The 57,671-nt window shown below is 32.1% G+C and carries 48 protein-coding genes and 1 pseudogene (1 of these 49 running past the window's edge); 17 read left to right on the top strand and 32 right to left on the bottom strand.

Annotated elements, in window-relative coordinates; translation table 11 throughout:
* The 5 genes from ACFSSE_RS15710 to ACFSSE_RS15690 form a co-directional block, all read left to right on the top strand.
* Positions 1 to 271, top strand: the 3' end of a protein-coding gene (locus ACFSSE_RS15710; RefSeq protein ID WP_379042223.1) for a hypothetical protein. The gene continues 332 nt to the left of window position 1, outside the view; 271 of the gene's 603 nt are visible here — the last part of the coding sequence; its start codon lies off the left edge, out of view; the stop codon is at positions 269 to 271.
* Positions 272 to 570: 299 nt separating this feature from the next.
* On the top strand, positions 571 to 1,500 hold the full coding sequence (locus tag ACFSSE_RS15705; RefSeq protein ID WP_379101016.1) for a polysaccharide deacetylase family protein: 930 nt from the start codon (positions 571 to 573) through the stop codon (positions 1,498 to 1,500).
* A 161-nt stretch (positions 1,501 to 1,661) separates the two neighbouring features.
* Positions 1,662 to 2,267 (top strand): class I SAM-dependent methyltransferase, encoded by a 606-nt coding sequence (locus tag ACFSSE_RS15700; RefSeq protein WP_379042219.1) that lies wholly within the window; start codon positions 1,662 to 1,664, stop codon positions 2,265 to 2,267.
* Between the two features lie 5 nt (positions 2,268 to 2,272).
* Complete coding sequence (locus ACFSSE_RS15695) at positions 2,273 to 3,208, top strand: hypothetical protein (protein ID WP_379042217.1); 936 nt, start codon at positions 2,273 to 2,275, stop codon at positions 3,206 to 3,208.
* Between the two features lie 81 nt (positions 3,209 to 3,289).
* Positions 3,290 to 4,432, top strand: a complete 1,143-nt coding sequence (locus tag ACFSSE_RS15690; RefSeq protein ID WP_379042215.1) for a glycosyltransferase — start codon at positions 3,290 to 3,292, stop codon at positions 4,430 to 4,432.
* Between the two features lie 4 nt (positions 4,433 to 4,436).
* Here the strand turns inward: ACFSSE_RS15690 and porU2 are convergent, their stop codons facing one another.
* The 7 genes from porU2 to ACFSSE_RS15655 form a co-directional block, all read right to left on the bottom strand.
* Complete coding sequence (gene porU2 / locus ACFSSE_RS15685; protein WP_379042213.1) at positions 4,437 to 9,278, bottom strand: putative type IX secretion system sortase PorU2; 4,842 nt, start codon at positions 9,276 to 9,278, stop codon at positions 4,437 to 4,439.
* Positions 9,275 to 10,234, bottom strand: coding sequence for a glycosyltransferase (locus tag ACFSSE_RS15680; protein WP_379042211.1), 960 nt, complete (start codon positions 10,232 to 10,234; stop codon positions 9,275 to 9,277). Before ACFSSE_RS15680 ends, porU2 begins: the two co-directional genes overlap by 4 nt.
* Positions 10,235 to 10,255: 21 nt before the next feature.
* Positions 10,256 to 11,200 (bottom strand): glycosyltransferase family 2 protein, encoded by a 945-nt coding sequence (locus ACFSSE_RS15675; RefSeq protein ID WP_379042209.1) that lies wholly within the window; start codon positions 11,198 to 11,200, stop codon positions 10,256 to 10,258.
* Positions 11,201 to 11,204: 4 nt separating this feature from the next.
* A complete protein-coding gene (locus ACFSSE_RS15670) occupies positions 11,205 to 11,948 on the bottom strand; it encodes a hypothetical protein (protein ID WP_379042247.1) in 744 nt (247 codons plus the stop codon).
* A gap of 17 nt (positions 11,949 to 11,965) precedes the next feature.
* On the bottom strand, positions 11,966 to 13,285 hold the full coding sequence (locus tag ACFSSE_RS15665; protein WP_379042207.1) for a lipopolysaccharide biosynthesis protein: 1,320 nt from the start codon (positions 13,283 to 13,285) through the stop codon (positions 11,966 to 11,968).
* Positions 13,286 to 13,292: 7 nt separating this feature from the next.
* Entirely contained in the window at positions 13,293 to 14,141 is an 849-nt protein-coding gene (locus ACFSSE_RS15660; RefSeq protein ID WP_379042205.1) for an alpha-1,2-fucosyltransferase, read from the bottom strand.
* A gap of 229 nt (positions 14,142 to 14,370) precedes the next feature.
* Positions 14,371 to 14,700, bottom strand: coding sequence for a tRNA-binding protein (locus ACFSSE_RS15655; RefSeq protein ID WP_379042203.1), 330 nt, complete (start codon positions 14,698 to 14,700; stop codon positions 14,371 to 14,373).
* Between the two features lie 61 nt (positions 14,701 to 14,761).
* On the opposite strand from ACFSSE_RS15655, the gene ACFSSE_RS15650 reads away from it, so the two are divergent.
* On the top strand, positions 14,762 to 15,214 hold the full coding sequence (locus tag ACFSSE_RS15650) for a DUF2147 domain-containing protein (protein ID WP_379042201.1): 453 nt from the start codon (positions 14,762 to 14,764) through the stop codon (positions 15,212 to 15,214).
* 53 nt (positions 15,215 to 15,267) lie between these two features.
* Here ACFSSE_RS15650 and ACFSSE_RS15645 read toward each other — a convergent pair whose 3' ends face one another.
* The 6 genes from ACFSSE_RS15645 to ACFSSE_RS15620 form a co-directional block, all read right to left on the bottom strand.
* Positions 15,268 to 16,626: an OmpA family protein gene (locus tag ACFSSE_RS15645; RefSeq protein ID WP_379042199.1), complete on the bottom strand. Its 1,359-nt coding sequence runs from the start codon at positions 16,624 to 16,626 to the stop codon at positions 15,268 to 15,270.
* A gap of 163 nt (positions 16,627 to 16,789) precedes the next feature.
* The gene (locus ACFSSE_RS15640; RefSeq protein WP_379042197.1) at positions 16,790 to 17,689 is read right to left on the bottom strand and encodes a nucleotidyltransferase family protein; all 900 of its coding nucleotides are present in this window, start codon (positions 17,687 to 17,689) and stop codon (positions 16,790 to 16,792) included.
* A 50-nt stretch (positions 17,690 to 17,739) separates the two neighbouring features.
* Entirely contained in the window at positions 17,740 to 19,299 is a 1,560-nt protein-coding gene (locus ACFSSE_RS15635) for a helicase HerA-like domain-containing protein (RefSeq protein WP_379042195.1), read from the bottom strand.
* A gap of 18 nt (positions 19,300 to 19,317) precedes the next feature.
* On the bottom strand, positions 19,318 to 21,768 hold the full coding sequence (locus ACFSSE_RS15630; protein WP_379042193.1) for a S9 family peptidase: 2,451 nt from the start codon (positions 21,766 to 21,768) through the stop codon (positions 19,318 to 19,320).
* A 98-nt stretch (positions 21,769 to 21,866) separates the two neighbouring features.
* Positions 21,867 to 22,988 (bottom strand): M42 family metallopeptidase, encoded by a 1,122-nt coding sequence (locus tag ACFSSE_RS15625; protein WP_379042191.1) that lies wholly within the window; start codon positions 22,986 to 22,988, stop codon positions 21,867 to 21,869.
* A 123-nt stretch (positions 22,989 to 23,111) separates the two neighbouring features.
* Complete coding sequence (locus ACFSSE_RS15620; RefSeq protein WP_379042189.1) at positions 23,112 to 23,645, bottom strand: RNA methyltransferase; 534 nt, start codon at positions 23,643 to 23,645, stop codon at positions 23,112 to 23,114.
* A gap of 466 nt (positions 23,646 to 24,111) precedes the next feature.
* On the opposite strand from ACFSSE_RS15620, the gene ACFSSE_RS15615 reads away from it, so the two are divergent.
* Positions 24,112 to 25,434 carry a DEAD/DEAH box helicase gene (locus ACFSSE_RS15615; RefSeq protein WP_379042187.1) on the top strand — a complete coding sequence of 441 codons (1,323 nt, stop codon included), beginning with the start codon at positions 24,112 to 24,114 and terminating at the stop codon, positions 25,432 to 25,434.
* A 181-nt stretch (positions 25,435 to 25,615) separates the two neighbouring features.
* On the opposite strand, the gene ACFSSE_RS15610 is transcribed toward ACFSSE_RS15615, so the two are convergent.
* Both ACFSSE_RS15610 and ACFSSE_RS15605 read right to left on the bottom strand, forming a co-directional pair.
* On the bottom strand, positions 25,616 to 26,473 hold the full coding sequence (locus ACFSSE_RS15610; RefSeq protein WP_379042185.1) for an energy transducer TonB: 858 nt from the start codon (positions 26,471 to 26,473) through the stop codon (positions 25,616 to 25,618).
* 151 nt (positions 26,474 to 26,624) lie between these two features.
* The gene (locus ACFSSE_RS15605) at positions 26,625 to 29,990 is read right to left on the bottom strand and encodes a TonB-dependent receptor (protein ID WP_379042183.1); all 3,366 of its coding nucleotides are present in this window, start codon (positions 29,988 to 29,990) and stop codon (positions 26,625 to 26,627) included.
* 222 nt (positions 29,991 to 30,212) lie between these two features.
* Between ACFSSE_RS15605 and lpdA the strand changes: the two genes are divergently transcribed.
* The 6 genes from lpdA (at position 30,213) to ACFSSE_RS15575 (ending at position 35,574) form a co-directional block, all read left to right on the top strand.
* Positions 30,213 to 31,601, top strand: a complete 1,389-nt coding sequence (gene lpdA, locus ACFSSE_RS15600; protein WP_379042181.1) for a dihydrolipoyl dehydrogenase — start codon at positions 30,213 to 30,215, stop codon at positions 31,599 to 31,601.
* A gap of 71 nt (positions 31,602 to 31,672) precedes the next feature.
* The gene (locus ACFSSE_RS15595) at positions 31,673 to 32,026 is read left to right on the top strand and encodes a four helix bundle protein (RefSeq protein ID WP_379042179.1); all 354 of its coding nucleotides are present in this window, start codon (positions 31,673 to 31,675) and stop codon (positions 32,024 to 32,026) included.
* 120 nt (positions 32,027 to 32,146) lie between these two features.
* Positions 32,147 to 32,986, top strand: a complete 840-nt coding sequence (locus ACFSSE_RS15590) for an MBL fold metallo-hydrolase (RefSeq protein WP_379042177.1) — start codon at positions 32,147 to 32,149, stop codon at positions 32,984 to 32,986.
* Positions 32,987 to 33,068: 82 nt separating this feature from the next.
* Positions 33,069 to 33,887, top strand: coding sequence for a metallophosphoesterase family protein (locus ACFSSE_RS15585; RefSeq protein WP_379042175.1), 819 nt, complete (start codon positions 33,069 to 33,071; stop codon positions 33,885 to 33,887).
* Positions 33,868 to 34,482: a hypothetical protein gene (locus ACFSSE_RS15580; protein ID WP_379042173.1), complete on the top strand. Its 615-nt coding sequence runs from the start codon at positions 33,868 to 33,870 to the stop codon at positions 34,480 to 34,482. The genes ACFSSE_RS15585 and ACFSSE_RS15580 overlap by 20 nt, the downstream gene beginning before the upstream one ends.
* A gap of 231 nt (positions 34,483 to 34,713) precedes the next feature.
* Positions 34,714 to 35,574, top strand: a complete 861-nt coding sequence (locus ACFSSE_RS15575; RefSeq protein WP_379042171.1) for a sigma-70 family RNA polymerase sigma factor — start codon at positions 34,714 to 34,716, stop codon at positions 35,572 to 35,574.
* A gap of 82 nt (positions 35,575 to 35,656) precedes the next feature.
* Here the strand turns inward: ACFSSE_RS15575 and ACFSSE_RS15570 are convergent, their stop codons facing one another.
* The 7 genes and pseudogenes from ACFSSE_RS15570 to ACFSSE_RS15540 all read right to left on the bottom strand — a co-directional run bounded on the left by ACFSSE_RS15570 (position 35,657) and on the right by ACFSSE_RS15540 (position 41,236).
* Positions 35,657 to 36,682, bottom strand: a complete 1,026-nt coding sequence (locus ACFSSE_RS15570; protein WP_379042169.1) for a WD40/YVTN/BNR-like repeat-containing protein — start codon at positions 36,680 to 36,682, stop codon at positions 35,657 to 35,659.
* Positions 36,683 to 37,114: a DUF2147 domain-containing protein gene (locus ACFSSE_RS15565; RefSeq protein ID WP_379042167.1), complete on the bottom strand. Its 432-nt coding sequence runs from the start codon at positions 37,112 to 37,114 to the stop codon at positions 36,683 to 36,685. It lies immediately after the preceding gene.
* 128 nt (positions 37,115 to 37,242) lie between these two features.
* The gene (locus tag ACFSSE_RS15560; RefSeq protein WP_379042165.1) at positions 37,243 to 38,061 is read right to left on the bottom strand and encodes a phosphatase PAP2 family protein; all 819 of its coding nucleotides are present in this window, start codon (positions 38,059 to 38,061) and stop codon (positions 37,243 to 37,245) included.
* Between the two features lie 88 nt (positions 38,062 to 38,149).
* Positions 38,150 to 38,737 (bottom strand): LOG family protein, encoded by a 588-nt coding sequence (locus ACFSSE_RS15555; protein ID WP_379042163.1) that lies wholly within the window; start codon positions 38,735 to 38,737, stop codon positions 38,150 to 38,152.
* A gap of 5 nt (positions 38,738 to 38,742) precedes the next feature.
* Positions 38,743 to 39,636, bottom strand: a complete 894-nt coding sequence (locus tag ACFSSE_RS15550; protein WP_379042161.1) for an aldo/keto reductase — start codon at positions 39,634 to 39,636, stop codon at positions 38,743 to 38,745.
* Between the two features lie 91 nt (positions 39,637 to 39,727).
* Positions 39,728 to 40,465 (bottom strand): annotated as a pseudogene (locus ACFSSE_RS15545) (sulfite exporter TauE/SafE family protein).
* Positions 40,466 to 40,966: 501 nt separating this feature from the next.
* Complete coding sequence (locus tag ACFSSE_RS15540; RefSeq protein ID WP_379042159.1) at positions 40,967 to 41,236, bottom strand: hypothetical protein; 270 nt, start codon at positions 41,234 to 41,236, stop codon at positions 40,967 to 40,969.
* A 311-nt stretch (positions 41,237 to 41,547) separates the two neighbouring features.
* On the opposite strand from ACFSSE_RS15540, the gene ACFSSE_RS15535 reads away from it, so the two are divergent.
* A complete protein-coding gene (locus tag ACFSSE_RS15535; RefSeq protein WP_379042157.1) occupies positions 41,548 to 41,994 on the top strand; it encodes an RrF2 family transcriptional regulator in 447 nt (148 codons plus the stop codon).
* Between the two features lie 51 nt (positions 41,995 to 42,045).
* On the opposite strand, the gene guaB is transcribed toward ACFSSE_RS15535, so the two are convergent.
* On the bottom strand, positions 42,046 to 43,515 hold the full coding sequence (gene guaB, locus ACFSSE_RS15530) for an IMP dehydrogenase (RefSeq protein ID WP_379042155.1): 1,470 nt from the start codon (positions 43,513 to 43,515) through the stop codon (positions 42,046 to 42,048).
* Between the two features lie 570 nt (positions 43,516 to 44,085).
* Between guaB and ACFSSE_RS15525 the strand changes: the two genes are divergently transcribed.
* The 3 genes from ACFSSE_RS15525 to ACFSSE_RS15515 are packed head-to-tail and all read left to right on the top strand — an operon-like array spanning position 44,086 to position 47,952.
* Positions 44,086 to 45,849 (top strand): SNF2-related protein, encoded by a 1,764-nt coding sequence (locus ACFSSE_RS15525; RefSeq protein ID WP_379042153.1) that lies wholly within the window; start codon positions 44,086 to 44,088, stop codon positions 45,847 to 45,849.
* Positions 45,850 to 45,906: 57 nt separating this feature from the next.
* Entirely contained in the window at positions 45,907 to 46,152 is a 246-nt protein-coding gene (locus tag ACFSSE_RS15520) for a hypothetical protein (RefSeq protein WP_379042151.1), read from the top strand.
* Between the two features lie 12 nt (positions 46,153 to 46,164).
* Positions 46,165 to 47,952 (top strand): hypothetical protein, encoded by a 1,788-nt coding sequence (locus ACFSSE_RS15515; RefSeq protein ID WP_379042149.1) that lies wholly within the window; start codon positions 46,165 to 46,167, stop codon positions 47,950 to 47,952.
* Positions 47,953 to 48,442: 490 nt separating this feature from the next.
* On the opposite strand, the gene ACFSSE_RS15510 is transcribed toward ACFSSE_RS15515, so the two are convergent.
* From ACFSSE_RS15510 to ACFSSE_RS15470, 9 genes are all read right to left on the bottom strand, one after another.
* Positions 48,443 to 49,321, bottom strand: a complete 879-nt coding sequence (locus tag ACFSSE_RS15510) for a sugar phosphate isomerase/epimerase family protein (RefSeq protein ID WP_379042147.1) — start codon at positions 49,319 to 49,321, stop codon at positions 48,443 to 48,445.
* 11 nt (positions 49,322 to 49,332) lie between these two features.
* Positions 49,333 to 50,211, bottom strand: coding sequence for a hydroxypyruvate isomerase family protein (locus tag ACFSSE_RS15505; protein ID WP_379042145.1), 879 nt, complete (start codon positions 50,209 to 50,211; stop codon positions 49,333 to 49,335).
* A complete protein-coding gene (locus ACFSSE_RS15500) occupies positions 50,211 to 51,440 on the bottom strand; it encodes a nucleoside permease (RefSeq protein ID WP_379042143.1) in 1,230 nt (409 codons plus the stop codon). The genes ACFSSE_RS15505 and ACFSSE_RS15500 overlap by 1 nt, the downstream gene beginning before the upstream one ends.
* Positions 51,441 to 51,467: 27 nt before the next feature.
* Positions 51,468 to 52,151 (bottom strand): 3-keto-disaccharide hydrolase, encoded by a 684-nt coding sequence (locus tag ACFSSE_RS15495; RefSeq protein ID WP_379042141.1) that lies wholly within the window; start codon positions 52,149 to 52,151, stop codon positions 51,468 to 51,470.
* 4 nt (positions 52,152 to 52,155) lie between these two features.
* Positions 52,156 to 52,524, bottom strand: coding sequence for a c-type cytochrome (locus ACFSSE_RS15490; RefSeq protein WP_379042139.1), 369 nt, complete (start codon positions 52,522 to 52,524; stop codon positions 52,156 to 52,158).
* 11 nt (positions 52,525 to 52,535) lie between these two features.
* Positions 52,536 to 53,588 carry a sugar phosphate isomerase/epimerase family protein gene (locus ACFSSE_RS15485; RefSeq protein WP_379042137.1) on the bottom strand — a complete coding sequence of 351 codons (1,053 nt, stop codon included), beginning with the start codon at positions 53,586 to 53,588 and terminating at the stop codon, positions 52,536 to 52,538.
* 105 nt (positions 53,589 to 53,693) lie between these two features.
* A complete protein-coding gene (locus tag ACFSSE_RS15480; RefSeq protein WP_379042135.1) occupies positions 53,694 to 54,848 on the bottom strand; it encodes a Gfo/Idh/MocA family protein in 1,155 nt (384 codons plus the stop codon).
* A 19-nt stretch (positions 54,849 to 54,867) separates the two neighbouring features.
* A complete protein-coding gene (locus ACFSSE_RS15475; RefSeq protein WP_379042133.1) occupies positions 54,868 to 55,434 on the bottom strand; it encodes a gluconate 2-dehydrogenase subunit 3 family protein in 567 nt (188 codons plus the stop codon).
* A 45-nt stretch (positions 55,435 to 55,479) separates the two neighbouring features.
* On the bottom strand, positions 55,480 to 57,159 hold the full coding sequence (locus ACFSSE_RS15470; RefSeq protein WP_379042131.1) for a GMC oxidoreductase: 1,680 nt from the start codon (positions 57,157 to 57,159) through the stop codon (positions 55,480 to 55,482).
* Between the last annotated feature and the right edge of the window lie 512 nt (positions 57,160 to 57,671).

The raw sequence follows: 57,671 nt of genomic DNA, 5'->3' as shown, positions 1-57,671 counted from the left end.
ACAATTTAGGGCTGCTAGGCACACACAACATACTCGAAATTACAAAATATATACGTTGTCCTTAACCGCTGGCTTAGCGCTATATTTTGTAGAATTCTTTTACAAACTTAGTCCGTGGGTAATGGCGGTAGTTGTAATAACTACAATTGCTTGGTTTTTGGCTTATTATTTCTATTTCTTGAAGCAATACGTAAAAAAAGAAAATCAAAAATTTGAAGAAATGATTAGTGATCTAGAACGTTTAGATGCTCAGTTTAAGGATGTTGAGTAAACTGTATTTTTGTATTTTAGGTTAGGAATGATCAATAAGGTATAACAAGAATAAATTAAAATTCGAACCACTTTCATTATTGTAAGTGGTTTTTTGTTTAATATTATTATTTTTAAAAAACCAATTAAGAGATGTCTTTTGTTTTCATCTTGATATTGAATATCGTTAAAGATTAAAATTGAAATCAATTTCATTATTTGTTCTTTAATTATAAACCTCAATTATGAAGATGAAATTTAAGTTTTGTGATAAATAAATTAAGTAAGCTTGTACTGAAAGAAATTGATTTGAAATTTTTAATGAAAATTTCAGGAAGTAGGCATTTATTACCTCTCTACCATACTGTTAGTGATATTGGATTGCCTCACATTAAAAATTTATATACTACCAAAAACACTACTGAGTTTAGAAACGATTTAGATTTTTTTCTTAAAAACTACAAAAGTGTAGCAATTGATGAACTAATTAATCAATTAAAAGAGAATAATGTTAGAGAGCCAATTTTTAATTTAACATTTGACGATGGCTTAAAAGAAATTGTTGAAATTATAGCCCCTATTTTATTAGAAAAGGGAGTAAATGCTACTTTTTTCATTAACTCAGGTTTTATTAATAATACATCTCTATTTTTTAGGTTTAAGACTTCATTACTGATTAATAAAATAAAAGATAAAATTAATAGTGATAACGTTATAAAACAGCTTAAAGAACTACTAGATGGTTTAAGTGGCGAAACCTTAACTAAAAAGTTATTAAATATCACTTACAATAACAAAAACATTTTAGATAAGGCTGGTGAAATATTAGAAGTTGATTTCGAAGAATTTCTTAAAACAGAACCGTTTGTTGATGATGATGATATACAATGGTTAATTGACAAAGGATTCACAATAGGAGCTCACAGTATTGACCATCCTTTATTTAGTGATATCACATTGGATGAACAGATTCGCCAGGCTGAAAGCAGTATTTGTGTTTTAAACGAAAAGTTTGAGGTAGCTAAAAATAGATTATTTGCGTTTCCTTTTAGTGATAATTTAGTGTCGGATTCTTTCTTTAAAAGAATAAATAACGAATTTCCAACATACACTTTTGGAACTTCTGGCTTAAACTATGATTTTGAAAAATTAAACTTTCAACGAGTACCAATAGAAAATAGTAGTTTTGGAATTAGTGAGTTAATAAAGATGTATCACTTGAAGTTTTTATTAAGAAAATTTCAATTATGACAGTGTTTAAAAAATTTATCAAGAGTTTTATTTCTATCAAATATCGAATTATAATCTACAAACAGTATTATAAAATTAGGTGGCTTTTATATTTAGGTAATAATGTTTATTGTGTTTGCTGTGGCAAATCATCCAGCAAATTTTTGCCCTATGGTAATATTTTGAGAGAAAATGCAGCTTGTCCATATTGCAACTCTTTAGAAAGAACTAGGTTATTAAACTACTATTTAATAAATGAAACCGATATCTTTTCAGGAAATAAAAGTATTCTTCATTTTGCACCAGAATATACACTTGCAAAACAACTCAAAAAGAGTTCTAAAAACTATATTTCTGCAGATATTGAAAAATGTGTTGCAAATATAGTTGAAGACATACAGTCTCTTACATTTGAGGATAATAAGTTTGACTATATAATATGTTCTTGTGTATTAGGACATGTACCTGACGAAATTTCAGCAATTAAAGAAATAAAACGTGTTTTAAAAGCAGGAGGCAAGGCTTTTATTCTTACTCTTTTAAATATTGGTACATATAAAACTTTAGAAGACAAACATATTATAACTTATGAAGATAGATTGAAGCATTATGGAGAAGGTGACTTACTACGATTACATGGCGAGGATTTTTTGGAAAGACTGAATATACCTAACACTGTTGTTGAAAAGATTGATTATTCCACTAAATTCACAAAAGAAGAAAAAACAAAATACAGTCTTGGCAACAAAGAAAGAGAACTTATTTTTTGCTTAAAAAAAACGCTATAGTAAAGATGCTTAAAAAAGTTACTCAATCTGACATTTCATTACTCAACATCCCAGATGTAACCTTTAATCCAATTTTTATTGATATCAGCTGTCAATCTACTGGAGCTAACGCTGTTTATTACATTTATTATAAAAATCAATCCCCAATTATTGCATTCGCTTTATTTGAGCGTTATAACAAAATAATTACTCCTACTCATGGCTATCCATTTTATTCGGGTATTTGGTTTATAGATAAAAAAGATTATGACATTGATTTATCTGATGCCTTACATTTGTTAACTGAAAAATACAAGTCCATAAGTTTAATTTTACCTCCAAAAATAGATGATATAAGATCTTTTATATGGAATGGTTTTAAAATTATTAACAGATATACTTACATCAAAAATTGTAATGATTTAAGTGTAAAATATGACGTTAAAAAAAATTACAAAAAGGCAGAAAAACTGAACTTTAATTTAACCATTGAAGAAAGTTTAGGTAATGAATGGATTAATTACAAAAATTTATTACTCAGAATTGGCTACAATAGCAAATACCTAATTAGTTTAGAAACATGGATTAATTCTTTATTAAAAAAAAAATTAGTTAAATTTTTTAAGGTCAGTAATTCAGATAAAGAGACATTAGGCTCTGGTATAGTACTTTTAAATGATGCTTCTAAAAAAGGGTATTTTTTGTTAAGCTTTGTCGATAAAAGCAACATTCAATCAGAAATAAATTCTTTTCTATATATCAAAATACAAAAGTGGTTGTTAGAAAATGGTTTTGAATTTTTTGATTATTTAGGGGCAAACACTAAAAGCATTGCAGAATTTAAAAAAAGATTTAATCCTAAGTTACAACAATACTATATTGCAAAATATAGCAGGAGTTATAATCTTAGTTCAAGTATTAAGAAATGGTTCAAAAAAGTTATCATTTTTTTTAATATCTAAATATTTAACAGATTTGACACATATTCTTTATAAAATAAAAACTAAAAGCTTTGTTTTTATTATTATTACTGTTGTTTGAAAATGGAATATATTTTAGTCTTACCAAGTTGGTATCCTAGTAAGTTAGATAATTTTAGAGGTGATTTTAATGAGCGATTGGTTAATTCAGTTGCTATCTTAAATACTCAAGTTGTTGTATTTGTATCAACTTTAAGAAACAGTAAAATTAAAGACATTGAAGTTTTTGAAGAAGAAAATATTATAACCTATAAGGCTTATTTTGCACACTCAAAGTATGATCTTATTAATGTTTACAGACTAATTAAATTGTATTTATCCATTTTTAAAATCGTTTTTAAAAAATATGGTTTACCAAAATTAGTCCATAATTATGTTTTTTTTCCTTCTGGAATTATTTCTGTTTATTTAAAATATAGGTATAATCTAAAATTAGTTTTAACAGAGCATTGGTCTTTATTTAATTACAAAAACAATGTAAATCACATATACACTCAATCTATTTATAAAAGGCGGCTCTATTCTAAAATACTAAAATCTTTTGATTCCATTATTTCTGTTTCTAAAAGTTTAGAAGTATCTATTTCAGAATGGACACCAATTAGTAAGAAATACATTTTACCTAATGTTGTTAATGTTACTTTTTTTAATAAAAAAAAGCATACTGAACCGAATTCCCCATTTACTTTTATTCATGTATCTGATACCGGGCCGCATAAAAATGTTCTTGGAATTTTAAATGTATTTAAAAACCTTATTGGTAATGGAGTAGCTGTTAATTTAATATTGATAGGAAAAGAGAAGGAAGAAATATCAGCATTTATAAAAAACAATTTCCTTAATGAAAATATTAAACTTTTAGGGGAATTACCTTATCAAGAGGTAGCTGACGCTATGAGAGTTTCAGATGCATTTGTGTTATTTAGCAATTATGAAAACATGCCTTGCGTTATACTAGAAGCATTATGCTGTGGCCTACCTGTTATATCAAGTAATGTTGGTGGAGTTTCTACAGTTTTAGACAAAACAAATGGTTTGCTTATTGAACCTTCAAATGAAGAACAACTTGAAAATGCCATTATCCAAATGATGGAAAACTATAACCAGTTTGATATTTCTCAAATATCTGCCAAAGCTATTGAGTTATATAATTATGACAATATTGGAAAACTTACCAATAAAATCTATTTAGAGACGTTAAAATAAGCTGTTACTTTAATAAATAAATTTTCCCAATATTATTTTTAAACATGCTGTTTGTTGCGTTATAACTGTTGTTAACAGTTGAACCATCGTTATTTTGAATGGTCACCTTGTAAAAGTAAACCCCATTGGCTAGTCTATCTCCAAAAGTATCAGTACCATCCCAAGCGTAATCAGTTAAATTATTTCCAATACGAATGTTTCCTAATTCTTCTTTATTAATTTCTTTTACAATTTTACCAGAAGCACTCATAATTTGTATCTTAATTTTATCCGGCACTTTTTCTCCGGTTAATTGAAAAACAAACCTAGTTGATGTTGTTACTGGATTAGGGTAAGGCAAGAAGTTTGAAACCGTTTGTTGATTTACAACTTCAAAATCTATCGTATAGTCTGAAGTTGAAGTGTTTCCAGTATTATCTGATGATGATATTTTTAAGGTATAAGTACCATCTTCTAATAAATCTGGTTGAACTAAAAATATTACTTTATTATTTTCTGAAGTTGCAACAGTTTGTAAGGCAATTTTGTTAGAATTAAATGATAAACGCTGATAATTATTGTCTTCAGATTTTTTTAAATAGACTTTTATTGCCGTTGTATCTCTAATTAACAAAAATTTATTCTCATCACTAACAGAAACAGTAATTGTTGGCTTTGGAGAAACTATCTCCCCATTAACAATATGTTTTCCATCAAACAATAAATCTAATAAAGGGTTTTTATCATCTTTTACAACTTTAAAATTATAACTTAAAAAATTATTAAAAGTAAACTGATCTTTATTGTTTTTAGGATTTAGTGAGAGTTGTAAAACGTTGTTTCCTGATAGACCTAAAGACGGGAGTTTAAAATCACTTTCTAAATTTGTATTCCCCGCTAAACCTGCAAAATGGGCAACTGTACCATTTATAGTTGTTCTATCTTGTTTAGTAATTTTATAGTTTAGTTGTAATGAGTCTGATGTTAATTGTTTAATATTGCTTACGCCGATAGCTATTTTTAAAGAATCACCTTCTGGTATTTCTTCTGCATAAAAAGAGTTTTTAAATTCAGGGTTAAAAGAAGTTTCAGCGTAACCTGTATATAAAACTTTCCACGATTTTAAAGTAGGAGCGGTAAAATTAGTATCGTCTTTAATATCAGTCTTGATTTTTAAATATGGATAATTATTTGCGTTAATATCTGTTAAATCAAAATCAAAGCCTGAGCTGGATTTTAAGACACTTTCTGCTCCATTATTATTTACACCAATTATACTTGTGGTTAAAATATCACTGTTAGTTGAATTGAATTTGATAGAGGCTGAGTTCCAGTTTGAAGCTGGTCCAATTTTCTCTGAGACATAAGTACCGCTACCAAAAGGGTAATTCAAATCATGTAAAAATGTTATTTCCTCAGTGCTTAATGCCTTTATTTCTTTTGTGTAATTTTCAATAGGAATAGCGTCTTTTTTAGAAACAAAAACATAAGGCTCTCCATTTGTTACCGTTTCTAAAACAGTAAGCCCAAGACTTCTAAAAGCATCTAAAGCAGTTTCATTAAAATTCTGAGGATTAAAATTTAATCCACTTAATCCAATTACATTAAAATCTTTTGGAATATTATTAATATAATTTACCAAAGAATCTAATTCTGATGGATTGTTAGTGTTGAAGAAAAACATACCAGTACCATCAACTCCGTTGTTTTTAAAGTTATAAACACTAGGGTAATTATATCTCTTGTTATAATTTATGGGGTCTATAGCTATAATACCAAACCCTTCAAATTCCGACCCATTAAAGGCAGCAGAACCATTTGCACTTCCTAATCTAATTCTACGTTCTATTATTGAAGATGATTGTTGCCCTCTATTTTTAACTTGAATTGGATAAATATTTGAAACAAAATTAAAATCGGGCTTAATGTTTTTTAGTGATATATCTGAGAATTGTTCACGATGCCCTTGATTCCAACCTTCCTCACTATTGGGAATAAAAGTAAAAGAATTGTTTTGCCATTGTCCTCCACTATTTACATCCGCATCTAATTTTGCCCTCCAATAATAAATTTTATTATGTTCTAGCACTATGTTAGGCCTCCAATTAGCAAATAGACCAGCGTTAATTATTCCTGACTCTTTTTTCCAATTACTATCAAATGTTTTTACAGTATCTATCTCAAAAAGATAGTTTACTTTTTGGGTAAACAAATTATTAGACTGTATTTTTAACTCTAAATTATTATTTGTTAAAATACTATATGGATTAGGTGATATTAAAGAAATACCATTAGATGCGAAAAAATATGAAAACTCTATGGTATTATTTAGTTTGTTCAATTCCTCAATTTCATTCTCAGGATCAATTTTTATTAGAAATTTATTTGTACCTGACGCATTTAAAACATCATTATTAATACTAAAATTTAATGTATCTGTATTAAATAAATTATTGAATGATTGTACAGGGTAGGTAATTATACTATTATCATTCAAGGTTCTAACAACACTTATTTTAACAGGGTTCAATACAGCCTTACCACTATTTCTTACTATTAATGATAAATTAAATGATGATGTGTTTGCGGTTACATTACTCTCTAAAATTGAAACATCACTTGAAGTAATTTGGTAATCTGGTTTTTCTGGAGCATAAAAACTTAAAGATGGGTCTCCTAAATAAATATATTGTTGGCAATGGATTTTATTTAATGCGTCATTCTGGTTTTGATAAGTACGGATACTTCTTGAAATATTAGATGCCACGGATTTACCATAATTAGTTTTAAACGAATTTTGATACAGATTATTCGCTAGTCCATATAAATAAGAAGCTACTCCTTCACTACTTGTTCCAATCCAACCAATTGCACCTCTTTGTTTTTCTAAAATAAAATCTTCTCCTAAAGAGGCTGTTGTGAATGCGTTACCAGTGCTACATCCATTTATAAAAAAAAATAATATCCTTTGAATATCAGCTGCTTTTCCAACAGAGACTGCTGTTCCGGTTGTGCTACCATGACCTAAAAAAGTCACTAAATTTGCACCATCTTCAATTGTCTTATTAATTTTATCGGTTAAATTATTAGTTATAGGGTCGGTAACGCTTTTATAATAAGAAGTAGTTGAAGACCCGAAAAATTCTTTGTCGGATATATTTGAAAGATTTCTTAAATAATTAGCAAATGAATTATCTTCACTACTGTTACCACCCCCTGTAATATTTATAATTGTTTTTCTCCATATTTCATTTGGTTGCTGCTCAAAAAGTCTCAATTTTTCTAGATATTTATTAACATCCTCTATTGTTTTTGCCGGTAATCTTCCGGTTGCTAAGGCAGGTGCTAATGTATTATCTATTATTTTTGCGGTAAATTCATTGTCAGAAGGAGGAAATCCCATAGTAGGCACTAAATCTTGAGCTATCATTTGCTTAGAAATTTCATAACCTTTTCCTATCAAAAAAAGATACTCAGGTTTATTTGTAGCTTTTTCTAATAGATATCTTGATAGATTTCTTATAGCAAGTGGATGGTGAATACCATAAAAGAACTGATTGTATAAGTCATCCATTTTAAGTACTAATGAACTTACACCTTTAGAGTTCTTATAAGTTGCTAAATCATTTACTGCGTTTATCAAAGAGCCGTGTGTAACCATTAACATCTTTGCATTAAACGTACTTGCATCTACTAAATTAAAAGCAACATTTTCTAATGTAACACTTTTTAATGCGTCTGAACTATAAACAAAATGAGTGTTACTATTATTATTAACTGTAAATGAGTTGGTACTTCCGGTTTTAATACTTTTATATCTTTTTAAACTAATGGGATCTAAAATATATGCATCAGACCAGTTTGTTGTATTTGTGAAATTTAGTAGGGATTGACCAGTTGCGGAGTTCAATTTAAATTGCAATGAATTAAAAGAGGATCCCTCTAAATTCCTCGGATAAGTAATTCTTACATAACCAGGCGCTTGAAAATCAGTCAGTGCGCCTAAATCATTTACTGAACTAAAAACTACTTCTGTTGTAGCATTTAATATGTTATTATTTATATTTTGATTTACCCTAATGGTCTTATAACCTCTGTATATTGTGTCTTTAGCAATTATTCCTCCTACAGTTATTCTCAAATGATGGTTATTTCCCATTGAATTTGTTGAAGAGGCATTAGACCTTCCGGCAACAAAACTTTCAAAAATTGGTTTAAAATTAGTTGCACCAGAAAAATAATTTGGAGTACTTAATGTTTTTGTTTGAGAGCCTCCAATCCCAAAAGTATTTCCTAAAAATCCTTCACCTTCAATATAATCAGAAAACGTCATTACGTCTAAAACGTATGCTCCTGGGTAATACTCATTAGAAAAGTTTGATGATACAGTAAATTTAATATGGGTTTCGGGTGTTAAACCATTAGCGTTTAATACAACGTTCTCATACCTCTTGCCGATATTGGCATTGTTATTTGTTAGAAAAAACACCGCCTCATCTGTAAAAAGACTTATTTGCTGGTTTGGCTGTTCCCCAGCTTTATATAAAATTTCATCTGCCTTACCATTATTAGGTTCTGCATAAAACTCAATAAAATCAGCAGCATCAAAAGAATTATCACTTTCTCCTTCAACATGTAATGGAATCTCCTCTCCTAAATAAAAAATCTGAAAACCCTTAGGGCTTATATTTGTAGTCATAAAACCAGATGCTTGTAATTGGCTATAAGTAATTTTATAAACACCTCTTTCGTTTATTTTTATTTTTAAATACTGCTGGTTCGGTTTTATCCATTCGTTACCGTAGTTATTCTGAGCAAGAGTACTAAAGCTTAACAGAACAATGATAATTAGTATATATGCTTTCACTTTTTGAATATTGAATTAGTATAAAAAAATTTTAAATAAATTATTTTAAATATTCTAATAAAACTACCTATTAAATGTTTAAAATTCTTATTGTATTTAAGAAACTGAAATAAAAAGTTAAAAAAATCATCAATTTCAACATAATCACAAGCTATTATTAGTTTAGAATAAAAGTAACTGGATTTAATTTTGTTTTCAATTTTTTCTGGAACGTTATGTATATTTTTAATAAAATAAATTCTACTGTAATAAGTGGAGTCAACTATCTTTGTTTTTAAATGGTAATTTTTAGTATGCGATGCAGATGAATCAAGATTTCTATAAACAATTGTTTTTTGATTCAAATAAAAAACCTTTGTTTTAATAGAAATCATTAAATACAGAGGGTAATCATTATGATGAAAATTTGACCAATTTAATTTCTCTAATTCTTCAATAGCATTAATTAACAAGTTTTTTTTTACTAAAACAGATGAATGAGTAATAAAATTATTCAAAATTAATCTATCATAAATATGTCCATTAGGTGGTTTTGGGCTAATTTCAGGTAAAATTTCATTGCCCGTTTTCACTAAATAATTGGTATGAACTAAACCAATAGAATTGTCGCTATGAATTAAATCTACTTGCTTCTGGATCTTAAGGTCATCTATCCAATAATCATCGCTATCTAAAAACGAAATATATTTCCCCTGTGCTAATTTGCAAATTTTTATGAAGTTACCTATCAAACCTAAATTAGAAATGTTAAAATAAGCTGTAATTACATCGGGATAATTATTCTTAAAATTTAAAATTATTGATTTACTTTCATCGGTAGAACAATCATCGATTATCAGGACATGAAAATTACCATTAAATTTTTGAGAAATAGCGCTTTTTAAAGCTTGTTCAATAAACTCTGCTTTATTAAAATTAGTTATACAAATGCATACTTCGTTCTCCGTATTATCCATGTTAATGGTAAAACAATAATGTTACAAGGGTTTTTGTTTTAATTTCCTGTAGAAGTTTAATAAACGAGTTGGTAAAAGTATTTTCATAAACATTTTCAATGTGTCTGTTTCAAAAGGATTAATAGCAAAACTTTTAACTACATAAAATAAGGCTTTTACTCTTCTATTATGCTTAAAGTGCATAAAAGAAATTCTTAAAAAGTAATTCCCAATTTGTTGATTTTTAGAGATCCTGGTAATTTCTTTAATGCTAAACTTATCATACTCTGTTAGTAAGTAATTGTTTTTAATTATCTTATTAGATAAATCTTTTAATTGTTGAACCTGTTTATTTGATAGATTAAAAATTGAGCTTGGTACAAGCCTATATTTAACAAGCACATCAGGAAGTGTAGCTATTTTTCCGAACTCGGCCATTTTATTCCATAAAATTTTGTCTTCAAAATACTTTGGTATTTCAACTGGATATTCACCTGCTTTAAAAAAAAACTCTCTTAAAAACATAGCTGAACTATGCATGAGTTTAATATTAGGTAAACTTTTTTTCATATCTTCATTGAGGCAAGGTAAATTTGTTTGATCTAAGATTTTCCCCTTAATATCTATAAAGTAAATATTACTGCCTAACAAAACATAGTCTTTGTTTTTTCTTAAGAAGTCTAATTGAAGCGCAAATCTTTCAGGAAGAGAAATATCATCAGCATCCATTCTAGCTATAAATTTGCCTTTTGAGATAAACACTCCTTTATTTAATGACCTCGATAAACCTATGTTTTCTTGGTCAATTAATACAATACGATCGTCATTAAAAGAATTAATAACATCCAATGAATTATCTGTAGAACCATCATTTACGACAATAAATTCGAATTTTTTAAAGGTTTGATTTAAAATACTTTCTATGGCTTCTTTTAAAAAAGGCTCTGCATTATAAACCGACATAACCACACTTAATTCTATTTGCATACAATTATTTTTTTTTAAGTAAGGCCTTAATAAAAATTTTTACTTTTGTAGTAAAATCTAATTCTAGGTTTCTTAAATAATTATGCCCTCCAAAACTGTTTTTATCTCTAATAATTATTTTGGGTATTTTATCATAATAGTTGCCGTCAATGAAAACATGATCTTCTGAGAGTATTTTATAATTTGCACTTAACATATAATTATTTAGATGAGATTCATCCCACCATATAGCTATTATATTATTTTCTAAGTCAAGATCAATATTATGTTTTAATTTGATAATCAATTCATTAAAAGCACTTGAATCTCCTCCATTTAAGCTTCCCATAAAGTAATATATTCCTTTATCATCACTAATAAATGCTTTACTCAATTTGTTGGCTTCATATGGGAATTTTGAACGATTAGACATTAATATGCCTGGGTGTTTGATAACTAACAATTGATTTTCATCTGGCAAAAAATCTTTCATTACAAAGTCATTAAAAAGCATATTTGCATTGAAAAAAAATGTAAAGTCAAAATTCTCTAATTGAGGAGTGATTTTTTCAAAAAAATGAAATCTTAATAAGGTATTGAAAGGCCATCCTTCGTCCTTTTGATCGCATACATGAACACGAGGGTTTTCTTGATCAAATATTCTTTTGGAATCTGTAAAAACAAAATATTCTTTTTTAAACCCATCTGTTAAAAAAAACTTTTCACTGCTTTTGTAAAAGCTTTCCCAAAAGATGTTGTATTTCCCAATGCATACATATAAAATTGCTATACGTTTGATAATTTAACCTCCTTTACTTTCTTTAACATGAAAAAATATTTAATAGATGATATAAGTATAGACTGGAGAAGTAAGGCTCCTATGGCGCCAATTAATCCGAACCAGTTTGATAAAAGAATTAATAATACAATGTATATAGCATTACAAAATATTACAATTGGAATATTATACTTAACAAAATTTAAACTTACAAATAATAAATGTACTCCTGCAACTGCTCCTGTAATTGATAAATATATTGTATATATACTTAAAGTATATCCATTATATGTGGTAGCAGGAATTAAATAGAACAACCAAAACTTATGAGTTAGCATAAAAATACTTGATACAAGAAAACCGATGATTGAAATTACAAAAAAAGTTTTTTTAACTATTTTGAAAGCCAAATTTATTTGCCTTTCAGCCACAAGTTTTGATAGCTCTGGAAATAATGACTGAGTTAATGCACTTATAAGCTGATTAAAAATAGCTCCAAATTTAGAAATAATGGTAAAAACACCAAAAACCTCAACACCTAATAACTTATTAATGATGAAATTAGTTAAATGACCGGTTGGTAAATCTAAAGTTGAAACTAAATTATTATAAATATTAAAATGAGTAAATTTTTTATCTCGATTGAGTTTAACCTTGAAAAAATCTAAACAATTCATTTTCTTTAAGCAAATTGCTCCTACAATTATATGTAAAACGTATCCAAGTACTCCAATTATTAATTCCGATATAATAAAATAGCTTAAACTAAAATTTAAAATTGTTCCAACTGAAATTGAAATTAGCCTTAAAACTGATGATGTGATTGCAATTGTGGGTCCAGTTGTAAAATCATTGTTTAACCTAAGAATTGCAGAAACAGATCTAAAGATACTAAAGGGAATTAGTATAAGATAAATGTAAATGTATTTTTGTGCTTCATTAGTTATTTCAAAATAATCACTTGTAAGTTTTATACATGAAAATGCAACGATTAAGGTAATGAGAGATGAAATGACATCTTGAATGAAAGCTCTTTTAATATATGTTTTTAATAGCAATATATCATTGTGGTGCTTGGCCTCTTGTCCAAATTTAATAATTGCACTATATGATTGAAAACTGAATATTCCAATATAGAAATTGACATAAGTTGTTAATATGGCAATTATGCCTATGCCTGAGACACCAATTGCTTTTAATAACAAAAAAGTACTTACAAACCCAATTATTGAAGAGATTGTCTGAAGATAAAAAATTGAAAAAGCATTTTTTAGAAAATCATGTTCTTTAAAAGCGCCTTTAACTTTTTTGATTATGTTCTTAAACACTTTTGTCCTAAATTAAAATCCAATCTTCCACAAAAAGATCCTCACTATTGTTAGTGCTATATTCAGGAAACCAATTTTTAGGACAAATAACTATTTTAGATAGATTTTTGCTCAAATAAGCTCCCCACCAGCTAAAAGTACTATTTGCAATAATAAAGTGTTTGCATAATGCCATCAATTTAAGATCTTCATGACTTTCATTTCTCGACATAAATTGATGTGGTAACTTTACATCTAAGTTTAGTTTACACCACTCTATATCATCAGAAAAAATGAAAATTTCAGGATTGGTTAATTTTTCTGTCAAAAGGTCAAGTGCTTTTTCGTAATATTGCAAATTTAATAATAAATGATTTTTATTTTTCAAATAATCTCCTCTTCTTACATGTAATGCAACTGATTCAGAATTATTAATTTGTTGAATTTGATTGTTAAATTTATGATTAAAGGAAGGGTTAAACGTTAGCGTTTCTTGAATTTGTTTTTTAATACTGATAAAGTATTTTTCAGATTGCCAAAACCCAGATAAATAACTCTCATTTTTACATTTAAAAACTTCATTGTCAAAATGAAAATGTTTTTCTTTATAAATTTCAGGTTCAGTAAAAAAAAAATTGTAAAGTGAATTTAATAATTTATTTTTCGAGTTAGCCCATTTTAAATATTTGATGTTTTGTGCTATAATCTCTTTTTCATTTATATTAAAGTGATTTAGCTCAAAAGTTCTAAAAGAACTTTTCTTAAAGTAATTTAAATCTAATTTAAGTTCCGTATTATTTATTAAGGCTAAGTTTTTTCCTAATGCATATTGAAACAATTGATTTCCTAAACCACCTTCAATTCTAACAATTATCATTTTGTTTTATAGAATATGTATTTTTCTGTTTTTTTTAATATCAACAAATTTTTATCTCGTTAAATTCTTAATTAACATTTTATTCTTCATTAAATGTGATATTTATACGTTAAAATTATTTAAATAAATTGATAACGATTTGATAAAATTAAAGAAATATTATACTAATCTAAGAAATTTGTAGAATTCACTTTCCTTCTAGAATAAGGAGTAATCTTTCTTTTTAAAATCAAGAAACCCTCAACCCATTTTCAACCGGTTTATCAACGCTCAATAAAGTCACCAAATTATTATCGCCAACGGCACCTAAAATCAAACACTCACTCATAAAATTAGCAATCTGCTTTGGTTCAAAATTAACAACAGCTACAACTTGCTTACCCATAAGCTCTTCTACATTATAAAGTGCGGTAACCTGTGCCGATGTTTTTTTAATACCAAAGTCTCCAAAATTTATCCATAATTTATACGCTGGCATTTTAACTTCTTTAAAAACTTCGGCTCTAATTATAGTACCCACTCGCATTTCAATATTATTAAAAGCAGTAATTGTATCCATTGCACTAAATTATAAATTGTATTTAAAAATTGTTTAACTTAAAGCATTCTATATTTTATTTATGCGATTCAAATTATTATACCTAGTTATTATTATAACATTACCGTTTAAAGGTTTTTCTTTTACCTCTGAAGATGATATTTTAGGTCGATGGATTTCTACAAAAAAAAATGTGATTATTGAAGTTTATAAATCATCCAATCAATTTAAAGCAAAAGTAATTTGGTTTGATGATAGAGATGATATAAAAAGGCCCATGCGCACAAGGTTAGATATTAAAAACCCCGATAAAGATTTAAAAAACAAGCGTATTTTAGGTATGGATGTTTTAGAAAGATTAAGTTATAATCCTGATAAAAACAGATGGGATAATGGATTGATTTACGACCCTCAAAGCGGAAAACATTGGAGTTCCTTAGTATATTTTAACACTAATATGCAAATGATTGTAAAAGGTTATTGGAAATTCGAATTTTTATGCCAAACCTTAACTTTCAATAAGTTTAAAAACTAGAAAAGGGTTTGCAATTGCAAACCCTTTTCTAGTTTTTAAGAAAAATTTTATAATTAGTTAAATAAAGTAAACTCTACTCTCCTATTATTTTGACGACCTTTATCTGTTAAATTAGAATCAATTGGTTGACTTTCGCCATAACCCGTTGCTTCAATTCTTGATGCGTTAACACCTTTGCTTACTAAATAAGCTTTCACAGATTCTGCTCTATCTTTAGATAATTTCATGTTATAACTATCACTACCTTGGCTATCTGTATGGCCAGCAAGTTTTAAACTTAAATTTTTGGTAGTTATTAAGTTTGCAACTCTATTTAAACTTTCAAAAGAAGTTGATCTGATGGTAGCCTTTGCTAAATCAAATTCTAAATTTTTAATAGCATCGTTAACTACTTTTTTATCTTCCTCAGAAATAATGTAAGTTACTGGTTTAACAATTTCCATTTTTGGTAACTCACAGCCAGAACCATCAACTTTAGTTCCTGCTGGTGTATTTGGACATTTATCATAAAAATCTGAAACACCATCTCCGTCAGCATCGCTCATTAATTTATTCACTTTATCTTTAAGCATGTTAACTTCGTCATCGTTTTTAGAAGCTTCAATTTGAGCTTTTAATTCATCGTATTTAGCAACGTAACCTTGCTCTAAAACCGCAGCTGGGTTTACAAAAGCTAATTGAGATTTTGTTTTATTTCCGATTGCAAATTCTAATCCGGCGTAACCGAAAGAAAACTTATCATTTGAACCACCTGTGCGGTAACCATCTAAATTATCTCCGTCAACAAAATTCATTTTATAACCTAAATCTATATTAACGCCTTTGGCAATTTTAAATTTGGCACCAACACCAACTGGTATTACCAGTTCATGAATATTTTCTCCGTTGTTAGCTTCTACTTGTACATTAGCGGTAGAAGTTGTTGTAGGTTGGTAACCCATTAATCCCGCACCAGCGGTAGCGTAAGGGGTTACTACACTTTTACGATTAAGTATGTTAAAATTAGCGATGTTGTAAATACCACTAATAGTACCGCCCCATTTTATTTCTGTTTCAAAAGAATTAAATGGAGAACCGTTTGGCACTCCACTACCTGGAGTTACATTATTATCTGCTTTAATACTACCTCTAAAAAAATCTCCCTGAATACCAAAATTATGACTTAGTTGCTTTTTAAGATAACCACCATAACCACTACCGTATTCCCAATTGCTGAAATCGTTTTTTCCACCAATAGCTAGTGCTGGCGTTATTGTACCTCCAACAACACCAAAAGACCAAGTGCGGTAAGCAGATTTAGTAAAAGGTTGAGGAGTAGTTTCAACTATTGTGGTAGTTTCTTGTCCAAAAGAAAAATTTGCAATACCTATTGCTCCTAAAAGCATTAATCCTGTTTTAAAATTTAATTTCATAATCAATTAATAGTTAATTTGAAACGTTTAAGCGATAAGTTTGCCAAAATTAATTTTTCAAACTATATAACTGATTAACAGATGTATTAGCTACAAAGTGGTCATAAAAAAAAGTTCGGAAATAAATTACCGAACCTTTTAACTGTACATTATAAACTACAACTTACCAAAGTTTGGTTGGGTAAACACCATCTTCTACCAATTTGTTAATGTTGTTTTGTACTATTTCTTTATCCTCTTTATAGGTAACACCAAACCATTTAGCATCTGTTGGTATTACTTTAAAAGTTGCAATATTGTTTTGTATTAGATGGTCAGCAATTAGCGGTATAAAAAATTCTGCTTTTGGGCTCTCAGCATTTTTAGCCACAAAGTCAACAAATAATTCTTCTGTAACTTTAAATACATCTGGTGTGAAACCCCAAAAATTCATTGATACTGGTGTAGTCGCTTCTAAAGGAGATTCAATACCATCTTCTTCGTAAACAATACCACCATCTTTAGCATAAACTTTAGTGCGTTCGTTAATTTCGCTCATGTTTCCATTAGCATCTGTATTACAAACACCACGAGATACAGAACCGTTTTCTGATAATGTATTACCAATTTTATAACCTACAATACTGTATTTATTTGCTTCTGCTTCGGTTGTTAAAAAATCGGCCATGTTTTTAAAAGCTTCGTAACCATAATAATCATCAGCATTAATTACGCAAAATGGTTCGTTAATTTGCTTACTTGCTTCAAGCACAGCATGCCCTGTTCCCCAAGGTTTAGCTCTTTCAATTTCTTCAGATATGCCGTATTTTTTTAAATCGAATGTTTGAAAAACATAATCTGTTTCAACTTTACCAGCTAATTTAGGATCAAAAATTCCTTTAAAGCTATCTAAAAACTCCTCTCTAATTATAAAAGTGACTTTTCCAAAACCAGCTTTTATAGCATCGTAAATAGAATAATCAATTATAGTTTCGCCGTTTGGGCCAAAACCGTCAATTTGTTTCATGCTACCATAACGGCTAGCCATTCCTGCTGCAAGTATAAGTAAGGTTGGTTTCTTCATTGTTTATTTTTTAAATTATTATTTAAGGTTGATGTTGCGAATTTAATATTTTAAAAGCCAAATAAAGAGCGGCTAGTACTTTTTCTTGGCTTTTTACCAATAATCATCCCGAAAATCCCTCTCACTATTTCTCTGCCAATTTGCCTGGTAATCGGCGCATTTAATGCTTGTTCAAACATGCTTTTTTCAGCTCTTTTAGAAGCTGCTTTAGTTTCGGCAATCATTTCTTCTGCATCATCTTTTTGATCCATTTTTTCCGAAATTCTTTTGTTCAAAATTTCAAAAGCACTTTCGGGGTCTAATTCTTCTTGATATTTTTTATAACCATCAGAACTTTGCATCAATTTTTCGCAGTCAATATGAGCCATTGGCCCCATTACCGCTCTTGGCGGGGTGAGGTGCGTTGCTACAACTTCTGTGGGGATTCCTTTTTCATTTAATACAGTAATTAAAGCTTGTCCAGTTCCTAAAGCTGTAATAATGGTATCAATTTCGTAAAAATCAGATTTTGGGTAGGTTTTAACAGTTTTTCTTAGTGCATCCACATCATTTGGAGTAAATGCCCTAAGTGCGTGTTGTACTCTATTTCCTAATTGCCCTAATACACTTTCTGGTATATCTGTTGCTGCTTGTGTGCAAAAGAAAACGCCAACACCTTTTGATCTTATTAAGCGTATTACTTGTTCAATTTGCTCTAAAAATGCTTTAGATGCATTATTAAATAAGAGGTGAGCTTCATCAAAAAAGAAAACCAATTTTGGTTTATCTAAATCGCCAGCTTCTGGTAAATTATAAAAAATCTCTGCTAATAAACTCAATAAAAAAGTTGAATATAAAGCGGGTTGGTCTTGCACATCAGCAATGTTTAATAAACTAATTAAACCTTGTCCATCAACTTTCTGAAATAAATCTTCAATATCAAAAGACCGTTCGCCAAAAACAGTTCCTAAACCTTGTTGTTCTACTGCTACAATTTTTCTTAAAATAGTTCCCGCTGTAGATGATGATATTTTGCCGTAATTATCTTTAATTTCTGCTGCGCCATCCCCTTCTGACAAATAACTCAGTAACTTTTTTAGATCTTTAAGATCTATAATAGCCATTTTATGATCATCAGCATATTTAAAAATGGCTGCTAATACTCCCGTTTGGGTATCGTTTAAATCTAGTATTTTACCTAAAAGCACTGGTCCAAATTCGGTAACTGTAGCTCGCATGGTAGCACCTAACTTGCCACTTAAAGAGTATAACTCTACCGGAAAACCATTAGGAACAAAAGGTTTTTTCAAAGCTTTCCCACGTTCTTCTAATTTTGGGTTTGTTTGCCCAGCCTGGTTTAAACCTGATAAATCTCCCTTTACATCTAACATAAATACCGGTACACCTGCATCTGATAGTTGCTCGGCAATTAATTGTAGCGTACGGGTTTTTCCTGTTCCAGTGGCACCAGCAATCAAACCGTGTCTATTCATCATTTTTAAAGAAATGTTTACTTCTGCTTCTGCAATAATTTCTTGATTTAAAATACCTGCACCCAAATAAATAGATGGGCCTGTTGGAGCGTAGGATTTTGTTATTTTTTCTATAAATGATTTCGGGTCTTTTGGCATATTACTAAGCTATAAAAATTATTTTTTGTTCTTCACATACTTATCTAACCAACTATTCATTTCCCAAAGCATGTGTAAAACAGATTCTTTTGCTTTATAGCTATGTGCTTCGTAAGGTAATTGTACCAATCTACTGGTTACTCCAAATCCTTTTAAAGCACTGTAAAGTCTTTCACTTTGCATAGGGAATGTACCCGAATTATCATCAGCTTCGCCGTGGATTAATAAAAGTGGTTCGTTTATTTTATCGGCGTAAGCGAAAGGCGACATTTTATTGTAAACATCAGGGGCTTGCCAGTAAGTTCTTTCTTCTGCCTGAAAACCAAAAGGTGTTAATGTTCTATTATATGCGCCACTGCGGGCAATTCCAGCTGCAAAAAGATTAGTATGTGCTAATAAATTAGCGGTCATAAAAGCTCCATAAGAATGTCCCCCTACTGCTATTCTTTTTACATCGCCAATTCCCAAGCTTACTACTTTTCCAATTGCAGCTTCTGCGTTTTGCGTTAATTGCTCTATAAACGTATCATTTGGTTGCTCGTTACTTTCGCCAACTATTGGCATATCCACGTTATCCATAACGGCATAACCTTGTGTAACCCAGTATAGAGGTGATGCCCAAGATATTTTACTAAATTGATATGGCGAACCTTTTACTTGCCCAGCAGCTGCAATGGTTTTAAATTCTTTAGGATAGGCCCACATTAAAACTGGTAAGCGGCCAGTACTTTTATTATAACCTTGTGGCAGATATAGTGTTGCGGTTAAATCAAGTTTATCGGCTCTTTTATATTTTAATTGTTGTTTTACAATACCAAAAAGCTGTGGATATGGATTTTTAAAGTAAGTTAATTGCTGCGTTTTTCCTTTTTTATAATCTAATTCAAAATAGTTTTTTGGCTCCACCACAGATTCTCTGCTGATGATGATATTGTCTTTATTATCAAAGAAAATAGGTTTTTCATAAAATGGTGCTCTGGAGTGAAAAAGGGTATCAGTTAATTTAGTTTTTACATTAAATTGAAGCAAAAATGGTCTATTTCCTATTGGAGAAGCGCCTTCAGAAATTGAAAAAATATTTACATTATTTGGGTCTGATGCTCTCTTTACAACATTATATTCTAACAATAAAACATCTCTATTGTATTGGTTCTTAACGGTTACAAACTCGCCTGGGTCAGAATATGCATCTTCATAATACCTATCCCAAAGATTAACTCTATAACTTGAGTTTCCTGGTTTAATAAAAACTCGTCTTTCTCCACGGGTTTTCCACCAGCGCTCAGTTATCATCGCTATCTGGTCATCCCCCCAATCTATCTTGCTAAAACGAAGGTAACAATCGGCTAATTTTTTCTTCACTCCATTATCACCTGTAGCATCCATAGTGTATAAAACATCTCTAATGGTATTTCTTTGGTTGGGGTCGCCGCCATCTTGCGCCTCTACCCAAAAAATGGTTTGCGGTTTGTCGGCTCGCCATGCAAATTCTCTTGCCCCAGTAACTACAGCATCAAAACCCTGTGGTAAATTATCTGCTAAAGGTATATCTACAAGCTCTTTGGTTAATTTTCCGTATTTGTCCCTAAGTTCTACTCGGTATGGGAAATTAGAAATAGGCACCACATAAGAATAGGGTTTATGAATTACAGAAAGCATAATCAAAGTTCCGTCTGGCGAAAAATCAAAGCCTTTGTATATTTCAGGACGGCTAAAATCAATGGCTTGCCCATCCAAATAAATCATTTTTAACTGCGATGTAAGGTGATAATCAAATAAAGCCTCATCGTTACTATTTTTTAATAAATCTTGATAGGTTCTGTTTGGAGCAGCTTTGCCCGTAGTTTCTTGAAAATTAGGACCACTTAATGTAGGATTTAATGTTGCTAATGGCTTTTGTTCTGCAATACATTTTGCTAAAATGGTATTAGAATTTGGAGCCCATTGAAAAAGGGTTCCATAAGTGTCGTTTAAAACTGTATTTGATAGTCTTTTAGATTGTTTGGTATTTAAATCAGCTATCCATAATTGAATTTCGTTTGTGGTAGTTAAACTAAAAGCTACCATTTTTTCATCGGGCGAAAAGCTAAGGTCTTTAATTTTTGCGCCAACTGGTAGGTTTGCCAGTTCAAACTCATCAGCATTTTTTATGTTTTTAAACTTTAAGCCAGTAAAATAACTCGATTTTTTATTACTTCTTAGTTTTGCATTTATTCTTAAACCAGCAAGTTTTAAATGAGGTTCAGCAATTTCTGCTATTGAAGGGTAACCCGGCTCTTCTAAAATTGCCATATAATTACCTCTTCCACTCATTATTACTGATTGCGAAATTGATGCCTCAACAATATCTACCATTTCTTTAGGTGGCTTTTGGTAGCCAGAAACTTCTTGAGCTAAAGTGGGAGCATAATTTGTTAATGCAACGATAAAGAGGGCATAAACGCCCCCTTTTTTTAAGCTAAAATTCATTAATTATTAATTTTATAAATTCCATTAATTAATTTCACAATCAATCAAAATAAAACCCAAAAGTAGCTTTTCAGCTTTAAGCATTGTGCTTTTATCCTTTATTTGATGTATTTAAAATCTTGGTCTTTTTTGATAGCCAATAAAGAATGATAAATTAAACTAATTACATTATCAACATCTTCTTTATGCGTCATTTCTACCGTAGTATGCATATAACGTAAGGGCAAAGAAATTAGTGCAGATACAACTCCATCATTTGAGTATGCAAAAGCATCCGTGTCTGTACCTGTTGAACGGGAAGATGCTTGTCTTTGGAAAGGAATATTATTTTTTTGTGCCGTTGCTATCAATAATTTATTCAAATTAACTTGAACCGCAGGTGCATAGGATATTACTGGACCTTTACCACAAGCTAAGTCTCCCTGTGTAATTTTGTTAATCATTGGCGTTGTGGTATCATGCGTTACATCTGTAATAATTGCAACATCAGGTTTAATTCTATTGGCAATCATTTCTGCACCACGTAAGCCAATTTCCTCTTGTACTGCGTTAACAATGTACAGTCCAAAATCTAATTTCTGCTTGTTTTCATGTAATAAACGGGCAACTTCTGCAATCATAAATCCGCCAACTCTGTTATCTAAAGCTCTACCAACATAATATCTGTCGTTTAAAACCATAAATTTATCTTCGTAAGTAATTACGCAACCTACATGTATGCCTAATTTCTCAACTTCTTCTTTGCTGGTACAGCCACAATCTAAAAAGATATTTTTTAAAGCTGGAGCTTCTTCTTTTTCGCCTGCGCCTCTGGTATGTATTGCTGGCCAGCCAAAAACTGCGGTAACAGGGCCATTATCTGTATGTATAATTACGCGTTTTGAAGGCGCAATTTGATGATCAGAACCACCATTTCTAATCACATAAATTAATCCATCGCTGGTGATGTAATTTACAAACCAAGAAATTTCATCGGCATGAGCCTCAATAACAACTTTATACTTAGCTTTTGGATTTATTACCGCTACTGCTGTTCCGTAATTATCAACAAAAGTTTCATCAGTATATGGCTTAATATATTCTAACCAAAGTTTTTGTCCTTCCCACTCAAAACCGGTAGGAGAAGCATTATTGATGTATTTTTCTAAAAATGATAACGATTTTTTATTAACTACTGCTACGTGTTTATTTTCTTTAGTATCCTCTTTTTTCTTAGCCATTTTTATTTTATTGTATGATTTTAAACAAATATAAAAAACCTAATGTAAGCCAAAGCTTTTTTTGGATATAATAAGATTTAGATGATAATTGGAGATTTTAATATAAAACAGTATTTATATTTATTAGCTTTTTGTGAATTTGCTATAAAAATCCCACAGTACAATACCAGTACTAATTACAATATTAAAAGAATGTTTTGTTCCAAATTGTGGGATTTCTAAACAGGTATCTATATGTTGCATCACTTCTTCGCTAACGCCATTTACTTCGTTACCAAAAAAGAAAGCATATTTTTTTTGTTTATCAGGATTAAAATCTAATAAACTGACACTGTTTTCTGCTTGCTCTATTGCCACAATTTGATAGTTGTTAGTTTGTAAATCTTTTACTGCATCAATTGAATTTTCAAAATATTTCCATTTGATAGATTGGGTTGCTCCTAAAGCAGTTTTTTCAATCTCACGATGTGGAGGTTGAGCGGTTATACCACAAAGGTAAATCTCTTCTACTGCAAAACCATCAGAGGTTCTAAACGCCGAACCAACATTGTGTAAACTTCTAACGTTATCTAAAACTACAATTACCGGAAGTTTTACTACACTTTTAAATTCTTCTACACTTGGGCGGTTTAGTTCTTCAAGCTTCAGTTTTCTCATGCGGCAAATATAGTAGCATTATTGATTTTTTGAGTTTAGTATTTCGAAGTTTTAATAACCACAAAGGGAACAAAGATTTACACAAAGTTCACAAATATTAAGGGTATTATACATTTTCACAGATTACTTATACAGAGCCTATTAAATAGTTTCACAAATAATTAACATAATATCTTGTCATATAAGATTTTAGTACTTGACTTTTTGTATTTAGTCTCTGTATAATCTGCGAAAATCAGCGAAATCTGCGGGAGAGTTTGTTTAACCACAAAGCACTCAGAGGTCACAGAGCTGGAAGAAAAGTTTTAACTCATTATTTATCTATTCACTCATTCAAAATTCTATCCTTCTAAATTCATCAACTCACCCTCAAATAAAGCTCTTTCTCTCATTCAACATTCTTTCCTTCAATCATTCTTTCCTTCAATCATTCAGTATTAAATTAAAAATAAAGATATTTGCAACAATGATAGATGTAAACAACAAAGCTCAATTATTAGAGCGTTTAAATATTAGCCAGTTAAACCCAATGCAATATGCTGCGGATAGAGCAATACATTCTGGTAAAGATGTAATGGTGCTTTCTGCAACTGGTTCTGGAAAAACCTTGGCTTTCTTTCTGCCTTTAGTTTATCAATTACAGGCAGATTTAAAACAAGTGCAATTAATGGTAATTGTGCCTTCAAGAGAATTGGCTTTACAAATTGAGCAAGTTTTTAGGTCTTTACAATCTGGGTTTAAAGTAAGTTGTATTTACGGCGGGCATTCTACCAGAACAGAGGCGCAAAGTTTGGCAGAAACACCCACGGTAATTATTGGTACGCCCGGAAAAATAAGTTATCACATACGTAATGAAAACATTGACCCAACAGAAGTTAAGTTTTTGGTTTTAGATGAGTTTGATAAATCCTTAGAAATGGGTTTTCAGGTAGAAATGGAATCGATAATTGAAGGTTTAACGGGTTTAAAACAAAAGATTTTAACATCGGCTACCAAAATGGATGAGTTACCAAACTTTGCCCGAATAGATAATTTAGCAGTTGTTGACTTTTTAGCAGACACCACAAATACACCAGAGTTAACCTTAAAAGTTTTACATAGCCCATCAAAAGATAAATTAAAACTACTGATGCAAGTAGTTGCCGACCATCCAACAGGACCAACTTTAATTTTCTGTAACCACCGTGAGGCTGCAGATAGAGTAAGTGATTTATTGTGGGATAAGGGAATGTCTAACGGAATATATCATGGTGGTATGGATCAACCCGACAGAGAAAAAGCATTGGTTAAATTTAGAAATGGCACACATGCTATTTTAGTTACTACCGATTTAGCATCAAGAGGTTTAGATATTCCAGATGTTCAACAGGTAATTCATTACCAAATTCCTTTTACAGAAGAATCTTTTACACACCGCAACGGACGTACCGCCCGTATGAAAGCCACAGGTAAAGCTTATTTGCTTTTAGCCGATGAAGAATATAAACCAGGCTATATTACCGAAGAAGTTGAGGAGGTTGAAGTAAAAGATTATTTAAAAATGTTTGACCCAAGTGCTTGGGCTACACTTTATATTGCTGCTGGAAAAAAAGACAAAGTCAATAAAATTGATGTGGTTGGTTTGTTATACAAAAAAGCAAATCTGCAAAAAGAAGATATTGGTTTAATTGAGGTTTTTGACCACATGAGTTATGTAGCTATTAATAGAAAGCTGATACAAAAAGTAGTTCAAATACTTAAAACAGAAAAAATTAAAGGAAGAAAATATAAAATTGGTGTTGATGAATAGTTATATAACGGCCAAAAGCTAAATGCGAAAAGCTTAAAGCTAAAAATCTGATTATATGAATACTATTTGATTTTTTTTGTAATTATTTATCCAACAGTATATAATTTAGCTTAGTGGTTTAAACAAAAAGAGCTTGTGAAAACTTTAATTTTACAAGCTCTTTTTGTTCTACAAGATTTTTTTACTCTACCCTAAAAACAATTGGCATTACATAACTAACCCTTACTGCCCTACCATTTTGAATACCTGGTTTCCAAAATGGAGATTTTTTAATTACCCTCATTGCTTCTTCATCACAACCACCACCAATACCTCTTAAAACTTTTAAATCGGTAATTTCGCCGTTTCTTTCCACTACAAAAGAGACCAATACTTTACCCGTAATATTATTATCTCTTGCTTCAGCAGGGTAACGTAAATTCTTATTTAAAAATTTTGCCCAAGCTGCCATTCCTCCAGGAAACTCTGGCATCACTTCTAACAAACCTACATTATAAATAGTTTCTCCTTCACCTGCATTGCCTTCTAAACCGTTTCCACCATTAGTATTTGCAGTTGTATTCCCCATGTTGCTATCCGTATTTTCTCCTGCGGTATTGTTCACACCAATTACGCTATTATCAATTTGTTTAATCGTTGGTAATTCATTATTAATCAATGGATTGTTACTAGGCTTTATAATGCCATGTATTTTTACTTCCTGCAAATTTTCCGCTGGTTTACTCATAGGAGGCGTCTTCTTATTGTTTGCCGTTTTAGGTTCTATTTTTGGTGTGATGACATCAATAGGATCAACCTTAACAACATCAGGTTGTGCTGGAGGCACATCATAAACAACCGCATCTTGGGCGTTTAAATTGCTAAATAAAACAGAGCCAAGAATAACTCCGCTAAATAAAAATCCAGAAATAATTAAAGCTTTAAATAAGTAGTTTCCAGATTCTTTTCTTAGAACATAAGCACCGTAAAGTTGGTTTCTGTTTTCGAATACTAGATTAAGCCACTCAACCTTGTTAACATCAGTTTTTGAAAATAGCATAATGGTAGGGTTTAAATTTATTCTATAACGATAAAATTATTTACCTATTATATGTTTGGCAACAAAATTATTACAATACTTTCTTTTTAAAAAAATCAAAAAAAAAGCTGCCTCAAATAAATGAGACAGCTTTTTATAAAATTGTGTTTTATTAATTAAAGATATATCTAAAACCGAATTGCATACTATAAGTAGAATTGAAACTTACGTTATCTCTTACTAATTGAGTAACTGGTGTAGGACCATCAAATTGCAAACGGAAAGTTGGCTGATTAGTACCCCCTGGAGTTTGCGTACTTGTTGGTACCAAAATTTGATTTCTTACCTGCTGCTTACGAACTCCCCAATTTTTATTGATAAAGTTACCAAAGTTATTCACTGTCCAATTAAATTGTAAAGTATTACGCTTATTACCAATATTGGTAAATAAATCTTGTGTAAAATTAAAATCAACAGAATTGACCCAAGGTAATAAACCACCATTACGCTCAGCAAATTTACCTCTTCTTGAATTTAAATAATTATCTTGTTCTAAATATCTAAAGAAAATATCTGCCTGTGCTGCCGCTGTGTAATTAATACCACCAGCTGTAAACGGAGTAAAAGTAATGTCACTTCTGTTCAATGGCACATAAATTAAATCATTATTAGCACCATCTTGGTTAAAATCAGCAGAGTAAGTATAAGAAACTCTACCTTGGCTAGAACCTTCATAAAACATGGTAAAACTAGTACCCAAGTGTTTTAAAAATTCTTTTCTGTATGAAACAGTAGCAAATAAACGATCTGGAACAAACCCATTAAATCCTAATTCAGGGTCATTTGAACCATTTACAGTTGCGTTACCAGTCCATGTTCCTGCAAATTGGTCGCCACCGCCATCAAAATAATTTTTTCCTTCTTGTCTAACATATGCAACAGAAGCAGAAAAACCTTTTTCGAACTGCTTTTGAAGTTGGAAACTTAATGAATAATTGTAACCACCTGATTTATTGTAACCGACATAAGTATTTAGTAAACTCGTACCAGCAGCTGTAACCACATTGTTACCATTAACTCTTTGAAGTTTATTGATGTATCTAGCTGGAATAGAAGAAGGATAAATTGGTCTGTTACCTCCATAAACCGTACCACCTAAACCACCTGGCGCATTTGCAGGGTAAGTGTAATTTAAGGGAGCTGATGCTGCATCATTCAAATTTGCGTTTCTAGACAATACCTGGTTAATATCATAGTTGTAAATACCTTCAATTGTTGCAACAATACCCCAAGGTAATTTCTTGTCAATAGCTAAATTTCCTTTAAAAGCTTGAGGAGCTTTAAGATTTGGATCTAAGAAGTTTAATGTATTAGGAATAGTAACCCCAGCAGTTGGTTGTACAGCTGGTAAATAAGCTCTTGGATCAGGATTAAAAGGAGTATTAGGTATAGTATTTTGTCCAGGTGTCGGCTGTCTTACATCAGTAAATTGTAATAAACCTGAATCACCTGCTTGTGAAACTATCCAAACATTAGGTATACCTCCTGAAAATACACCTGCACTACCTCTTAGTTGTAAGCTTCTATCCCCTTTAACATCATAGTTAAAACCGATTCTTGGTGATATCAAAAATGCTGTTGTTGGCAAAACTCCTGTATCTAGTTTTTCACCATTAGCAAAGGTCAAAGGAGAAATCAAAGGATGAGATAATAAATCTTGTTTGTAAGAGTAAATATCGCCTCTTAAGCCAAAGCTTAAATTTAACTTATCATTTACATTAAAATCGTCTTGGAAATAAATTCCTAGTTGAGAATCTTTAAAAGTTGGGAATGCTTGCGCATAACCTGGGGTTAAAGAATAGGTTTGGGCAAAAGACCTTGCGTTTCCTCCGTTTACAAAATCATCCCATGAATTGAATACATAATAACCCGTTCCAAATCTCTGGAAACCATTTTTTGTAGTTGAAGTTTCAAATTCAAAACCAGCCAATAAATTATGTTTACCAAAAGTAGCTTGAACATAATCAATTACATTAATTGACTCTACGTCTCTTAAGTTACCAAATGTAAATGGCTCGTATCCAAAAGTAGTAAAAGGTTGTCCATCTTCTAAAATATCCACTAATGGAAACTCTGAACTCTCAGATGTTCTAGGCTCATTTTGATTAGTGTAGGAAGCTCTAAAAGTGTTATTAAATTTACCACCAATTGTACTATTTAATTCAGTTACTAAAGAATAATAATTGTTGTTAGTAAAATAATTTGAATTTTGGAAATGTAAAGCAGTATTACCAGTTCTACTACCACCGGCAGGACCATAAACTGGATTTTGAGCTGAATTATTTAAAGGACTAAAAGATCCACTTAAAAATGAAGGGTTTTTACTTTCTAATTGAGAATAACGAATATTAAATCTGTTGTTTTTATTGATATTCCAGTCAATTTTAGCAACAATATTTAAACGTTCAGAAGCGAAGCCATAACCTTCAAAAGCACCTGTTTCATATCCATAAGTATCTCTTAAATAATTACTAATTTCTGTTAATCTAGCGGCTGTAGGTCTTCTCGCATTTGGAGTGCCAGGCCAAGGTTGATTAGGCGTTTGTGCGAATGCATTTTGTCCCGGACGAGCTTGTTTATCAGACTCAACACTACCAAAGAAAAACAATTTGTTTTTAATGATTGGTCCGCCAATTCTAGCGCCATAAATCTTTACGTCATTTGGATTTGGTGTTAATCTATCATAATTTTTTACTTGCGTACCTACATTATCTTGGTTTCTAAAATAAGTATAAGCAGAACCAGAAAATTCATTTGTACCAGAACGTGTAGTTAAGTTAACAGCACCACCGATAAATCCAGATTGTCTAACATCAACTGGTGCAACGTTAACAGAAATTTCACCCAAAGCATCTAATGGAATTGGAGTTGCTTGCCCACCAGGCAAGTTATCACCAATTCCAAAACTATTATTAAAATTAGCACCATCTACAGTGATATTATTCTGACGGTAATTACCACCACCAATAGAACTTCCTTGAGCTTGTGGAGTAACTCTGGTAATATCATTGATACTACGCGAGATTGTAGGTAAAGTGTTAATTTCTCTTGTACCAATATTGGTTACTGCTCCGGTTCTACTAGAACTTAATAAACCATTTCCAGTAACTACAACTTCACCTAATTCTGTGGTTGCATCACCTAGATTTACGTTGTAAACAAAGTTTTCACCTAATTTCAGATTTAAACCTGAAACTTTTTTAGGGTTTAAACCCAGAAAGGTAACGTTTACAGAATAAGGCCCACCTGCTCTCATGTTTAATAGGTTAAACCTTCCCTCTGCATTAGATTGCGTAGCATACACAGAACCGGTTGGTGTGTGTATCGCTTTAATAGTAGCTCCAGGCAACGATTCACCTTTAGAGTCTTTTACAATACCAGACATACTACTCGTAGTAATTTGTCCAATTGCAGCGCTAACCATTATGGTCATCATTGCAATTAATGTCAATAATTTTGTTTGTAGTTTTCTTTTCATGTGTTAGTTTTTTAACGCCACAAATGTCCTCACAATCCTTTAGCTTTTGATGAACATAAGGTTAAATAACTGTAACTATTACGTTACGAAATATACTTTTACAATATTCGTAATTTCTATAGTTTGGTGAGTATTATGTAATATAAGGTATTCAGGTTTTTTTAAAATCTTAATTTCATTAGATTTGCAGCACAAATACAAACAACAACTCAATTTTTAGATATGAATTATGATTTAATAGTTATTGGCAGCGGACCAGGTGGTTATGTTGCTGCAATTAGAGCTGCTCAACTTGGTTTAAAAACTGCTATCGTAGAAAAAGAATCTTTAGGTGGTGTATGTTTAAACTGGGGTTGTATTCCTACAAAAGCATTATTAAAAAGTGCGCAGGTATTTGAATACATTAACCATGCTGCCGACTATGGAATTAATGTAAGTGAAGCTTCCGCAGATTTTGACGCTGTTGTTAAGAGAAGTAGAGGTGTTGCAGACGGAATGAGTAAAGGCATTCAGTTTTTAATGAAAAAAAACAAAATTGATGTTATTAACGGTTTCGGAAAAATTAAAACTGGCGGTAAAGTAGAGGTTAAAGCTGCTGATGGTACAGTAAAAGAATATACTGCTAAGAATACAATTTTAGCAACTGGCGGCCGCTCAAGAGAATTACCTCATATTAAACAAGATGGTAAAAAAGTAATTGGCTACCGCGAAGCAATGACTTTACCAAAGCAACCAAAAACTATGATAGTAATGGGTTCTGGTGCTATTGGGGTTGAGTTTGCCTATTTTTATGCCACAATGGGAACAAAAGTTACCATTGTAGAGTTTATGGATAATATTGTACCTGTAGAAGACGAAGATGTTTCTAAACAATTAAACCGTTCTTTCAAAAAAATTGGTATTGATATATTAACCAAATCTTCTGTAGAAAAAATTGATAGCAGCGGCGATGTTTGTAAAGTAACTGTTAAAACAGAAGCTGGCGAAAAAGTTTTAGAAGCTGAAGTGGTTTTATCTGCAGTTGGCTATACGCCAAACTTAGAAGGTATTGGTTTAGAAGATGTAGGTGTAAAAGTTGATAAAGGCCGTGTTGTTACTGATGAGTTTTACAAAACCAATATAGCTGGCGTTTATGCAATTGGTGATATTGTTGGCGGGCAAGCTTTAGCTCACGTAGCTTCTGCGGAAGGTATTATCTGTGTGGAAAAAATTGCTGGTCACCACCCAGAGCCATTAAATTATGGTAACATCCCTGGTTGTACTTATTGCTCTCCAGAAATTGCTTCTGTTGGTTTAACAGAGAAAAAAGCTAAAGAAGCAGGTTACGAAATTAAAGTTGGTAAATTTCCTTTTTCTGCATCGGGTAAAGCAAGTGCTTCTGGTGCAAAAGATGGTTTTGTAAAATTAGTTTTTGATGCTAAATACGGAGAACTTTTAGGTGCACACATGATAGGTAATAACGTTACAGAAATGATTGCCGAATTGGTAGTTGCTCGTAAATTAGAAACTACTGGTATGGAATTAATTAAAGCAGTACACCCTCACCCAACTATGAGCGAAGCAATTATGGAAGCTGCCGCTGATGCCTATGGAGAGGTGATTCATTTGTAGTGAATGGTGAATGGTGAATAATAATATGTAGTTTTATTATAGTCAAACTAAGCTTAATAGAACTACATATTATGTTAAATTTATCTCATAAAAAATTAGAAGTATTTAAAGAAAGTAAATTACTCTGTAAAGAAATTTATCTCATTTGCAAACTCCTACCAGCCGAAGAAAAGTATAATTTAAGTCAGCAACTAAAACGGGCGGCTATATCAGTTTGTTCCAATTTAGCAGAAGGATCTTCCAGAAAATCTTTAGTAGAAAGGAAACGATATTATGAAATGAGCAGAGGCTCAATAGTTGAAATTGACACACAAATTGAACTTGCCATTCTTTTAAAGTTCATCACTGAACCTGATATTCTACAACTTACATCTCATGTTATATCAACATTTAAAATGCTCACAGGCATGATTAATAAAGAGTGATTTCCATAATTATCACATTCACTAATATCCAATTTGTAAATCATTCACTATTCACAACTAACTATTCTCAACTAGCCACTCCATTAATCATTTACTATTCACTACTAACTATTCTCAACTATGAACATATATAAGATAGAAACCGGTTTTTTTAAATTAGATGGTGGTGCCATGTTTGGTGTTGTGCCTAAAGTAATTTGGCAGAAAACTAATCCATCAGATGAAAACAATTTGTGTACTTGGGCAATGCGTTGCTTGTTAATTGAAGATGACGATAGGTTAATTTTAGTTGACACAGGCATCGGCGACAAGCAAGATGAGAAATTTTTTAAACATTATTTTTTGCATGGCGATGATAGTTTAGAGAAATCGCTTGCTAGTTTGGGTTTTAATAAAGATGATATTACAGATGTGTTTTTAACGCATTTACATTTTGACCATGTAGGCGGAGCTGTAGATAGAGAAAATGGCGAATTAAAAACCGCCTTCAAAAATGCAACCTATTGGAGTAATAAACAACATTGGGATTGGGCTGTAAACCCAAACCAAAGAGAAAAAGCATCCTTTTTAAAAGAAAACATCTTACCCATACAAGAAAGCGGGCAATTAAAATTTATTGATGCTGTAGATGGTATTCAATTTACTTCAAATATAAAAGTAAGATTTGCATACGGTCATACAGATGCGATGATGCTCCCACAAATTAACTATAAAGGAAAAACTTTGCTGTACATGGCAGATTTATTACCATCCGTTGGACATATTCCCCTACCCTATGTCATGTCTTATGACATGTTTCCGTTAAAAACTTTGGACGAAAAAGCTGCCTTTTTAAAAGAAGCTCAAGAAAATAATTACATATTAATTTTAGAACATGACCCTGTTAATGAGTGCTGTACAATGCAAGATACAGAAAGGGGAATAAAGTTAGATAGGAGATTAAAAATCACTGACATTTGATTCTAATTGAGAAACATTGCATTATTTTGATATTTAAAAACTCGTTTGGCTGAAAAATTGATTTGAAAAAATTAAAAAATTCATGTCATCCTTAAAACTAAGCGCCCTATGTGCATTATTATTCAGCCTTACTATTGGTTGTAATAATTTAGAATTTAGCCCAAATCAAAGTTTCGACAGAAACAGTCCGATAGATTTGAATGCTAAAAACATAGCCAAACTCAACAATAATATTAACAATACTGATGACACTGTTAGGTTTATTTTAACTGGTGATACCCAAAGATCTTATGATCAAGCCAGGGCTATGATTGCTGTTGTTAATAAAAATTATCCGAAATTAAATTTTGTTCTTTTAAATGGAGATATTTCAGACTTCGGACTTTTACAGGAAATGGAATGGGTAACCAAAATTTATGAAGACCTAAAAGCACCTTACATCACTGTTATTGGCAACCATGATTTGGTAGCAAATGGATTAAACACCTATAAACGTATGTTTGGTCCGTTAAATTTCAGCTTTATTTTTAAAAAGGTAAAGTTTATTCTTCATGATAACAATGGAAGAGAATATAATTTTAACGGAAAAATCCCTGATTTAGACTGGATTTCAAAAGAAATACAAACTGATAATAGTGTGAACGCTATTGTTGCAGTAGGGCATATACCACCAACTTCTACAGATTATGATGCTAAATTAAAAGACGGTTACGAAACTTTATTAAACAGCAATTCAAAAGTGGTAGCATCTTTTCATGCACACGAAAACACAAATAAAATACACTTTGCAGACTCGGGCCCAGTACCATTTATTACCTCAAATGCAGTTACTAACAGAGAATTTTTATATGTAGAAATAGCTAACGGCAAACTATTAAAATATGACCCAATATCTTACTAAAACAATAACTGCCTTATTATTTTTTGGCCTTAAATATAGTTATGCCCAAACTGCAGATACAGTTAAGCATAAATGGTTTATACCTACAAGTGCAGTTTTACAACATGCTGGCAGTATAGGTTATTTTAGTACTGGCATTGGCTATAAACTTAATAAAAGAGGTAAAAGCACCTTAGATTTACTTTACGGATTTGTACCAGCAAAATTTGGAGGAGATTTAAGTTTAATTACTGCCAAATTTGCATGGAGACCTTTCAAAATAAATGTGAAGGATTGGGCTCAAATTTACCCTGTAAATCCTGGTGTATTTTTGAGCTACCATGCTGGTGGAGATTTTGATACTAAATGGGATGATGACAATTATCCAGACGGTTATTATTGGTGGTCAACTGCTTTAAGGCCACATATATCTATAAGTACGGAGCTAAAATTAGATGCAAAAAAACTAGTGCCTAATTTACGAATAAAATATATTAGCCTTTACAGTGAGTTTAACACAAATGAATTATACGGGATAAGTTATTTTCTAAATCCGAGAGATTTAAACATAACAGGTATTTTTAAATTAGGTATTGGAACTAGGGTAACGTTCTAAATAATTATGGTGGATAAAAGTTTTAAAAACCCTTAAACTATTAAATTACTTAAGCTGTAAAACAAGCCTGACATTTTGTAATGGCTTGATTTTTGTGGAATGACAGCAGAATTGTTGTACAAAAATAAAATCAAATAATCCCAACATTTTCTTACAATTTACGTTAAATGATGTAAAGTTTCTTAACTTTGCAGACTTTTAGTTTATAGAATAGCGCAATAAATAAAATAAATGAGACAACTCAAGATTACTCAATCTATTACCAACCGTGAATCACAATCATTAGATAAATACCTTCACGAAATTGGTAAAGTTGATTTAATTACTGCCGAAGAGGAAGTTATCCTGGCACAAAAAATCAGAGAAGGTGATCAAGCCGCTCTAGAACGTTTAACAAAAACAAATTTACGTTTCGTTGTTTCCGTAGCAAAACAATATCAAAACCAAGGCCTTACCTTAGGAGATTTAATTAACGAAGGTAATTTAGGCTTAATAAAAGCCGCAAAAAGATTTGATGAGACCAAAGGTTTCAAATTTATTTCTTACGCTGTTTGGTGGATTCGCCAATCAATTTTACAAGCTATTGCAGAGCAATCTCGTATTGTACGTTTACCGTTAAACCAAGTAGGTTCTTTAAGTAAAATTAGTAAAGCATTCTCTAGGTTAGAGCAAGAATTTGAAAGAGAACCATCTCCTGAAGAATTGGCAGATACTCTAGAAACAACTGTTGAAAAAATATCAGATACTCTAAGTAACTCCGGTCGCCATGTTTCTATGGATGCTCCGTTTGTGCAAGGAGAAGAAAATACATTGTTAGATGTATTGGAAAACGACAATCCAGATACTGACAGTAATTTAATTGACGAATCTTTATCTGAAGAGATTAAACGCTCTTTATCTACACTTACAGAAAGAGAAAGAGAAATTATAGTGCTTTTCTTCGGCTTAAGCACCAACCATCCTTTATCTTTAGAAGAAATTGGAGAGAAGTTTAATTTAACTCGTGAACGTGTTAGGCAAATTAAAGACAAAGCTTTACAAAGACTTCGTCATACTTCAAGAAGTAAAATATTAAAATCTTATCTAGGATAAGAAAAAAACCCCATACAGTTTTACAAAAAAAGCAAATTGAAATCCAATTTGCTTTTTTTGTTTTGGTCTATAATGAAATTTGCTAATCTAGTTTTACAAGTTTAGAAACTTTCCCTTTACTCCCTGCCAATAACACTAATTTACCCTTTTCAGCTTTTTGGCAAACGTCAAAACTTTGGTTATCAATCTTAAGCCAGTTAAGGCCACTATCAAAAGAAATATCTGTACCAGAAGTGCCTGTTGCTAATAATTTATTATCCCCGAAATAAGCAACGCAAGATTTGTAACCAGAAGGAGCTGATTTTGATTTTCTCCAATCATCCTCGTTATTCAATCTAAAAGCAAAGTTTCCATCAGATTGTTTATCCTGTAAATAATCGCCACCAATGGCAAACACATTTTGTTTACTTATAGCTAAAGAAAAACAACCAGTTGAAGCTTTACCTTGAATTAGAGGTAATTGCTCTTTAACCCAGCTTATACCTTTATTTTGCGAAGTGTATAAGTTTGTTACCTTACCACCTGTAGCAATGTAAATTTTGTTTTTAAAAGATCTGATGCTTGTGCCTGATGCGGCAAATGCAGCTTCACCTTTCTGTAACATTATAGCGGCTTTCTCAGATATATTCTCCCAAGTTTCGCCCCCATTCTTTGTTGCTAATAATTGCATAAAACCATCAATCGGGTCCCCAAAAATAAATCCCTCTTTTTTATTTAGAAATTCCATTCCATCTAAAAATATTACCGGAGATGTGTTTTCATATACTTTTTTCCAGTTTTCGCCACCATCTGTGGTTTTTAAAATATACGCAGGAGAACCGGCGCTAACTATTATCACAACTTTAGCAGAAAACGCTTCAATATCTCTAAAATCTATTTTTTCATATCCTTTAACCTGCATCCAAATAAAAGTGTTACCATCAATGGTTTTAGCAACCCAACCGTTACTTCCGCTAAGCCAAGCAACTTTATTATTCAAAACAGACATTCCTCTAATGCTTGTATTTTTACCGCTATCTAATGAAACCGTTTTAAAAGATTGAGCCCCGGCTTTTAAAGAAAAAACCAGGGCTACATTTATTAAAAAAAATTTAAAAATGTTATTCATTTATTTAACCCGAGTCCAAGTATCAGTTCTGCCAATTAATGAGATTCCAACATACCCTCTTACGTTTAGTTTGTCATTTCCACTCATGGTAATTTTACAACTGTAAGTTTTTCCCGACTTAGGATCGTAAATTGTTCCTTCTTCCCAAGTTTTATCACTGTAAGAAAAATTTTTCAAAAACTCCAGACCTAAAATGGGTCTTGTTCTTAAACTTGTTTCAGAATTATTTACATCAGTTTTTGGTTTGCCAGCTTGAGTATTTGGACTTTTAAGCCAAGCCAACTTCCCATAATATTTATTGCCTTTTTTGTAAATCTGAATATGAGCTTCGCCTTCACTGTTTGTCCATTTTCCAATAACGGCATCAGCAGATTGTGCAAAAACTCCTAAACTTGCAAACACTATTGCAATAAAAAATATGGTCTTTTTCATGTTTTATGTTTTTTTGGAAACAATTAATAATGTAATTTATTATTTAATTACCAAGTACTATAAATATTAGCCTAAATTTTACAATTACTCTTAAAATTCAAATGATTTATAGAGAAAATTCAAAGACCTCAATTTTTAAATTTGTATGTTAATCCCATTCCTTGATAATTAAAACCCATTACCGGCGAAACAGATATATTAGTTTGGTTAGTTTTTTTATGCAGTTGTGGAATTAATATACCACAAGCTGCACCAACTCCATATCCCAACAAATTATCAGTTAAAAAATGCTTCCCAGCTCTTAATCTTTGGTAGCCCACTAAAGCCGGCACTGCTGCTGCTGCTGCCCATACATAAGGTTTTAATTTAGAATCAGGATTAAAATCACTAAACACCTTAGCTGCAAAAAATGTAGCAGCCGCTGTTGCTGTAGTATGTCCTGCAAAAAATGAACGTTGTTCGTCTTTATCTAATCTATCTTCTGGTAGTAACGATGTATTATAAACTAACGGGCGACTGCGTTGTACCAAACCGGCAGTAATGGTAAAAGACGCTGCCGCTGCCGACATTGTTTCTAAAAATAAAACGGTAATTTGGCCGTAATGCGATCTTTGATTTTTATCTATTAAAGCCACAATTGGTGCAACTGCAAATGACCCGTAAAATGGAATGTAACTATCTTTATCTGCCTTGTCTCTAAAGTTTCCAGCTGCAAATCTATCCACAAAAAAAACGTCCTCCTTTGATTTGCCTGCAAGTTCTGTAGGTGTTAAATCACTCTTGTTCTTCACAAACGTAAAACCCAAGTAAGTTAAACCCAAGCCAGCTGCAACTGCAGGACCATCATATTTAAAACTTGTTTCGTAAGGGGATGTTGATTGGGAAAATGATTGATTATTGACCATTAAAAAGGTCATAAATAAAACTAAAGAGTATTTTTTTAACATAATTTATAAAATAAATTGAATAATAAGGTTTTGTGTTTATTCCTGAGCTGTTTATTCAAATATTTTGCCAATTTAATATATCAATCTCCTAAGTAAGGTTTCTGTCTCTAAACCAAACTTCGTCTGGCTGTGCTACAAAAGAATTTATAGTTTCTATTAATTTTATTGGGGATGATTCATTAATGACCAATTCGCGGTTTATGGGTTTTAAAAAACGTTGCTCTACCATTACATCCATTTGTTTAAAGAGAAAATCGTAAAATCCATTAAAGTTTAAAACAGCAATTGCCTTTTGGTGCAAGCCTAATTGTAACCAAGTTAAAACCTCAAAAAATTCTTCTAATGTTCCAAATCCACCAGGTAATATTAAAAAGGCATCGGCTAAATCGGCCATTTTTTGCTTACGCTGGTGCATGTTTTCAGTCACAATCATCTCTATTAAACCTTTATGTCCAACTTCTTTATCCATCAAAAACTGAGGGATAACACCAATTGCTTCTCCGCCGTTTTGTAAAACTGCATCAGCAATTAAGCCCATAACACCTACACTTCCGCCACCAAAAATTAATTTAATTTGGTTTTCTGCCATTATAGCAGCTAATTCTTCTATTACTGATTTTAATTCTGCATCCCCATTAAAATTAGAACCACAGTAAACACATATTGATTTTATCATCCCTTTTATTTTAAAATACGTGTGCTGTTATAAAGGTTATGCCAATCTTGTCTATCTAATTCAATATCAAAAGCAGCAACAATGTTTTTAATTCTGCTTTTATTTCTGGTGCCAATTAAAGGAAGTGCACCCAATTTCAAAAGCCAGGCAACCGCAATTGATTCTAAATTTGTGTTATATTTTTGAGCTAAAACATCCAATTTCTCACGGATTACTACTTCAGATAAATCCATACCTACTGCAATTCTGCCTTCGGCTAAAGGCGCCAACGCAAAAGGGCGCATGTATTTCTGTTTCATATAATCTATCTGTCCGTTCTCCAAAGCACTGGTGTTTAATAAGTTTAACTCCACATGATTAGTAACAACAGGCAGTTTAAGATATGATGATAAGAGCTGATGCTGAAAAACATTGAAGTTGCTTAAGCCAACGGTTTTAATTTTTCCTTCCTGCTTCAACTTTAAAAGTTCTGCAGCTGTTTCTTCTAAATCTGTAGTGGGGTCTAAGTTGTTTAATAAAAATACATCTACATAATCTGTTTTAAGATTTATTAGCGACTGGTGCAAACTTGTTCTGATATGTTGCGCAGAGCAATCTAAATAACGTGTTTTTATATTTGGCCTAGATGGATGAGGCTCACACAAACCGGCTTTTGTAAATAAAACAATATCCTCACGCTTTACAGCACTGTTTTTTAGAACCTTACCAAATTCTTCCTCACACTTATAATTTCCATAAATATCGGCATGGTCAAAAGTGTTGATTCCTAAATCAACACAGAAGTTAAAAATTTCTTCCATTTTTTGTGGAAGGTCATTTTCTAAATCATTCCATCTGTAAAAGCCATAAACGGCTGGCGAAACTTTTGGACCTGCATCACTTAAATAAATAGGCTTCATATTGTTTGTTTTTAATATAATAATTGATGGTGATAAATTTAACGCTTTAATTGATAAAATTAATTTGTAACCTGTCAAAACTCAATTTTATTTACAAAAATTGATAAACAGAAATCCACAAAACCCGAATGCTTGAAATTAACACTATAATACCAACGCCAATAAACATCTTTTTTACGGGTAGCTTCCCAGCTAACATTGCGGCAATTGGTGCGGCTAATAATCCTCCGATAATTAATCCTAAAATAGTGCTTACATGACTTACACCTAGGATCACAAAAAAAGTGATTGCACTTGCCATGGTCACAAAAAACTCAGTTATACTTACCGAACCAATTACATATTTAGGTGTTTTTCCTTTAGAAATTAGGGTACTGGTAACAATAGGACCCCAACCGCCACCACCAAAAGAATCTAAAAAGCCACCGAAACCAGCAAGCCAGTCTGCTCTTTTTATTTTTTTAGGTTTTACGTCTTTTTTGAAAGCATGATATAAAATACGGATGCCCAATATGAGCGTATAAACTGAAATTATGAGCTTTATGTAACCGCCGAAACTCTCACCTGCCTATCCTAATAAAATAGCGCCGCCAAATGCACCCAAAACACCGGGGATTAAAAGTGTTTTAAACAACTTTTTATTTACGTTTCCAAACTTATAATGGCTAAAACCAGAAGCACCACTAGAAAACATTTCGGCAGTGTGGATACTACCTGATATTACCGCCGGACTTAATCCGCCAGAAAGCAATAATGTGGTAGAAATAACGCCATAACCCATGCCTAATGCGCCATCAACTAATTGCGCAAAAAAACCAACTGCAAGCATAAACAAAAACGCATTATCAATGTGCTGTTCAAATAACGCTTCCAGTTCTTCAAAAGAGTAGTATTTAATTACTGTAGCAACTACTATTGCAACTCCCATAATCACTAAACTTATAGTTGCAATTTTTCTCCATCTGCTTTCAGAATCGCTTGAGTTTTCTTGTGAATTGTTTGTGTAATCTTCCATATTTAGTTTTTAAAATCTCCACCAGTCTTCAAATTACCGGTGAAATGAATCTTCTATTTATTTTTCTTACGCTAAAGATTTTAACGGTGTTCTTATTTTGGCACTTCGACTCCGCTACCGTTTACGTTTTGAGTAATTAACTATTAATTAGACAATTAAAAATAGAGCCGTTTGGTCCTGCTGATTTCTTCGATATGCTCAGCATAAACTCAGTCGAAGCATAAAATCCATCACTCCCCATTTGACTCCGCTCAGGGTGGCATCCTCTTATGGAGGTAATAAAGCGTTTTAAAGCGCTCGTTTACTAACTTCTTTCTAATTCAGCAAACCATCAAATGTAATGGCTAGGTAATACAAGCCGCCCAATGTTGGCCCGCCCGCATACTGTACATATTTTGTGTTAAAAACATTTGAACCTCCAGCCTTAATACTTGCTTTTGCCTGAGGCGTGACGCTTGCCCCTGGTAAAGGCAACTGGTCATCTTGATTGATGATGGTTCCAGATAGAATGATAAAATTATTTCCTTGGGCTTTTGCGCCAAGAGATATAAGTATAAATAAAAGTGTATAATAGATATGTTTCATTTTTGATTTTCTAAAAGTTGTTATTTCTTGATTGTTCCTTTTTTTTAATTCTAAGGATCAACAACATCGAGAATCAAAGGATATATCGTAATGATGTGGTGGGTAATTTTTAATTTTCATCTTTAATAATCTACTAAACTAGTCGACAATTATACGAAGATTTTTTAAAATAAAATATAAAATCTACTGATTAAATAGATTATTATAAAACAAAAGCTAATTACCTGTTTATAATTTTGGTTATCAACACTTTAACATCTTAAATAAAAAATTAAATAAAAGATACTATTTTTGATAAAAACAAAAACACATTGCTTACTAAAAAAACTAAATACGCCATTAAAGCGCTGATTGCATTAGCGAAAAGTAAAGACAATAAGCCTATGCTAATTGCTGAAATTGCAGCGCAAGAAAGTTTGCCTAAAAGATTTCTGGAGTCTATTTTACTTGATTTAAAAAGAGCTAAGATTTTGAACAGTAAAATGGGTGCTGGCGGTGGTTATTTTTTAATGCAGCAGTCTTCCCATATTATGGTTTCAGAAATCATAAGAATTTTAGACGGACCTATTGCATTGTTACCTTGTGTGAGTTTAAATTTTTACCAGCGTTGCGACGAATGTAAAGATGAAATTACTTGTAGTATTAGAAGAATGATGCAGGAAGTTAGGGACGCTTCCATCAATATTTTAGGAAATACCAGCATTTTGGATTTAATGGTACAAGAGCAGGAAATGATTGACAAAAAAAATAGTCCGTAAAAACTTACGAACTATTCTATCATTCAAAATTCACTCCATCAAAATTAAAATCTATCTACTATAGTTAGGAGCTTCTTTAGTAATTGTAATATCGTGTGGATGAGATTCTCTGATACCAGAGGAAGTGATGCGTACAAACTGAGCTTTTTGTAATGTTTCAATATCTTTTGCACCTACATAACCCATACTGGCTTTTAAACCTCCTAAATATTGGTGCATTACTTCTGCCAAAGTACCTTTATAAGCTACTCTGCCAACAATTCCCTCTGGCACTAATTTTTTGATATCATCTTCAACATCTTGGAAATAACGGTCTTTAGAACCAGACTCCATTGCTTCAACAGAACCCATTCCTCGGTAAGATTTAAATTTACGGCCTTCGTAAATAATGGTTTCTCCTGGAGATTCATCTACACCGGCAAATAAAGAACCTGCCATAATAGAACTTGCACCAGCTGCAATAGCTTTAGCAATATCACCAGTGTGTTTAATACCGCCATCAGCAATTACAGGTACGCCAGTTCCGGCTAAACCTTTTGCTGCTTCGTACACTGCATAAAGTTGCGGCACACCAACACCAGCAATAATTCTGGTGGTACAAATAGAACCCGGCCCAATACCAACTTTAACGCCATCAGCACCAGCATCTGCTAAAGCCTTCGCTCCTGCTGCGGTTGCTACGTTTCCGGCAATTACTTGTAAATCTGGGTAAGCTGCTTTTACGGCTTTTAACTGATTAATTACACCTAATGAATGCCCATGTGCTGTATCAATTGCAATCACATCTACACCTGCTTTTACCAATGCATCTACACGTTGCATGGTATCATGGGTAACACCAACAGCAGCACCAACTCTCAATCTTCCATGCTCGTCTTTACAAGCTTTAGGGAAGTTTTTGAATTTTTGAATATCTTTAAAAGTAATTAAACCTCTTAGCTTACCTTCTTTATTTACAACCGGAAGTTTTTCTATTTTATATTCTTGCAAAATAGTTTCGGCTTGTGTTAAGGTTGTACCTTCTGGTGCAGTAATTAAATTTTCTTTGGTCATTACCTCCGAAATTTTTTGCGCCATATTTTTCTGGAACCTTAAATCTCTATTAGTGATAATTCCAACCAATACATTATCTTCAGAAACTACAGGAATACCCCCAATTTTATACTCCCTCATAATTTTAAAAGCATCGCCTACTAAAGCGTCTTTCTGAAGAATAACAGGATCTTGTATCATCCCGCTTTCTGAACGTTTTACACGCCTTACTTCATCTGCTTGAGCAGCGATAGACATATTTTTATGCAATACGCCAATTCCGCCAGCTTGTGCAATTGCAATAGCTAAGTTAGAATCTGTAACGGTATCCATCGCAGCAGAAACGATAGGAACATTTAATTTTATTTTTTTTGTGAAATAGCTGGAAGTATCAACTTCGCGTGGTAAAACTTCTGAATACGCTGGTACTAAAAGTACATCATCGTAAGTTAAACCGTCGGGTAAAAATTTATGTGAATCAAGTTGCATAGCAAATATATTAGGGTACTCTATTTGCCGCACAAAGATAGTTTTTTTTTGAAATGGAAAGAATTAAAAAACCGAATGCAGATAATTTAATAATTTGATGATATTGGTATGATTTTGAGGCTAATCATTGAAGAGTTGTAATTTAAAGCAAATTTAAGTTGATATTAATATTTGTGTTTGGTGTTTTGTTATCTTAGATTTCGATTTTTTGCCCCAAAAGCTTCGCTAATTTTTAGGATTCTTAGTGCCTGTTTAAAATTTAGCTAATCATTTGTTTATGCCTACCGCCAAGCGTCGGTCTGGCTTTTTTGGCCACAATTTCGTTAAATTTTTCGATATATTATTTTTTTAAAAAGAACTCAAGAGTGCTAAAACAATTATCGAGATATCTTCCGGCTATCTCTACAAAATTCGCCTCGTTTCATTCAAAAATAAGCCATAAATATTTTCACCATACCAATTTAATCAGGCGCTAAGAGATCCACCTATATTTCTATAATTTTTCAGAGTCTTTATAAATAACCAAGTAAAAAAAATTTTAATATTTTAGCACTTAAACTAATTTAATGCATGTCGATATTTGAACAGCTAAAAAGGGATAAAAACACCTACGAGCTAAAAAAATTTAACCAAAAAGATATTCAACAAATTTATTTTGTGCTTCAATTTAACCAAACTGGAGCATATATAATAGTTAGCGATAAAAATGGAAATGCTATAGATTTTGATTATCGTAATTACAGCGGCTTGCTTAGAAGTATTACTAAAAACATACAGCAGGCAAAAGATAAAAACAACTTTACCATAGATTGGGATAATCCAGATGGCGAAATCTTCTTACATGAGCATCCCTACCTCATCAATCCGCTTTTAGAGTGTGGCTTCTTTGTGAATTCTGATTTAAAACTAATTAAAAAGCATCAGGCTACAGCCAATTTAACATTACAAATTACCTCAAAAGAAAATGATGTTTTACATGCTAGCTTTATACTTGATATAGAAGACGTTACCAAACAGGTTTTGAAATTTAGGTTTATTACGGAAGAATATGCGCTATTGTACGAAGAAAACCTATTAATTGAAACTGCTAATATTGGTGTGATGTTTAACCAACTGGCAAATTTTAATGTAAACCAATTAATAGCCCAAGATTTACAAAAATACCTTTCTTTGGTATTCTCATATATTGATAATATCACCTTAGATTTTAATAATTACAAGGTAAACAAAGACTTACAAGCCTTAAAAGCCAAACCTATATTAGTTTTTGAAAAAGTTGATGAAGACCAAGCGCTACATATAAGAGTAGGACAAATGTTGCCAAATACTGATATTGATTTTTTAGACGATTATGACATTTTTAGGTTTGCAGTAATTAATGATTTGGAGCAAACCATTACCATAAGGCCAATAGAGCAAATTATGGTAGAAAAACATATTTACGAGATAGAAAAATTAATGCTTTCGCATTTACCTAAAGGAAAGAAAAAACATACAGGCATTGTAAAAGAAGAAAACCGATTGATAGTTCCGCAAGAAATAGCGGCAGAATTTATCTATAAAAACATCCCCAATTTATTATCAGAATACACCTTAATTGGCAGCGAACGCCTTAAGCAGTTTAAAATTTATGTAAGTAAACCAAAACTGAATGTGCAAATTGGACATGGCATAGATTTTTTAGAAGGCAGTGCCAGTTTAGATTTTGACGGGCAGCAGATTTCTCTGTTTGATGCCCTTAATCAATACCATAAAAATAAATATATTTTATTAGCCGATGGTAGCCATGCTTTGTTGAACGAAGCCTATATGCAAAAACTGCAAAGGTTATTTAAAAAGAAAAAAGATAATGTGGAAATTTCGTTGTTCGATTTGCCTTTGATAGAAGAATTAATTGAAGATAAAATAGCAGGAGAACACTTTACTAAAGCTCGCGAAGTTTTTGAAGGTTTTAACGAGTTGCAAAATACAAAAGCTAAGCTGCCTAAAATTAATGCAAAATTAAGACCCTACCAAGAACAAGGTTTTAAATGGTTACAATATTTGTATTTAAACAAACTTGGTGGTTGCCTAGCCGATGATATGGGATTGGGTAAAACATTGCAAACCATTACTTTGCTTTGTCATGTTTATTTAAAAGAGAAAACTAAAAAACCTAGCTTAATTGTAATGCCTAAATCTTTACTTTACAATTGGGAAAACGAACTTAAAAAGTTTTCGCCAGAGCTAAGTTTTTACATTTGGTATAACAACAACCGAGATTTAGAGCAAGCAAAACAACAGCAAATTATAGTAACTACCTACGCCATGGTGCGTAACGAAATTGAAATGTGAGTATTTGTATTAACGCTAAAAACTGGGGGCACAGGACTAAACCTTACCGCTGCTGATATGGTTTTTATTTTTGACCCTTGGTGGAACAAAGCAGCGGAAAACCAAGCCATAGATAGGGCGCACCGTATAGGGCAAACCAAAAAAGTTTTAAGCTATAAATTAATTACTATTGGAACCATTGAAGAGAAGATTTTGAAATTACAAGAAGCAAAAAGTACTTTATTTGATAATATTATCTCTAGCGATAGTGCCTCTTTAAAATCTATTAGTGAAGAAGATATTCAATTTATTTTAGGCAACTAAAAAAAACATAACATGAACGAAAAAGCCTTTCCTACTCAAGAATTTAAGAATTTATTAAATGATTGTACCAGAGATGAAATTGATAAATTTTGGTTTTTCCCTATCCGTAAATTTTTATCAAATAATATAAATTTATCTTGGGAAAAATCTAGTGTTATTAAAATTTTAGGTAATGTTGACTTAAAAAAAACTTTACAAAAAGTTTTATTGATAGATATTTGTACTAGGTTTTATAGCGATGAAAACGCCATAGCCTTATATTTAGATTATTTACCCAATCAGCTAAAAAACCTACTTATTAAAGCTGTTTGGACAAAAAAATTAGACAGATTAGAGATAGAAAAAATTATAGAAAAACCTGTATTAGTAGAAAATAGTTTAAAGTATTCGTGGAATGAAGATTACATTCCAGAATTAAAAATTTTTATTGGGTTTTTACAAAGTGAAAGACACTATCACAATTTCTCAAAAAAGATTGATTGCGAAAGCAAAAAATCTCACCCTGTCTATTTTTCTTTACCCACAAATTTACGTATAATACTTGCCAGGGCTGTACCTAAGCCAGATGGCTATTATTTACTACCAACAAATAACATAGATAAAGAGCTTAGTATATATAATTTTGAACCTTCCATATTTTCAGAATTTGATCTTTTAATTACTTATTATTTACAAGGCAATATAAAATACTCGGCAAAAGGAATGCCCAACAAAGCATCAATAAAAAAGATGAACAAGGTGCTACACTTAAAAGAATTTTTTCCAGATATGGATTTAAGAGTTTCTTTTATTTGCGGTTTAATTGCTGATGATTTCAAAGTAAAATCGCTTAGTTTAAGTAAAGTTGATATTTTAAAAAACTTATTCGAGTCCAATTTTTTAAGAATACCTACCGCACCTTATATTTTAAAAAGAATTAAAGGCTTAAGTTATTTTTTCCCTTCAGATTTTATTAATTTAAGTGAAGTGGTTGTGAAAATTTTTAAATCTAACAATGTAGATGGATGGATTAGTTTCAAAAATTTACTTTCATTTACCGATTCTCATTTTATAGATTTAAACCCTTTAAGAGCGTACTTTGATATTGATAGGTTATATTATACAGATGAAAATAATGATGCTTATTACATTCCATTGGGAGAAGTTAAGAACTATATAGAACATCCGTTTTTAGCTGGTCATTTATTTATTATGGCATCTTTTGGTTTGTTAGAGTTAGCACTAGACCCCACAGATAAATTAAAATACTCTGAATATGATGGTTTAAGGTATTTTAAATTCACCAATTTAGGCAAGTATATATTAGGATTAACAGACGGTTATACCCCGTTAAAAAATGAAGAAACCCAAACTCAATTACATTTAGAAAGCGATAGTTTAGTAATTAGAGTTGAAGGAAATATAGATTACGCTGATACTATATTAGAGAATTACGCCCGAAAAGTAAGTACTAATAGGTATTTATTATCATCGGCTAAATTTTTAGATAGCTGTAAAACTCATACCGATATTAAAAATAAAATAGCACTTTTTAAACAGACTATAGATATAGAACTACCACAATTTTGGGAAAGTTATTTTAACAAATTATTAGATAACAGTAAAGCCCTTAAACCAGTAAAGGATGTTTTAATTTATAAACTACCCCCTCAAGAAAAAGAACTACACAGGTTAGTTGCACAAGATGCTATCATTAGTAAATATGTAATCAAAGCAGAAAAATTTAACCTTATTATCTCAAAATTAGATTTTAATGCTTTTTGTAATAGAATGAAAGAATTGGGCTATTTGGTAAATTAAAAAAAATTACGAAAACTTTAGATTACAAATTTTTGAAATTCAATAGTTGGAAGTATCAACTTCGCGTGGTAAAACTTCTGAATACGCTGGTACTAAATTACATCATCGTAAGTTAAACCGTCGGGTAAAATTTATGTGAATCAAGTTGTATAGCAAATATATTAGGGTACTCTATTTGCCGCATAAAGATAGTTTTTTTTGAAATGGAAAGAATTAAAAAACCGAATGCAGATAATTTAATAATTTGTTAACAATAGCATCCTAACGGATTAAAAAAAGGAGAAAGGACAGTTTTAGCACATCTTTCCCTTTGCAGTATATAAAATAGCTTGCCAATTGAAGATAAAAAGGACAGAAAACTAACCTGTTCTTTTAGCTATAAATTTTTTCCACCTATATTTTACAGAGGGAAATTAATCATTAAAATTTTTCGAACAAAAACAAGAAATTTACACGGTATAATTCTCTGCTAGTTTAAATCAAAACTCCGCTAAATACTTATCTTATTCATTACAGCGGCACTTTTGGTAATACTTTCAAAAGGATTAATCTCAAAGTTTTCTTGTTCTACCAAAGGATACTTTAAGCCGGCTAATTTAGCCTGTTCAAAAATCGGTTTAAAATCAATTAAACCATTTCCAACTTCTGTATTAAGTGTTTTATCAGATTTTCTCATGTCTTTTACATGCCACATGGTAAACCTTCCTGCATAGTCTTTAAAATATTTTAAAGGATCGTTATTAGCTCTAAACATCCAATATAAATCCATTTCAAAATCCACCAAATTGGGATCTGTTTCTTGTAGCAAAATGTCATAACCATTGGTTCCGTTTAAATCAAAAAACTCGATATCATGGTTATGGTATGCCAATTTCAAACCAGCATCTTTAACTATTTTACTAGCTCTATTAACTTTTTGAGCAAACATTTTTGAACTTTCAATACTTTTAAAAATCTCTGGATTGATATAAGGAATTGTCACATAATCTTGCTTTAAAATTTTAGCTGATGCGATGTAAGATTTTAAAATAGTATCATTCTGAGTTTTTTCCCATCCTCCAAAGTCAAAATGAGAGCTTGGAGACGTTAAATTGTATTGATCTAATAAGTCTTTAAATTTTTCTGGACTTAAGCCGAAATAACCGTTTTTATCAGAAAAGCCATATCCTTCTACATAAGAATAACCGGCTTTTGCAATTTGAGCAATTACATTTTCTACCCCTTTAGGGAATTCATCTTTTAATGAGTAAAGTTGTATCCCGAATTTTTTGGTTTGTGCTGTTGCTGCACATCCTAAATAAGGTAATAAAGCCGCTCCGGCGGTTACCAAACCAATTTGCTTTATAAATATTCTTCTTGAATTGCTCATTTTTTAATTTTTTAAACGTCACAAATTTGTATTGCTTTTGCTAATGATGCTACCTTGTCTTCTTTTTTAGGAATAAACTCTTGCGCAACATAGCCTTTAAAACCTGTAGCTAAAATTGCCCTCATAATTGCTGGATAATTTAGCTCTTGCTCTTCCTCTATTTCATTTCTTCCGGGTACGCCAGCAGTATGGTAATGCGCAATGTAAGGATGAGAAGCTTGAATAGTTCTAATCACATCTCCCTCATCAATTTGCATGTGATAGATGTCATATAATAATTTGAAATTTTCTGAACCCACTCTTTTACAAAGCTCAACTCCCCAAGGCGTTTTATCGGCAAAATAATCTTTATGGTTTATCTTACTGTTTAGTAATTCCATTACTAAAGTCACCCCATGCTTTTCGGCTAAAGGCGTCAATTTCTTTAAGCCTTCGGTACAGTTTTTTAATCCGGTTTCATCATCCATTCCTCTTTTGTTTCCGCTAAAGCAAATCAGGTTTTTATATCCAGCCTTAGCCACCATCGGAATCATTTCTGTATAATTCTGAATTAATTTTTCATGAAATTTAGGCTCTGCAAAACCATCCACTAAATTAATTTCGGCGCCATTACACATGCTAGAATCTAAGCCGTGTGTTTTTAAAATGTCCCATTCTTTAGGGCCAACTAAATCAATAGCTTTAATACCTATGTTTTTAGCAACTTTACAAAGCTCTTCTAAGGTTAAAAAACCAAAAGTCCACCTGCAAACCGCGTGGTTGATATTTCCTTTAAGCATATAAGGCAAATTTTTATCTGGCGTTGCAAATGAGGAAAGCATTCCTGCTGTTGAGATTGCTGCAGAACCAGCAATGATATTTTTAATTACTTGTCTTCTGTTTTGCATCATTAACCCTCCTTAACTTGTTTATTTTCTTTAAAAAACACAGCAAATATCACCATTACTGTAGCCGCAATACCCGCTGGAATTAACCAAATGGTATTCCAATCAAAAGTAGTTTCTGTTATTTTATAAGCATCGGTAATTTTGCCAGCTACCCAAAAACCAATTAACATTCCTAAACCATAAGTGGCTAAAGTGATTAAACCTTGAGCAGCACTTTTGATTTTTTCGCCAGCCCTAGCATTAGTATAAATTTGGCCTGATACGAAGAAGAAATCGTAACAAATACCATGTAAAGCGATACCAGCAATCAGCATAAATGTTAATTCGCCTGCGTTACCATAAGCAAATAAGCTGTACCTAATTACCCAAGCTAACATCCCTACTAAAAGGGTGTATTTAAAACCGAATTTTTTAAAGAATATCGGTAGCGAAAGCATAAATAACACTTCAGAAATTTGCCCCAACGTCATTTTACCAGTTGGGTTTTCTAAACCGATGTTTGCTAAAAACGGGTTTGCATTTTGATAATAAAAAGCCAGAGGGATACAGATTAAAATCGATGATAGAAAGAACACAAGGAAATCTTTACTTTTTAGAAGTTTTAAAGCTTCGAGTCCTAATATATCTGATAATGTTACTTTTTCGTTTTTATCAACTTTTGGAGGTGTTTTTGGTAAAAAGAAGCTTAATAAACCCAGAATTACTGATGCACCGCAAGCCAATAAGAAAGTGTTTTTTAACAAGCCAGATTTGATACTTTCTGCAGCATCCCAATGAAATAAATAACTGATTGACAAGCCCGCAACAATCCAACCCACAGTTCCCCAGACTCTTATGGTTGAAAATTCCTTTTCAGGATCTTTCATTTGGTTAAATGATATAGAATTTACTAACGCTAGTGTAGGCATATAAGCAATCATGTAACCTAAAACATAAGGATAAAAAGTATCAAAATCAGTTGAATTATACATTTGATACATTAAAAGCGCACCAATTAAATGCAGAATTCCTAAAATTTTCTCAGCATTAAAATACCTATCGGCGATAAGCCCAATAATAAATGGGGCGATGATAGCACCTAAAGATTGGGTTGAAAAAGCAGCACCGGTTTGTGCGCCAGTTGCATTTAAGTTGCTTCCTAAAAATGTTCCTAAGGTTACAAACCACGCTCCCCAAATAAAAAATTCGAGGAACATCATTAAAGATAATTTGGTCCGATTTAAGCTGTTCATTTATATATAAGGTTTAGGTTGGTTATTTTATAAAGTTTTTATCAAGATGTTTCGATACCACACTTCATCCCCATGATCTTGAAATACTATTTTCCCAGATTTAAATTTACCGAAATCTGGCATCGATTTAAACTTGCTAGCAGCCACCATTTTGTTCCAAGCATCGTCCCACATCATGGTTTCTACTACTTTTACTCCGTTTAAATGAAATTCTAATTTGCCTTTATTCAAAATAATTTCGGCCTTATTCCATTCGCCAGCTGGCTTTACAGTTTCTTTGCTACTTGGTATTAAATCATACAAATCACCTGCTCTGTGTTTAAAAATCTTGGCATCTGGGTGTCCTTCATTGTCTAAAACCTGCATTTCTGGTCCGGTAAAGTAAGGTTGAGGATACTTTTTAGCATCATCATTCACATTAAACATCACTCCACTATTTCCATTTTTCGCAATCTTCCATTCGTATTTTAAATGGAAATTTTCATAATCAGCATTGGTAACTAAATCACCTTTTTCGGCTTGTTCTTTAACGCTTGGGTCAAAATGAAGGATTTTATCTTCAACTGTCCAAGCTTTTCCAACAATTGTTTTTCCGTAGGTATGCCAGCCATCAGTACTGTTTTTGGTTACTAAATTTTTAAAGCTACTTTTTTGTGCTGAACAAGCTGTTGATAAAGCTATTATACAAGCTAAAACGAATGTATTTCTCATGATTTTATTTTAAAGTGAAGATGTATTTAACCATTTCTTCAGCATCTTGCTGATTAATTTGTGGATGAGCTGCCATCGGGATTTCTCCCCAAACACCTTTACCGCCATTTATAATTTTACCCGCTAACATGGTCACGTTCTCCGGGGTGTTATCATATTTTTTAGCAACATCTGCATAAGAAGGGCCGATTAACTTTTCTTGTTCTTTATGACAGCCCAAACAATCAGAAGCAGCAATTAATTGCTGACCTTTTAAGTTTGCTGTTTCAGTAGCAGTAGTTTCTTTCGTTTCTTCCGATTCCTGTGTGGTTTGCGTTCCGCCACATGCAACTAAAAATGCGCCTATCAGGCATAATCCTATATATTTCTTCATGGTAATTAATTTTATAATCCTAAAAGTTTGTTATTAAAATTTTGATTTCCGCCAGCTTGTACAAAATCATCAAAAACTCTTTCGGTTACCCTGATGATATGGTCTTTAATAAATTGAGCACCTTCTTTTGCGCCATCTTCTGGGTGTTTTAAAGCGCATTCCCATTCTAAAACTGCCCAGCCTTCAAAATCGTATTGAGCCAATTTGCTAAATACTGATTTGAAATTTACTTGTCCGTCTCCTAATGAGCGGAAACGTCCAGCTCTTTCTATCCAACTTTGGTAACCAGCGTAAACACCTTGTCGTCCGGTTGGATTAAATTCGGCATCTTTTACATGCATCATTTTAATGCGCTCGTGGTAAATATCAATGAATGCTAAATAATCTAAACATTGCAATACAAAGTGAGATGGATCGTATAAAATATTTGCTCGTTGATGTTGATTTACATTATCTAAAAACATTTCGAAGCTAATCCCATCATGCAAATCTTCACCAGGGTGCAGCTCATAACAAAGGTCAACTCCGTTTTCTTCAAATTCATTTAAAATAGGTAACCACCTTTTTCCTAGTTCTTTAAAACCAGTTTCAATTAAGCCCGGAGGCCTTTGTGGCCATGGATAAACATAAGGCCAAAGCAAAGCGCCACTAAAAGTAACGTGGGCGTTTAAACCTAAATTTTGAGAAGCTTTTGCAGCATATTTTAATTGTTGAACTGCCCATTTTTGACGTTCTTTTGGGTTTTTATGCAATTCTGCAGGAGCAAAGGAATCAAACAAATCATCATAAGCGGGATGAACTGCTACTAATTGCCCTTGTAAATGGGTTGATAATTCTGTGATTTCTAAACCAGCAGCGTTAACTTTTCCTTTCAATTCATCGGCATAAGTTTTACTTTCTGCAGCTAAATTTAGATTGATAAATCGTTCATCTAATGTTGGTAATTGTAAGCCTTTGAAACCTAAATTTTTAGCCCATGAACAAATGTTATCCAAATTATTGAATGGCGCTTCTTCTCCTACAAACTGAGCGATAAATAATGCGGGACCTTTAATTGTTTTCATTATTTCTTTTAGATATGAGATTTAAGACATGAGAGCTTATCATGTAAGTTAAATTGCCTAATTTATAATTTTTTAATACCTATAGTGGCTTTATGCTTTCTGCTTTTAGCATTCAACTTTTAGTAAGTCCAACCATTTCTCTGATGATTTGCCAGAGGCGATAACCGTTTCTATAAAAGCCATTCCTCTAACACCTTCCTCAATGCCTGGGTAATCTAAAGATTCTTTTTTAGGCTCCGCCTGATTTTGAATGGCCAAAATATGCTCAGCAAAGTTTTTATAAATGTTGGCGAAAGCTTCTAAATATCCTTCGGGATGGCCCGATGGTGTTCTGGTATTATGTTGTGCAAAAGAGCTTAAATATCCGCTGCCAGTTCTTAAAGTTTGAGCAGGCTCGTCTAACCACTTAATAGTTAACGTATTGGCATCAACTTGTTGCCATTCTAATCCGCCTTTTTCGCCATAAACCCTAATTTTAACATTATTTTCTTCTCCTGCAGCAATTTGAGTAGCCATTAAAACACCACTAGCTCCGTTATCAAATTTCAATAAAACAGCTCCATCATCATCTAATCTTCTGTTTTCTATTACGATGTTGATATCGGCGCAAAGCTTTTGAACCCTTAAACCAGTCACATACTCAACTAGATTAAAAGCGTGGGTTCCAATATCGCCCATGGCACCAGCAATACCACTTTTTGATGGATCAGTTCGCCAATCTGCTTGTTTACTTTCAACAGCAGTGCTTAACCAACCTTGTGGATACTCCACATAAACCTTTCTTATTTTACCCAATTTGCCAGCAGCTATTTGTTGTTTAGCTTCTTTAACCATTGGATAACCAGTATAAGTATGGGTTAAGCACAATAGATTTCCCGTTTTTTCTTGAATCACTTTTAAAGCGAGTGCTTCTGCCAAGGATAAAGTCATGGGTTTATCTAAAACCACATGAAAACCATTTTCTAAAGCCATTTTTGCAGGCTCAAAGTGTAAATGATTTGGAGTAACTATGGCAATAACCTGAATTCTTTCGTTCGCTGGCTTTTCTTTTTCTTGTAGGATAAGTTCCTGATAAGATGGATAAATTCTGTTTTCATTTAAGTCTAATTCCTTGCCAGTTTCTAAAGATTTTTCTAAAGAGCTACTAAATGCACCGCCAACTAATTCATAACGATTATCCATTCGGGCAGCAATGCGATGGATGGCTCCAATAAATGAACCTGGCCCACCGCCAATCATTCCTAATCTTAATTTTTTCATTAAATAGATTTAAAAAGCGTTATAAATAAACAGGATCACCTTTTTTGTAAGGGATGCAAGCATCATATCTGCCTGGCACTTCTACATATTTAAGCACCTTTGTTCCGCCAACTTCTGATGTAAAAAAACCTAAAAGAGTTAATTCCTTCAACATTCTAAAATAATGTGGCTTTTCTTTATTAGCTTCATCTTCTGAGTATTTTTTCTGTTCAGCATCTAAAGCGGTAAGCATGGTTTTTCTTTGCTCAGCATCTAAATCTATGAAAGATGATTTGAATTGAGTTTGAGCAGATTCATTAATAGTTTTTAATCCACTTAAAAATATTTTTTGATGATCTGGAGTATAACAATCCTTCACCATTATTGCCATAAATGCACCAGTTTTTGCAGCTTTAGCACCCGGAGTTTTAGTCTCAGGAATTATGGTTTCGGCAATTTCATCCATCATTGCAACATCATCGCTGTTAAAAAGGTCGTTCACCATTTCTGGTGTAGATTTGCAACCAGCTAAACTAAATATTTGGCTTCCTATAACGGTTCCTCCTAGCAATAAAGCAACAGAGGAAAGGGCTTCTCTTCTATTCATTTTTCAATTTTTTATTAAACACTTTGTTTAGACAATGCTTTGTATCTATAGATTCATTTTCTTTAGTTCAGAAACGGCATGGTCAACTGCTCGGGCAGTAAAAGCCATATAAGTTAAAGATGGGTTTACGCAGTTACCTGAAGCCATAAAAGAACCATCAGTTACATAAACGTTTTTTGCATCCCAAACTTGATTGTATTTGTTTAGCACCGAAGTTTTTGGGTCTTTCCCCATTCTTGCGGTGCCCATTTCGTGAATGCCTTGTCCAAAACCGTAACCGTTATCATTAGCTTTCACGTTTTTAATTCCGGCTTTTTCTAACATTTCTTTAGCATCATCCATCATATCTTTTCTCATGCTAATTTCGTTTGCCTTAATCTCAGCATCTAAAGCCAAGACAGGAAGTCCCCATTTGTCTTTAACGGTTTTATCCAAGAAAGCTCTGTTTTCATGATAAGGCAAAATCTCTCCGAAACCAGTCATTCCAATCGTCCATTTTCCTGGTTCAGATAAAGCTTCTTTAAGGTCTATGCCTATGCCTAGTTCTGCAATATTTCTATTCCATCCTTGTCGGCTTGCACCTCCCTGATAGCCAAAACCTCTGATATAATCTCGCTTTTCGCCATTCATATTTCTAAACCTTGGGATATAAATTCCGTTAGGTCTTCTGCCATAATAGTATTTGTCATCATATCCTTCGGCTTCGCCAGATGCGCCAGCTCTAAAGTGGTGGTCCATTAAATTATGGCCCAATTCTCCGCTACTACTTCCTAAACCGCCTTCCCAAACATCAGTTGCTGAATTCATCAAAACCCAAGCAGAGTTTAAAGTAGAAGCGCAGAGGAAAATCACTTTGGCTTTATATTCTATAGTTTGGTTGGTTTGTGCATCTAAAACCTCAACACCGGTTGCTTTCTGGGTATCCTTATCATATAATATTTTGGTAACGATAGAATAAGGTCTCAAGGTAAGATTTCCTGTAGCAACGGCGGCTGGTAAAGTGGATGATTGTGTACTGAAATATCCACCAAAAGGACAACCTAAATCACATTTATTTCTGTATTGGCAATTGCTTCTCCCAGGTAAAGGGCCTGTAACATGGGCAACTCTACCAATAATCATTTGACGTTGGTTTTTGTATTCGCTTTTTATTCTGGCTGCAACATCTTTTTCAACGCAATTTAAATCCATTGGAGGTAAAAACTCGCCGTCAGGTAAATGTTCTAAACCTTCTTTAGAACCGCTAATGCCAGCAAATTTCTCTACATGGCTATACCAAGGAGCAATTTCATCGTACCTAACAGGCCAATCAACTCCAAAGCCGTCTTTTGCATTGGCTTCAAAGTCCATATTGCTCCAACGATAGGTTTGGCGTCCCCACATCAAAGAACGACCACCAACATGATAGCCTCTAAACCAGTCAAAACGTTTTACTTCTGTGTAAGGAGATTCTTTCTCGTTAACCCAATAGTTTAGGTTTTTTTCTGATAAAGGATAATCTCTTTTTAAAACAGGATAGTTGCTAATCATTTCTTGCGTACGTCCGCCACGATGAGGAAACTCCCAAGGTGCTTTGGTAGCATTTTTATAATCTTTAACATGTTCTATGTTTTCTCCACGTTCTAACAAAATGGTTTTTAAACCTTTTTCTGTAAGTTCTTTGGCTGCCCAGCCTCCAGATATACCGGAACCTATCACGATGGCATCGTAGTTCTGTTGTGACATTTATTATGAAGTTTCTAATTAGGTTTAAAAAAGTCTTTAGTAAGTGAATTTAAGATGAATAAATTTATAATCTATAAAACAACTTAATTTTCTCACTTCCTAAAGATAGTATTAAAAGAGCTGAAATTACAAATTTTAGACCCCATTATTCTTAAATTTTACTACCCCAAAAGAAGGATATTATTCAATAAAAAGGCATTAAAATCATCCGGTCATCAAACTTTAAGATTTGATAAAAAGAAGAACTAATTAACTTAGAAAATTTCTTATCCTTGAGCCTCAAAAATCACCTTTCTACTAATTCTTTTACGTTATCTCCATAAGCATCAACCTTGTCTGCTTTCATTTTTTGTAACATATTCATAACTGTCCGAACAAATAATATACAAAAAAGGCCTGTATAATTCTAATTTTGAGTTGCGAAACCCAAAAAAAAAGAAAAAATACGGGCCTGATGACAAAAGTACAAAAGAAAGTAATACAATCATTAATAAAGCAATCGGGTAAAAATT

It is taken from the genome of Pedobacter alpinus (assembly GCF_042684645.1).
In the GTDB taxonomy this organism is placed as follows: Bacteria; Bacteroidota; Bacteroidia; order Sphingobacteriales; family Sphingobacteriaceae; genus Pseudopedobacter; species Pseudopedobacter alpinus.
Note: the sequence above shows the minus strand (reverse complement) of the source record. Positions and strands in the feature narration are given on the sequence as shown.

Coding starts and splice junctions, on each gene's coding strand:
- ACFSSE_RS15705 (WP_379101016.1), top strand. CDS start 571: ATGAAAATTTCAGGAAGTAGGCATTTATTACCTCTCTACCATACTGTT.
- ACFSSE_RS15615 (WP_379042187.1), top strand. CDS start 24,112: ATGATAGATGTAAACAACAAAGCTCAATTATTAGAGCGTTTAAATATT.
- ACFSSE_RS15690 (WP_379042215.1), top strand. CDS start 3,290: ATGGAATATATTTTAGTCTTACCAAGTTGGTATCCTAGTAAGTTAGAT.
- ACFSSE_RS15605 (WP_379042183.1), bottom strand. CDS start 29,990: ATGAAAAGAAAACTACAAACAAAATTATTGACATTAATTGCAATGATG.
- ACFSSE_RS15480 (WP_379042135.1), bottom strand. CDS start 54,848: ATGAAAAAATTAAGATTAGGAATGATTGGCGGTGGGCCAGGTTCATTT.
- ACFSSE_RS15550 (WP_379042161.1), bottom strand. CDS start 39,636: ATGAAGCCTATTTATTTAAGTGATGCAGGTCCAAAAGTTTCGCCAGCC.
- ACFSSE_RS15595 (WP_379042179.1), top strand. CDS start 31,673: ATGTTAAATTTATCTCATAAAAAATTAGAAGTATTTAAAGAAAGTAAA.
- ACFSSE_RS15475 (WP_379042133.1), bottom strand. CDS start 55,434: ATGAATAGAAGAGAAGCCCTTTCCTCTGTTGCTTTATTGCTAGGAGGA.
- ACFSSE_RS15655 (WP_379042203.1), bottom strand. CDS start 14,700: ATGGATACAATTACTGCTTTTAATAATATTGAAATGCGAGTGGGTACT.
- ACFSSE_RS15625 (WP_379042191.1), bottom strand. CDS start 22,988: ATGGCTAAGAAAAAAGAGGATACTAAAGAAAATAAACACGTAGCAGTA.
- ACFSSE_RS15510 (WP_379042147.1), bottom strand. CDS start 49,321: ATGAGCAATTCAAGAAGAATATTTATAAAGCAAATTGGTTTGGTAACC.
- ACFSSE_RS15490 (WP_379042139.1), bottom strand. CDS start 52,524: ATGAAGAAATATATAGGATTATGCCTGATAGGCGCATTTTTAGTTGCA.
- ACFSSE_RS15500 (WP_379042143.1), bottom strand. CDS start 51,440: ATGAACAGCTTAAATCGGACCAAATTATCTTTAATGATGTTCCTCGAA.
- ACFSSE_RS15540 (WP_379042159.1), bottom strand. CDS start 41,236: ATGAAACATATCTATTATACACTTTTATTTATACTTATATCTCTTGGC.
- ACFSSE_RS15630 (WP_379042193.1), bottom strand. CDS start 21,768: ATGAATTTTAGCTTAAAAAAAGGGGGCGTTTATGCCCTCTTTATCGTT.
- guaB (WP_379042155.1), bottom strand. CDS start 43,515: ATGCAACTTGATTCACATAAATTTTTACCCGACGGTTTAACTTACGAT.
- ACFSSE_RS15565 (WP_379042167.1), bottom strand. CDS start 37,114: ATGAAAAAGACCATATTTTTTATTGCAATAGTGTTTGCAAGTTTAGGA.
- ACFSSE_RS15585 (WP_379042175.1), top strand. CDS start 33,069: ATGTCATCCTTAAAACTAAGCGCCCTATGTGCATTATTATTCAGCCTT.
- ACFSSE_RS15635 (WP_379042195.1), bottom strand. CDS start 19,299: ATGCCAAAAGACCCGAAATCATTTATAGAAAAAATAACAAAATCCTAC.
- ACFSSE_RS15610 (WP_379042185.1), bottom strand. CDS start 26,473: ATGCTATTTTCAAAAACTGATGTTAACAAGGTTGAGTGGCTTAATCTA.
- ACFSSE_RS15525 (WP_379042153.1), top strand. CDS start 44,086: ATGTCGATATTTGAACAGCTAAAAAGGGATAAAAACACCTACGAGCTA.
- ACFSSE_RS15580 (WP_379042173.1), top strand. CDS start 33,868: ATGACCCAATATCTTACTAAAACAATAACTGCCTTATTATTTTTTGGC.
- ACFSSE_RS15590 (WP_379042177.1), top strand. CDS start 32,147: ATGAACATATATAAGATAGAAACCGGTTTTTTTAAATTAGATGGTGGT.
- ACFSSE_RS15650 (WP_379042201.1), top strand. CDS start 14,762: ATGCGATTCAAATTATTATACCTAGTTATTATTATAACATTACCGTTT.
- ACFSSE_RS15575 (WP_379042171.1), top strand. CDS start 34,714: ATGAGACAACTCAAGATTACTCAATCTATTACCAACCGTGAATCACAA.
- ACFSSE_RS15570 (WP_379042169.1), bottom strand. CDS start 36,682: ATGAATAACATTTTTAAATTTTTTTTAATAAATGTAGCCCTGGTTTTT.
- ACFSSE_RS15555 (WP_379042163.1), bottom strand. CDS start 38,737: ATGATAAAATCAATATGTGTTTACTGTGGTTCTAATTTTAATGGGGAT.
- ACFSSE_RS15680 (WP_379042211.1), bottom strand. CDS start 10,234: ATGGATAATACGGAGAACGAAGTATGCATTTGTATAACTAATTTTAAT.
- ACFSSE_RS15520 (WP_379042151.1), top strand. CDS start 45,907: ATGGTTTTTATTTTTGACCCTTGGTGGAACAAAGCAGCGGAAAACCAA.
- ACFSSE_RS15495 (WP_379042141.1), bottom strand. CDS start 52,151: ATGAGAAATACATTCGTTTTAGCTTGTATAATAGCTTTATCAACAGCT.
- lpdA (WP_379042181.1), top strand. CDS start 30,213: ATGAATTATGATTTAATAGTTATTGGCAGCGGACCAGGTGGTTATGTT.
- ACFSSE_RS15640 (WP_379042197.1), bottom strand. CDS start 17,689: ATGAAGAAACCAACCTTACTTATACTTGCAGCAGGAATGGCTAGCCGT.
- ACFSSE_RS15505 (WP_379042145.1), bottom strand. CDS start 50,211: ATGATGCAAAACAGAAGACAAGTAATTAAAAATATCATTGCTGGTTCT.
- ACFSSE_RS15675 (WP_379042209.1), bottom strand. CDS start 11,200: ATGCAAATAGAATTAAGTGTGGTTATGTCGGTTTATAATGCAGAGCCT.
- ACFSSE_RS15485 (WP_379042137.1), bottom strand. CDS start 53,588: ATGAAAACAATTAAAGGTCCCGCATTATTTATCGCTCAGTTTGTAGGA.
- ACFSSE_RS15560 (WP_379042165.1), bottom strand. CDS start 38,061: ATGTTAAAAAAATACTCTTTAGTTTTATTTATGACCTTTTTAATGGTC.
- ACFSSE_RS15660 (WP_379042205.1), bottom strand. CDS start 14,141: ATGATAATTGTTAGAATTGAAGGTGGTTTAGGAAATCAATTGTTTCAA.
- ACFSSE_RS15470 (WP_379042131.1), bottom strand. CDS start 57,159: ATGTCACAACAGAACTACGATGCCATCGTGATAGGTTCCGGTATATCT.
- ACFSSE_RS15645 (WP_379042199.1), bottom strand. CDS start 16,626: ATGAAATTAAATTTTAAAACAGGATTAATGCTTTTAGGAGCAATAGGT.
- ACFSSE_RS15515 (WP_379042149.1), top strand. CDS start 46,165: ATGAACGAAAAAGCCTTTCCTACTCAAGAATTTAAGAATTTATTAAAT.
- ACFSSE_RS15620 (WP_379042189.1), bottom strand. CDS start 23,645: ATGAGAAAACTGAAGCTTGAAGAACTAAACCGCCCAAGTGTAGAAGAA.
- ACFSSE_RS15695 (WP_379042217.1), top strand. CDS start 2,273: ATGCTTAAAAAAGTTACTCAATCTGACATTTCATTACTCAACATCCCA.